55 protein-coding genes are annotated in these 55,746 nt (G+C 54.7%); 23 read left to right on the forward strand and 32 right to left on the reverse strand.

Annotation, left to right across the window (positions count from 1 at the left end; all coding sequences use genetic code 11):
• The first annotated feature begins 415 nt into the window (after positions 1-415).
• The 6 genes from cyoA to IBT47_RS07925 all read left to right on the forward strand — a co-directional run bounded on the left by cyoA (position 416) and on the right by IBT47_RS07925 (position 6,680).
• Positions 416-1,345 carry a cytochrome o ubiquinol oxidase subunit II gene (gene cyoA / locus IBT47_RS07900; protein ID WP_105590794.1) on the forward strand — a complete coding sequence of 310 codons (930 nt, stop codon included), beginning with the start codon at positions 416-418 and terminating at the stop codon, positions 1,343-1,345.
• A gap of 4 nt (positions 1,346-1,349) precedes the next feature.
• Positions 1,350-3,341: a cytochrome o ubiquinol oxidase subunit I gene (gene cyoB, locus IBT47_RS07905; protein WP_200560027.1), complete on the forward strand. Its 1,992-nt coding sequence runs from the start codon at positions 1,350-1,352 to the stop codon at positions 3,339-3,341.
• Entirely contained in the window at positions 3,331-3,951 is a 621-nt protein-coding gene (locus IBT47_RS07910) for a cytochrome o ubiquinol oxidase subunit III (protein WP_105590792.1), read from the forward strand. Before cyoB ends, IBT47_RS07910 begins: the two co-directional genes overlap by 11 nt.
• Positions 3,951-4,283, forward strand: a complete 333-nt coding sequence (locus IBT47_RS07915; protein ID WP_105590791.1) for a cytochrome o ubiquinol oxidase subunit IV — start codon at positions 3,951-3,953, stop codon at positions 4,281-4,283. Before IBT47_RS07910 ends, IBT47_RS07915 begins: the two co-directional genes overlap by 1 nt.
• Before the next feature lie 13 nt (positions 4,284-4,296).
• Positions 4,297-5,184 carry a heme o synthase gene (cyoE, locus tag IBT47_RS07920; RefSeq protein WP_123335681.1) on the forward strand — a complete coding sequence of 296 codons (888 nt, stop codon included), beginning with the start codon at positions 4,297-4,299 and terminating at the stop codon, positions 5,182-5,184.
• Between the two features lie 128 nt (positions 5,185-5,312).
• Complete coding sequence (locus tag IBT47_RS07925) at positions 5,313-6,680, forward strand: MFS transporter (RefSeq protein WP_200545362.1); 1,368 nt, start codon at positions 5,313-5,315, stop codon at positions 6,678-6,680.
• 212 nt (positions 6,681-6,892) lie between these two features.
• On the opposite strand, the gene IBT47_RS07930 is transcribed toward IBT47_RS07925, so the two are convergent.
• On the reverse strand, positions 6,893-7,384 hold the full coding sequence (locus tag IBT47_RS07930) for a YajQ family cyclic di-GMP-binding protein (RefSeq protein ID WP_105590788.1): 492 nt from the start codon (positions 7,382-7,384) through the stop codon (positions 6,893-6,895).
• A gap of 138 nt (positions 7,385-7,522) precedes the next feature.
• On the opposite strand from IBT47_RS07930, the gene panE reads away from it, so the two are divergent.
• Together panE and yajL are read left to right on the forward strand one after the other, a co-directional pair.
• Entirely contained in the window at positions 7,523-8,443 is a 921-nt protein-coding gene (gene panE / locus IBT47_RS07935; protein WP_200560028.1) for a 2-dehydropantoate 2-reductase, read from the forward strand.
• A complete protein-coding gene (yajL, locus tag IBT47_RS07940; RefSeq protein WP_200560029.1) occupies positions 8,397-8,993 on the forward strand; it encodes a protein deglycase YajL in 597 nt (198 codons plus the stop codon). Before panE ends, yajL begins: the two co-directional genes overlap by 47 nt.
• Positions 8,994-9,184: 191 nt before the next feature.
• Here the strand turns inward: yajL and thiI are convergent, their stop codons facing one another.
• Positions 9,185-10,633 (reverse strand): tRNA uracil 4-sulfurtransferase ThiI, encoded by a 1,449-nt coding sequence (gene thiI / locus IBT47_RS07945; RefSeq protein WP_200560030.1) that lies wholly within the window; start codon positions 10,631-10,633, stop codon positions 9,185-9,187.
• Between the two features lie 299 nt (positions 10,634-10,932).
• Between thiI and xseB the strand changes: the two genes are divergently transcribed.
• The 4 genes from xseB to IBT47_RS07965 all read left to right on the forward strand — a co-directional run bounded on the left by xseB (position 10,933) and on the right by IBT47_RS07965 (position 15,008).
• Complete coding sequence (xseB, locus tag IBT47_RS07950) at positions 10,933-11,175, forward strand: exodeoxyribonuclease VII small subunit (RefSeq protein WP_105590784.1); 243 nt, start codon at positions 10,933-10,935, stop codon at positions 11,173-11,175.
• Positions 11,175-12,074 (forward strand): (2E,6E)-farnesyl diphosphate synthase, encoded by a 900-nt coding sequence (gene ispA, locus IBT47_RS07955; protein WP_200560031.1) that lies wholly within the window; start codon positions 11,175-11,177, stop codon positions 12,072-12,074. Before xseB ends, ispA begins: the two co-directional genes overlap by 1 nt.
• Before the next feature lie 16 nt (positions 12,075-12,090).
• Positions 12,091-13,956 (forward strand): 1-deoxy-D-xylulose-5-phosphate synthase, encoded by a 1,866-nt coding sequence (gene dxs, locus IBT47_RS07960; protein ID WP_200560032.1) that lies wholly within the window; start codon positions 12,091-12,093, stop codon positions 13,954-13,956.
• A gap of 77 nt (positions 13,957-14,033) precedes the next feature.
• Positions 14,034-15,008, forward strand: coding sequence for an aldo/keto reductase (locus IBT47_RS07965; protein ID WP_105590781.1), 975 nt, complete (start codon positions 14,034-14,036; stop codon positions 15,006-15,008).
• 174 nt (positions 15,009-15,182) lie between these two features.
• Here IBT47_RS07965 and pgpA read toward each other — a convergent pair whose 3' ends face one another.
• The 6 genes from pgpA to nrdR all read right to left on the reverse strand — a co-directional run bounded on the left by pgpA (position 15,183) and on the right by nrdR (position 19,292).
• Positions 15,183-15,689: a phosphatidylglycerophosphatase A gene (gene pgpA / locus IBT47_RS07970; protein WP_200545355.1), complete on the reverse strand. Its 507-nt coding sequence runs from the start codon at positions 15,687-15,689 to the stop codon at positions 15,183-15,185.
• A complete protein-coding gene (gene thiL, locus IBT47_RS07975) occupies positions 15,670-16,644 on the reverse strand; it encodes a thiamine-phosphate kinase (RefSeq protein WP_200560033.1) in 975 nt (324 codons plus the stop codon). The genes pgpA and thiL overlap by 20 nt, the downstream gene beginning before the upstream one ends.
• A 52-nt stretch (positions 16,645-16,696) precedes the next feature.
• Entirely contained in the window at positions 16,697-17,116 is a 420-nt protein-coding gene (gene nusB / locus IBT47_RS07980) for a transcription antitermination factor NusB (protein WP_105590778.1), read from the reverse strand.
• Positions 17,117-17,131: 15 nt separating this feature from the next.
• Positions 17,132-17,602 carry a 6,7-dimethyl-8-ribityllumazine synthase gene (gene ribE, locus IBT47_RS07985; RefSeq protein WP_105590777.1) on the reverse strand — a complete coding sequence of 157 codons (471 nt, stop codon included), beginning with the start codon at positions 17,600-17,602 and terminating at the stop codon, positions 17,132-17,134.
• 126 nt (positions 17,603-17,728) lie between these two features.
• On the reverse strand, positions 17,729-18,838 hold the full coding sequence (ribD, locus tag IBT47_RS07990; RefSeq protein ID WP_200560034.1) for a bifunctional diaminohydroxyphosphoribosylaminopyrimidine deaminase/5-amino-6-(5-phosphoribosylamino)uracil reductase RibD: 1,110 nt from the start codon (positions 18,836-18,838) through the stop codon (positions 17,729-17,731).
• Positions 18,839-18,842: 4 nt separating this feature from the next.
• Positions 18,843-19,292, reverse strand: coding sequence for a transcriptional regulator NrdR (nrdR, locus tag IBT47_RS07995; RefSeq protein ID WP_105590775.1), 450 nt, complete (start codon positions 19,290-19,292; stop codon positions 18,843-18,845).
• 188 nt (positions 19,293-19,480) lie between these two features.
• Here nrdR and IBT47_RS08000 point away from each other — a divergent pair, with 188 nt between their 5' ends.
• On the forward strand, positions 19,481-20,050 hold the full coding sequence (locus IBT47_RS08000) for a DUF3251 domain-containing protein (protein ID WP_200560035.1): 570 nt from the start codon (positions 19,481-19,483) through the stop codon (positions 20,048-20,050).
• Positions 20,051-20,097: 47 nt separating this feature from the next.
• Here IBT47_RS08000 and secF read toward each other — a convergent pair whose 3' ends face one another.
• The 5 genes from secF to queA all read right to left on the reverse strand — a co-directional run bounded on the left by secF (position 20,098) and on the right by queA (position 25,575).
• The gene (gene secF, locus IBT47_RS08005; protein WP_234471790.1) at positions 20,098-21,039 is read right to left on the reverse strand and encodes a protein translocase subunit SecF; all 942 of its coding nucleotides are present in this window, start codon (positions 21,037-21,039) and stop codon (positions 20,098-20,100) included.
• Positions 21,040-21,076: 37 nt separating this feature from the next.
• Positions 21,077-22,924: a protein translocase subunit SecD gene (gene secD, locus IBT47_RS08010; RefSeq protein WP_200560036.1), complete on the reverse strand. Its 1,848-nt coding sequence runs from the start codon at positions 22,922-22,924 to the stop codon at positions 21,077-21,079.
• 26 nt (positions 22,925-22,950) lie between these two features.
• Positions 22,951-23,280 (reverse strand): preprotein translocase subunit YajC, encoded by a 330-nt coding sequence (yajC, locus tag IBT47_RS08015; RefSeq protein WP_056233931.1) that lies wholly within the window; start codon positions 23,278-23,280, stop codon positions 22,951-22,953.
• Between the two features lie 17 nt (positions 23,281-23,297).
• Positions 23,298-24,428, reverse strand: a complete 1,131-nt coding sequence (gene tgt / locus IBT47_RS08020) for a tRNA guanosine(34) transglycosylase Tgt (protein WP_105590771.1) — start codon at positions 24,426-24,428, stop codon at positions 23,298-23,300.
• A gap of 73 nt (positions 24,429-24,501) precedes the next feature.
• Positions 24,502-25,575, reverse strand: coding sequence for a tRNA preQ1(34) S-adenosylmethionine ribosyltransferase-isomerase QueA (queA, locus tag IBT47_RS08025; protein WP_200560065.1), 1,074 nt, complete (start codon positions 25,573-25,575; stop codon positions 24,502-24,504).
• A gap of 125 nt (positions 25,576-25,700) precedes the next feature.
• On the opposite strand from queA, the gene IBT47_RS08030 reads away from it, so the two are divergent.
• The 3 genes from IBT47_RS08030 to IBT47_RS08040 all read left to right on the forward strand — a co-directional run bounded on the left by IBT47_RS08030 (position 25,701) and on the right by IBT47_RS08040 (position 28,299).
• Complete coding sequence (locus IBT47_RS08030; protein WP_200545518.1) at positions 25,701-26,282, forward strand: ACP phosphodiesterase; 582 nt, start codon at positions 25,701-25,703, stop codon at positions 26,280-26,282.
• A gap of 198 nt (positions 26,283-26,480) precedes the next feature.
• Complete coding sequence (locus IBT47_RS08035; protein WP_056233921.1) at positions 26,481-27,083, forward strand: peroxiredoxin C; 603 nt, start codon at positions 26,481-26,483, stop codon at positions 27,081-27,083.
• A 226-nt stretch (positions 27,084-27,309) separates the two neighbouring features.
• Entirely contained in the window at positions 27,310-28,299 is a 990-nt protein-coding gene (locus tag IBT47_RS08040; protein ID WP_200560037.1) for a LacI family DNA-binding transcriptional regulator, read from the forward strand.
• Between the two features lie 74 nt (positions 28,300-28,373).
• Here the strand turns inward: IBT47_RS08040 and proY are convergent, their stop codons facing one another.
• The 6 genes from proY to phoB form a co-directional block, all read right to left on the reverse strand.
• On the reverse strand, positions 28,374-29,723 hold the full coding sequence (proY, locus tag IBT47_RS08045) for a proline-specific permease ProY (protein WP_200560038.1): 1,350 nt from the start codon (positions 29,721-29,723) through the stop codon (positions 28,374-28,376).
• A 53-nt stretch (positions 29,724-29,776) separates the two neighbouring features.
• Positions 29,777-31,099, reverse strand: a complete 1,323-nt coding sequence (gene brnQ / locus IBT47_RS08050) for a branched-chain amino acid transport system II carrier protein (protein WP_200560039.1) — start codon at positions 31,097-31,099, stop codon at positions 29,777-29,779.
• Positions 31,100-31,507: 408 nt separating this feature from the next.
• Positions 31,508-32,608, reverse strand: a complete 1,101-nt coding sequence (locus tag IBT47_RS08055) for a cobalamin-independent methionine synthase II family protein (RefSeq protein ID WP_200560040.1) — start codon at positions 32,606-32,608, stop codon at positions 31,508-31,510.
• A 209-nt stretch (positions 32,609-32,817) separates the two neighbouring features.
• Complete coding sequence (locus IBT47_RS08060; protein ID WP_200560041.1) at positions 32,818-33,741, reverse strand: PstS family phosphate ABC transporter substrate-binding protein; 924 nt, start codon at positions 33,739-33,741, stop codon at positions 32,818-32,820.
• Positions 33,742-33,759: 18 nt separating this feature from the next.
• Positions 33,760-35,073 (reverse strand): phosphate regulon sensor histidine kinase PhoR, encoded by a 1,314-nt coding sequence (phoR, locus tag IBT47_RS08065; protein ID WP_105590764.1) that lies wholly within the window; start codon positions 35,071-35,073, stop codon positions 33,760-33,762.
• Between the two features lie 23 nt (positions 35,074-35,096).
• Entirely contained in the window at positions 35,097-35,786 is a 690-nt protein-coding gene (phoB, locus tag IBT47_RS08070) for a phosphate response regulator transcription factor PhoB (RefSeq protein WP_105590763.1), read from the reverse strand.
• Between the two features lie 219 nt (positions 35,787-36,005).
• Between phoB and sbcD the strand changes: the two genes are divergently transcribed.
• The 4 genes from sbcD to IBT47_RS08090 all read left to right on the forward strand — a co-directional run bounded on the left by sbcD (position 36,006) and on the right by IBT47_RS08090 (position 41,751).
• Positions 36,006-37,226, forward strand: a complete 1,221-nt coding sequence (sbcD, locus tag IBT47_RS08075; protein ID WP_200560042.1) for an exonuclease subunit SbcD — start codon at positions 36,006-36,008, stop codon at positions 37,224-37,226.
• On the forward strand, positions 37,223-40,594 hold the full coding sequence (locus IBT47_RS08080; RefSeq protein ID WP_200560043.1) for an AAA family ATPase: 3,372 nt from the start codon (positions 37,223-37,225) through the stop codon (positions 40,592-40,594). Before sbcD ends, IBT47_RS08080 begins: the two co-directional genes overlap by 4 nt.
• 400 nt (positions 40,595-40,994) lie before the next feature.
• Positions 40,995-41,522, forward strand: coding sequence for a DUF2778 domain-containing protein (locus IBT47_RS08085; protein WP_200560044.1), 528 nt, complete (start codon positions 40,995-40,997; stop codon positions 41,520-41,522).
• Positions 41,491-41,751, forward strand: a complete 261-nt coding sequence (locus IBT47_RS08090; RefSeq protein ID WP_200560045.1) for a hypothetical protein — start codon at positions 41,491-41,493, stop codon at positions 41,749-41,751. Before IBT47_RS08085 ends, IBT47_RS08090 begins: the two co-directional genes overlap by 32 nt.
• Before the next feature lie 27 nt (positions 41,752-41,778).
• Here the strand turns inward: IBT47_RS08090 and IBT47_RS08095 are convergent, their stop codons facing one another.
• The 3 genes from IBT47_RS08095 to IBT47_RS08105 all read right to left on the reverse strand — a co-directional run bounded on the left by IBT47_RS08095 (position 41,779) and on the right by IBT47_RS08105 (position 45,165).
• The gene (locus tag IBT47_RS08095; protein ID WP_105590758.1) at positions 41,779-42,264 is read right to left on the reverse strand and encodes an Hcp family type VI secretion system effector; all 486 of its coding nucleotides are present in this window, start codon (positions 42,262-42,264) and stop codon (positions 41,779-41,781) included.
• Between the two features lie 679 nt (positions 42,265-42,943).
• Positions 42,944-44,011 carry an AraC family transcriptional regulator gene (locus tag IBT47_RS08100; RefSeq protein WP_234471767.1) on the reverse strand — a complete coding sequence of 356 codons (1,068 nt, stop codon included), beginning with the start codon at positions 44,009-44,011 and terminating at the stop codon, positions 42,944-42,946.
• A gap of 149 nt (positions 44,012-44,160) precedes the next feature.
• The gene (locus tag IBT47_RS08105) at positions 44,161-45,165 is read right to left on the reverse strand and encodes a phosphotransferase enzyme family protein (protein ID WP_200560046.1); all 1,005 of its coding nucleotides are present in this window, start codon (positions 45,163-45,165) and stop codon (positions 44,161-44,163) included.
• A gap of 230 nt (positions 45,166-45,395) precedes the next feature.
• Here IBT47_RS08105 and eat point away from each other — a divergent pair, with 230 nt between their 5' ends.
• The gene (eat, locus tag IBT47_RS08110; protein ID WP_105590756.1) at positions 45,396-46,760 is read left to right on the forward strand and encodes an ethanolamine permease; all 1,365 of its coding nucleotides are present in this window, start codon (positions 45,396-45,398) and stop codon (positions 46,758-46,760) included.
• A gap of 115 nt (positions 46,761-46,875) precedes the next feature.
• On the opposite strand, the gene mak is transcribed toward eat, so the two are convergent.
• The gene (gene mak, locus IBT47_RS08115; protein ID WP_200560047.1) at positions 46,876-47,781 is read right to left on the reverse strand and encodes a fructokinase; all 906 of its coding nucleotides are present in this window, start codon (positions 47,779-47,781) and stop codon (positions 46,876-46,878) included.
• 145 nt (positions 47,782-47,926) lie between these two features.
• Here mak and rdgC point away from each other — a divergent pair, with 145 nt between their 5' ends.
• Complete coding sequence (gene rdgC / locus IBT47_RS08120) at positions 47,927-48,838, forward strand: recombination-associated protein RdgC (RefSeq protein WP_105590754.1); 912 nt, start codon at positions 47,927-47,929, stop codon at positions 48,836-48,838.
• A 50-nt stretch (positions 48,839-48,888) separates the two neighbouring features.
• Here the strand turns inward: rdgC and ppnP are convergent, their stop codons facing one another.
• From ppnP to IBT47_RS08150, 6 genes are all read right to left on the reverse strand, one after another.
• The gene (gene ppnP / locus IBT47_RS08125; RefSeq protein WP_105590753.1) at positions 48,889-49,179 is read right to left on the reverse strand and encodes a pyrimidine/purine nucleoside phosphorylase; all 291 of its coding nucleotides are present in this window, start codon (positions 49,177-49,179) and stop codon (positions 48,889-48,891) included.
• Between the two features lie 92 nt (positions 49,180-49,271).
• Positions 49,272-49,949 carry an AroM family protein gene (locus tag IBT47_RS08130; RefSeq protein WP_105590752.1) on the reverse strand — a complete coding sequence of 226 codons (678 nt, stop codon included), beginning with the start codon at positions 49,947-49,949 and terminating at the stop codon, positions 49,272-49,274.
• A complete protein-coding gene (locus tag IBT47_RS08135; RefSeq protein ID WP_105590751.1) occupies positions 49,946-50,731 on the reverse strand; it encodes an IclR family transcriptional regulator in 786 nt (261 codons plus the stop codon). Before IBT47_RS08135 ends, IBT47_RS08130 begins: the two co-directional genes overlap by 4 nt.
• Positions 50,732-51,029: 298 nt before the next feature.
• Positions 51,030-51,221: a YaiA family protein gene (locus tag IBT47_RS08140; RefSeq protein ID WP_105590750.1), complete on the reverse strand. Its 192-nt coding sequence runs from the start codon at positions 51,219-51,221 to the stop codon at positions 51,030-51,032.
• A gap of 156 nt (positions 51,222-51,377) precedes the next feature.
• A complete protein-coding gene (gene aroL / locus IBT47_RS08145) occupies positions 51,378-51,902 on the reverse strand; it encodes a shikimate kinase AroL (RefSeq protein WP_200560048.1) in 525 nt (174 codons plus the stop codon).
• A gap of 169 nt (positions 51,903-52,071) precedes the next feature.
• Positions 52,072-52,527, reverse strand: coding sequence for a YaiI/YqxD family protein (locus IBT47_RS08150; RefSeq protein WP_105590748.1), 456 nt, complete (start codon positions 52,525-52,527; stop codon positions 52,072-52,074).
• A 205-nt stretch (positions 52,528-52,732) separates the two neighbouring features.
• Between IBT47_RS08150 and proC the strand changes: the two genes are divergently transcribed.
• Positions 52,733-53,542 carry a pyrroline-5-carboxylate reductase gene (gene proC / locus IBT47_RS08155; protein WP_264546474.1) on the forward strand — a complete coding sequence of 270 codons (810 nt, stop codon included), beginning with the start codon at positions 52,733-52,735 and terminating at the stop codon, positions 53,540-53,542.
• An 82-nt stretch (positions 53,543-53,624) separates the two neighbouring features.
• Here proC and lpxO read toward each other — a convergent pair whose 3' ends face one another.
• The 3 genes from lpxO to iraP form a co-directional block, all read right to left on the reverse strand.
• Complete coding sequence (lpxO, locus tag IBT47_RS08160; RefSeq protein WP_200560050.1) at positions 53,625-54,536, reverse strand: lipid A hydroxylase LpxO; 912 nt, start codon at positions 54,534-54,536, stop codon at positions 53,625-53,627.
• 236 nt (positions 54,537-54,772) lie between these two features.
• On the reverse strand, positions 54,773-55,078 hold the full coding sequence (locus IBT47_RS08165) for a PsiF family protein (protein WP_105590745.1): 306 nt from the start codon (positions 55,076-55,078) through the stop codon (positions 54,773-54,775).
• 134 nt (positions 55,079-55,212) lie between these two features.
• A complete protein-coding gene (iraP, locus tag IBT47_RS08170; RefSeq protein ID WP_105590744.1) occupies positions 55,213-55,473 on the reverse strand; it encodes an anti-adapter protein IraP in 261 nt (86 codons plus the stop codon).
• Between the last annotated feature and the right edge of the window lie 273 nt (positions 55,474-55,746).

Raw genomic sequence — 55,746 nt, forward strand, 5'->3', positions numbered from 1 at the left:
GCTACAACTGCCAGTTGAATAAAAATAAAATTTTTTGGCTTTTTGAGCGGGATTAGAAAAGTTTTACACGCAAAATATTTTTAAATGAAGAGTATTAAAACCCGGTGCGTAATTAGTTTTATGCCGTTTATTATCACACAATTGATAAGGACTTGTTAAATAATTGGATCAATAACCATCTGGTTATAGCGTCTGGATTTTGACCCGACTTTTTTTCATAGAATTTTGTTATATTGCCTCCAACCCATTGCTGCCATTAATATTTTGTCACCGCCAGCAACATATGTGACAGCCTTGGCAAAAGGTGTCAACACCTCGCTGACACAACCTGTTGCAGGTTTACAGTACTGAAACCTTCCCGTAAAATGCCGCCACACTTAAACGACAATAGAGCCCTTGTCATTGAGGTCGTTAAATGAGACTCAGTAAATACAATAAAAGTTTGGGGATTTTGTCATTAATCGCAGGCACCATTTTGTTAAGTGGTTGTGATAGTGCACTGTTAAATCCCAAAGGACAGATTGCAATGGAGCAACGTTCGCTGATACTGACGGCTTTCGGCCTGATGTTGATCGTCGTTATCCCGGCAGTCTTAATGGCCGTGGTGTTCGCCTGGAAATATCGGGCATCAAACACCAATGCGAAATACAGCCCAAACTGGTCACACTCTAACAAAGTTGAAGCCGTTGTCTGGACTGTGCCAATCTTAATCATTGTTTTCCTTGGTATTCTGACGTGGAAATCTACCCACGCGCTGGAGCCAAGCAAGCCGCTGGTTTCCGATCAGAAGCCTGTTGAGATTGAGGTTGTTTCGCTTGACTGGAAATGGCTGTTCATTTACCCGGAACAGGGTATTGCAACCGTCAACCAGATTGCGTTCCCCGCTAATCGCCCAGTTAACTTCAAGATCACGTCTAACTCAGTGATGAACTCCTTCTTTATTCCTACTCTTGGTAGCCAGATCTACTCAATGGCCGGAATGCAGACGAAGCTTCACCTGATTGCGAACGAACCTGGCACCTTTAACGGTATCTCCTCGAACTTCAGTGGTCGTGGTTTCTCTGGTATGAAGTTTAAAGCGATTGCCACTCCTGACGAAGCAACCTTCGAGCAGTGGGTAGCAAAAGCGAAAGAGTCAACCTCTACACTCGCGACTATGGATGATTTTAATAAGCTGGCAGCGCCTAGCGAAAATCACCCTGTTGAATTCTTCTCAAGTGTGAAACCTGGTCTGTTCTTAGATGTTATCAATCAGTTCCAGATGAACCACGGCGGAAGTATGGACATGTCATCGCATGAAGGTATGGATATGAGCCATTCCGCTCACGCGGGAGCCGAGGAATAATACAATGTTAGGTAAATTAACACTGGATGCAGTGCCCCTCCACGAGCCGATTATCGTTGTTACGGTAGCAGCCATCATTCTTGGTGGCCTGGCGCTTGTGGCTGCAATCACTTACTTCGGTAAGTGGAAGTATCTTTGGAGCGAGTGGCTGACCTCTGTCGACCACAAAAAACTCGGTATCATGTACATCATCCTGGCCTTCGTCATGCTGCTGCGTGGCTTTGCCGATGCGGTCATGATGCGTAGCCAGCAGGTGCTTGCCTCTGCCGGTGAAGCAGGATTCCTGCCACCGCACCACTACGACCAGATCTTCACCGCCCACGGCGTGATCATGATCTTCTTCGTAGCGATGCCGTTTGTTGTTGGTCTGATGAACATTGCTGTTCCTCTACAGATCGGCGCACGCGACGTGGCCTTCCCGTTCCTGAACAACCTGAGCTTCTGGTTCACCGTTGTCGGTGTGGTTCTGGTTAACCTGTCACTGGGCGTGGGCGAATTTGCTCAGACCGGCTGGCTGGCTTATCCACCACTTTCCGGTGCGGAGTACAGTCCGGGGGTCGGGGTTGACTACTGGATATGGAGTCTGCAGTTATCCGGTATTGGTACGACATTAACAGGTATTAACTTCTTCGTTACTATCCTGAAAATGCGTGCGCCTGGCATGACTATGTTCAAAATGCCGGTGTTCACCTGGGCTTCACTGTGTACTAACGTATTGATCATCGCTGCGTTCCCGGTTCTGACCGTGACCTTAGCGCTGCTGACGCTTGACCGCTATCTTGGTTTCCACTTCTTTACCAATGATATGGGCGGCAACATGATGATGTACGTCAACCTGATTTGGGTTTGGGGTCATCCGGAAGTATACATCCTGGTTCTGCCAGTATTTGGTGTGTTCTCCGAAATCGTTGCAACCTTCTCTAAAAAGCGTCTGTTTGGTTATACCTCTCTGGTGTGGGCAACGGTAGTTATTACCATCCTGTCCTTCATCGTTTGGCTGCACCACTTCTTCACCATGGGTGCGGGTGCGAACGTTAACGCCTTCTTCGGTATTATGACGATGATCATCGCCATCCCGACCGGTGTTAAAATCTTCAACTGGCTGTTCACCATGTATCAGGGTCGCATTCAGATGCACTCTGCGATGCTGTGGACCGTTGGCTTCCTGGTCACCTTCTCTGTAGGTGGTATGACCGGGGTTCTGCTGGCCGTGCCGGGTGCTGACTTCGTTCTGCACAACAGTCTGTTCCTGATTGCTCACTTCCATAACGTTATTATCGGTGGTGTAGTATTCGGTTGCTTCGCAGGTGTGACCTACTGGTTCCCTAAAGCATTCGGCTTCACGCTGAATGAAAAATGGGGTATCCGTGCGTTCTGGTTCTGGATTATCGGCTTCTTTGTTGCCTTTATGCCACTGTACGCACTGGGCTTCATGGGTATGACCCGTCGTATCAGCCAGGACATCGATCCTCAGTTCCACCCGCTGCTGGTTGTGGCTGCATTCGGTGCTGCACTGATTGCCTGTGGTGTTATCTGCCAGCTGACTCAGTTCTACGTTTCCGTTCGCGACCGTGAACAGAACCGTGACCTGACCGGTGACCCATGGGGTGCACGTACTCTGGAGTGGGCAACCTCTTCACCACCGCCGTTCTATAACTTTGCTGTTGTTCCTCACGTTCACGAGCGCGATGCGTTCTGGGAAATGAAGGAAAAAGGTGAAGCGTATAAACAGCCGACGCACTATGAAGAAATTCATATGCCGAAAAACAGCGGCGCCGGTATCATCATTGCTCTGTTCGCTACCATCTTCGGTTTTGCAGCAATCTGGCACATCTGGTGGCTGTTGGGCCTGTCTTTCCTGGGCATGATTGTTTCCTGGATTGTGAAGAGCTTTGACGAAGACGTGGATTACTACGTTCCTGTTGCCGAGATCGAAAAAATCGAGAATCAGCACTTTGACGAAATTAGCAAAGCAGGTCTGAAAAATGTCAACTGAAACTCTGACTAAACATCACCACGACGACGCCCATGGGGACCATGGGCATCACGATGCGGGAGCCAATAAGATCTTTGGCTTCTGGATCTACCTGATGAGTGACTGCATCATCTTCGCAACCCTGTTTGCGACGTATGGTGTGATGGTTAACAACACCGCCGGTGGCCCGGCAGGCAAAGATATCTTTGAGCTGCCGTTCGTACTGGTTGAAACCGCCCTGCTTCTGTTGAGCTCCATTACCTACGGTTTTGCAGTTATCAACATGAACAAAGGCCAGAAAGGTGCCGTACTCGGTTGGTTGTTCATGACCTTCCTGTTCGGTCTGGGCTTCATCGGGATGGAAATCTATGAATTCCATCACCTGATCAAAGAGGGCTTCGGTCCGGATCGTAGTGGCTTCCTCTCCGCGTTCTTCACGCTGGTTGGTACCCACGGTCTGCACGTGACCTCTGGCCTGATCTGGATGCTGGTGCTGATGTTCCAGGTTTCCAAGCGTGGCCTGAACGATACTAACCGCGCGCGTATTATGTGTCTGAGCCTGTTCTGGCACTTCCTGGATGTGGTTTGGATCTGCGTATTCACCATTGTTTATCTGATGGGGGCCATGTAATGAGTCATTCTGTAAACGAACATGGCGGCGCGTCACACGGTAGCGTGAAGTCATATATGATCGGCTTTATCCTGTCGATCATTCTGACCGGTATCCCGTTCTGGATGGTTATGGACGGCGGTGCTTCTAAAGCGGTTACGCTGACTGTGGTTCTGGTGTGTGCGGTTGTTCAGCTGCTGGTTCACCTGGTGTACTTCCTGCACCTGGACAGCAAGTCCGAGGGCGGCTGGAATATGGTTGCTATCGTCTTCGCGGCGATCATCATCCTGATTGTTGTTGTCGGCTCTCTCTGGATCATGTGGAACCTCAACTACAACATGATGACCCACTAACAGAGCTACTGTGATGATTAAGCGATACCTGCAAGTAACAAAACCAGGGATTATTTTCGGGAATTTAATTTCTGTTATCGGGGGATTCCTGCTGGCTTCTAAAGGCAGCATCGATTACTCCCTGTTTCTCTTCACCCTTGTCGGCGTTTCGCTGGTGGTGGCATCGGGTTGTGTTTATAACAACTACATTGACCGCGACATCGACAAAAAGATGGAGAGAACTAAGAATCGGGTGATGGTCAAAGGCCTCATCTCTCCGAAACTGAGCCTGGTTTATGCGACCGTTTTAGGTATTGCTGGCTTTGCGATGCTGTATTTCGGAGCAAATCCGCTGGCCATGTGGCTGGCGGTGATGGGTTTCGTGGTTTATGTCGGCGTTTACAGCCTGTACATGAAGCGCAACTCCGTCTACGGCACCCTGATTGGCAGCCTCTCTGGCGCAGCACCTCCGGTGATCGGCTACTGTGCGGTTTCCAATCAGTTTGACGCCGGTGCGTTGATCCTGCTGGCTATCTTTAGCCTGTGGCAGATGCCGCATTCCTATGCGATTGCTATCTTCCGCTTTAAAGATTACCAGGCAGCCAACATTCCGGTTCTGCCGGTGGTGAAAGGCATTTCGGTCGCGAAAAATCATATTACGCTGTATATCCTGGCGTTTATGATTGCCACGCTGATGCTGACGCTGGGTGGTTATGCCGGATATAAATATCTGGTGGTGGCCGCAGCGGTTAGCGTCTGGTGGCTGGGGATGGCACTGTCAGGTTACAAAACCTCAAACGACCGAGTTTGGGCGCGTAAACTGTTCGTGTTTTCAATCGTGGCTATCACCGCGCTGAGCGTGATGATGTCTGTCGATTTTATGACCCCCGCTTCTAAAGATCTGCTGACTTACGTCCGGTAAGCAAAGCTGCATCACGATAAAGGGCGCGATTTCGCGCCCTTTCTTTTTGTTACGACTTCTTCGCAAGTAATGTTGTACCCGCCCTCCCCTCGCACATAAACTATGCGCACTAAATGTATGAGGTAGTAATGAACGATAATAAAATGACCCCGGTCGAGCTTCGTGCTACCTGGGGCCTGGGGACGGTTTTTTCCCTGCGTATGCTGGGCATGTTTATGGTGTTACCGGTCCTCACCACTTATGGCATGGCTTTACAGGGAGCCAGCGAAGCATTGATCGGGCTAGCCATCGGCATTTACGGTTTAGCCCAGGCCGTATTCCAGATCCCCTTTGGTCTGCTTTCCGATCGTATCGGCCGCAAACCGCTTATCGTCGGCGGACTGATTATTTTTGTTCTTGGTAGCGTGATTGCCGCATTAACCACCTCGATTTGGGGGGTAATCCTTGGCCGAGCGCTACAGGGCTCCGGTGCGATAGCCGCAGCGGTTATGGCACTGCTCTCCGATTTAACACGCGAACAGAACCGCACCAAGGCGATGGCGTTTATCGGCATAAGCTTTGGTATTACCTTCGCTATCGCCATGGTGCTGGGGCCGATCGTGACCAATGCGTTTGGCCTGCATGCGTTGTTCTGGATGATCGCCGTGCTGGCAACCTCAGGCATTGTTATCACCCTGTTGGTGGTGCCTTCCGCCTCCAGCCACGTGCTCAACCGCGAGTCGGGCATGGTGAAAGGCAGCTTCCGCGATGTGCTGGCAAACAGCCGCCTGGTGAAACTGAATTTCGGCATTCTCTGCCTGCACATTTTGCTGATGTCGAGCTTTGTCGCGCTGCCGGGCCAGTTTGAACGCGCGGGCTTACCGGCCGCCGAACACTGGAAAGTGTACCTGGTGACCATGCTTATCGCCTTCGTCAGCGTGGTGCCCTTTATTATTTACGCCGAAGTGAAGCGCCGTATGAAGCGCGTGTTTATCTTCTGCGTGGCGCTGATGCTGGTGGCGGAAGTCGTCCTCTGGCTGGCTGGTGGACATTTCTGGACGCTGGTTATCGGCGTGCAGCTGTTCTTTGTCGGCTTTAATCTGATGGAAGCCATTCTGCCCTCGCTGGTCAGCAAAGAGTCCCCTCCCGGCTTCAAAGGAACCGCTATGGGGCTTTATTCAACCAGCCAGTTTATCGGTGTGGCGATTGGCGGCAGCATGGGGGGATGGGTGTTCGGTCACTTCGATGCGCAGAGCGTGTTTGTGGTGGGTGCCGTCATCGCCGCAGTCTGGCTGCTGGTCAGCATCACCATGCAGGAACCGCCTTACGTCAGCAGCCTGCGGATAACGCTGGAAGCCTGTACTCTAGATAAAAATGCTCTGGAGCAGAAGCTGAAAACCGAGCCTGGCGTAACGGCCGTGTTTATCGTGCCGGAAGAGCAGAGTGCCTACGTCAAAATCGACAGCAAGGTTACCAGCCGCGCTACGCTGGAAAAGCTGATTGCCTCAGCGGCGTAAACCGTTTCTAAATACAGCAAATGCAACGCCCTGCCGTGGTCGGTGTAACGCTTCAGACTCATACGCCACTACAAGGCCCATTCGCGTCGAAATGAATATGTGCCAGCTGGCCCCTGAACAGGGGCCAGCCAGTCAACCTCATATCACCTGCACCTCAGCACTCGGGCCTTACATCACGGTCCGAAACGCCAAACGGAGAGGCGATGTGAGGATTAGTCGCGGAAGTTTTTGAACTGGAATGGCTGGCCCAGTTCGCCTTTACGCACCAGCGCCATTGCGCCCTGCAGGTCATCGCGTGACTTACCGGTAACGCGCACTTCATCGCCCTGAATCTGGGTCTGCACCTTCAGCTTGCTGTCTTTGATCAGCTTAACCAGCTTCTTCGCTACGTCGCTCTCAATGCCTTTTTTCATTTTGGCATCGACGCTCCAGTTTTTACCGCTGTGCTCAATCTCTTCGGGCACGTCCAGCGCCGCATTTTCAATGCCGCGCTTCAGCAGTTTTTCACGCAGGATATCCAGCAGCTGTTTCACCTGGAAATCTGACTCGCTGGCAACCTTGATGGATTCGTTTTTTTCGTTCAGCTCGAAGCTGGCCTGCACGTTACGGAAATCAAAGCGGGTGGCGATTTCGCGGTTGGCGTTTTCAACGGCATTGCGCACTTCCTGCATGTCAATTTCGGAAACGATATCGAAAGATGGCATGATCTATTCTCCTGAGACTAAAGTGACAGGCATAATACCTGCTTGCCACGGGTAAATAAAACTGCGGACGCTGAAAGCTATAATAATCAACAGATGCGCGGGTAAACTGTTTAACTCACCCCGCCGCGGGGAGGAACAATGAAAATTACCGTACTTGGATGCGGAGCTTTAGGGCAGATCTGGCTTGCTGCTCTTGAACAACAGGGGCATGAAGTTCAGGGCTGGTTAAGGGTTCCACAACCCTACTGCTCGGTAAACGTGATTGATTTACACGGCTCCCCGATCAATAAAACGCTGATCGCTAACGATCCGACCTTTCTCGCGAAAAGCGATCTGCTGCTGGTCACGCTCAAAGCCTGGCAGGTATCTGAGGCCGTGAAGAACCTGCAGTTTATCCTGCCGGAAAACTGTCCGGTGCTGCTGCTGCACAACGGCATGGGCACACTTGATGAACTGAAAACGCTGCGTCAGCCATTGCTGCGCGGCGTTACGACGCATGCGGCCAGGCACGATGGCACAGTGATCGTCCACGTAGCCTCCGGGATCACGCATGTCGGACCCATTTCTCCTGCTGCTGAAGCAATGAGCGAGCTCGCGGAAACGCTGCATGCCGCACTACCTGATGTCGCCTGGCACAACAATGTCGCCTCAGCGGCCTGGCAGAAGCTGGCGGTGAACTGCGTGATTAACCCACTCACCGTATTTTACGACTGCACCAACGGCGAGCTGGTGGAGCACCGTGAGGAAATTGACGCGCTCAGCAATGAAGTGGCCGCCGTCATGGAACGAGAAGGCCAGCATATCTCGCGCGAATGGCTGATCGACTACGTGATGGATGTGATCCGCAGCACGGCAGGCAATACCTCTTCCATGCTGCAGGATATCCGTGCCCAGCGCCGTACGGAAATTGACTATATCAACGGCTACGTGATCCGTCGTGCCCGCGCTCAGGGCCTGGTAACGCCGGAGAACAACCGTCTTTTTGAATTTATTAAGCGTAAGGAACAAGATTATGACCGCGAACGCATCGGTGCTGGTTTGCCTGGCACCTGGGAGTGAAGAAACCGAAGCCGTTACCACCATCGATCTACTGGTGCGCGCGGGCATTCGCGTCGTCACCGCGAGCGTGGCCGAAAATGGCGATCGTGAAATTGTCTGTTCACGCGGAGTGCGACTGCTGGCGGATGCCCCGCTGGTGCAGGTGGCCGACGACGAGTTCGATGCCATCGTCCTGCCGGGCGGCTTGAAGGGTGCCGAGTGTTTTCGCGACAGCCCGCTGCTGGTCGAGACCGTGCGGCAGTTTCACCTTTCCGGCCGCATCGTGGCCGCTATGTGCGCCACCCCGGGCACCGTACTGATCCCACACGACCTGTTCCCGGTGGGGAATATGACCGGTTTCCCGGGGCTGAAAGATACCATTCCCGAAGGTAAGTGGATGGATCGCCGCGTAGTCTGGGATCGTCGCGTGAATCTGCTGACCAGCCAGGCGCCGGGTACCACCATTGATTTCGCCCTCAAGCTGATTGATTTACTGGTGGGTAAAGACAAAGCGCGTGAGGTTGGCGAGCAGATGGTACTGGCGGCGGGAATTTACGACTATAAAGAATAATCAGCGCCAGTTGATGACGACTCGCTGAGTGACTGACGATACGACTGGAACAGTACATTCATCAAGCGTTAACAACGCTAACGAGCGTAATTTATTTCAGCGCGGATATCCGGGCTTCTTCTTAGAAATCTGGCTATCCGCAGCTGGAGTGATGGGGAATGGCAACAGCGAGTGTGCTGCCATTCCGTATGTTAAGGGCGATAAATCTTAACGTTGGTAAAGCCCTGCTCGTGCAGATACAGCGCCTGCAAACGGCTCATCACGCCGCGCTCGCAGTACAGCAGCCAGGTTTTCGACTGGTCGAGATCGCCAAACTGAGTACCCAGCTTGTAAAACGGCAAGGATTTCACTTCAACGCCGTCAACCTCAAGCGGACGGGCATCCTGTTCGTCGTTGGAGCGAATATCCAGCACCGCGTCATTCGCACTAAATGACGCCACGGTTTCCACTTCCACCACTTCTTCCTGAGTTTTCTCAGCGATCTGGCGGATATCGACGTTAGTCGCTTCTTCCACCATACGGTCGAGGATGGTGAAATCGAAGTTCTGCTCTTCCGCTTCAATTTTCGCCTTCACGGCTTTCACCGTCGGGCTTTTCGAGATCACACCACAGTACTCCGGCATGGTGCGGGCAAAGTCTTCCGTCCCGATTTCACGCGCCAGATTAATGATGTGCTCTTTATCGTGTGAAATCAGCGGACGCAGGATCAGGGTATCGCTGGCGTTATCAATTAAGCGCAGGTTGGTGAGAGTCTGGCTGGAAACCTGCCCCAGCGCTTCACCGGTGACCAGCGCCTGCACGCCGTAGCGTTCGGCCACTTTCGACGCCGCACGCACCATCATGCGCTTCAGCACCACGCCCATCTGGCCATCATCCACTTTTTCCAGGATCTCACCGACCACCGGCTCAAAGTTAATAGCAACAAAGCGAACGCGATGCGAACTGCCGTAGCGCTTCCACAGATAGTGGGCCACCTGCCGTACGCCAATCTCATGAGCGGCACCGCCCAGATTGAAGAAGCAGTAGTGAACGCGGCAGCCGCGGCGCATCAGCATGTAGCTGGAAACGCCGGAGTCAAACCCACCGGAGATCAGCGACAGCACATCCTCCTGCGTTCCGATCGGGAAGCCACCGATACCTTCAAAACGGCCGGTTACCAGCAGCAGGCGGTCACCCTCAATTTCCAGGTTGACCGTCACGTCCGGGTGATTCAACTGCACGCGGGCGGAAGCCACATGCTGGTTCAGGCCGCCGCCAACGTAGCGCTCAACGTCCTGTGAGCTGAACTCATGCTTGCCGCGACGCTTGACGCGTACACAGAAGGATTTCCCTTCGATACGCTCGCGGGTCAGTTCAAGCGTCTGTTCGAAGATGTTGTGTACATCGGTGTAAGGACGGTCTTCAACTTCCAGAATATGGTGGATACCTGGAATACGCGTCAGCTCACCGATAATCGTTGGCCGCTGGCTCTCATCGCGCGCGCGTACTTCGATATGGTCCCAGTGGCGCACCACGGCAAGGTTTTCATCGTAGTGTTTAAGTACGTTGCGAATGTTTCCGGTAAGGATTTTGATAAAACGCAGGCGCACGGACTGGCTTTTAATGGTGATTTCTGGGAATAACTTAATGATAAACTTCATGGTGGCATGGGTTCGCTAGGCAATTAAGTGCTGAAACGAAAGGCACTTAGCTGGTAAAATCAGGGTCTTGCAAAATGGCTCATGGCCTTTGCATTCAGGCGCAGCAGTATATCATCATTTGCCCGATGGGTGCTTATTCATCTGCTGCCGGTCTGCCGCTCACCCGTAAGATTGTTCTGTACCAGTGCACATATCACGTCATTGTCAGTGGAAAGATGACGGGTATATTTTGCGAATCATTTCGAGTCGGATACCATAAGTCATTATCCGCTGACAGAGATAACAAGCCAGGATCAAACATGCCGAAAAAATCCGAACAGCCTGCCAGTTTTGAAAGCTCACTGCAGCAGCTGGAACAGATCGTCACCCGCCTTGAAAGCGGCAACCTTCCGCTGGAAGAGGCGCTGAGCGAGTTCGAGCGCGGCGTGCAGCTGGCGCGTACCGGGCAGCAAACGCTACAGCAGGCCGAACAGCGGGTGCAGATCCTTTTGAATGACGATAAAAACGCCGATCTGACGCCTTTTACTCCGGAAAACGACTGATGGATTTCATCGCATTACAGCATGCGCATTATCAGCGCGTGAATGCCGCATTGCAGCGTTATGTTGCCGAGCTACCTTTTCAGAGCACTCCGCTAGTAAATGCCATAGAATATGGCGCATTATTAGGAGGGAAAAGGCTGCGTCCTTTTCTGGTTTATGCCACCGGTCAGATGCTGCACGCCGATGACAGCGCTCTGGATGCGCCTGCGGCGGCCGTTGAATGCATTCATGCCTATTCCCTGATTCACGACGATTTACCTGCCATGGATGACGACAGCCTGCGCCGTGGGCAGCCAACCTGCCATATTAAATTCGGTGAAGACACAGCCATTCTGGCAGGCGATGCCCTGCAAACGCTGGCCTTCTCGATTCTGGCCGATGCCCCGATGCCCGGCGTTGAGGCTGAATTCCGTATTGCCATGCTTTCCGAACTGGCGCAGGCCAGCGGTGTTGCGGGAATGTGCGGCGGCCAGGCACTGGATTTAGCGGCAGAAGGCAAGCAGGTTGATTTAACCGCACTCGAACAGATTCACCGCCATAAAACCGGCGCGCTGATCCGTTCTGCCGTGCGCCTTGGCGCGCTGGCCGCAGGGGAAAGAGGCCGTAACGCCTTGCCTGCACTCGATCGTTACGCCAGTGCTATTGGGCTGGCATTCCAGGTTCAGGACGATATTCTGGATGTGATAGGTGATACCGCCGTGCTCGGCAAACAGCAAGGAGCCGATCAGCAACTGGGCAAAAGCACTTACCCGGCGCTGCTGGGGCTGGAGGGAGCACGGACAAAAGCATGGGATCTCTATCAGGAGTCTCTCAGCGCATTAGAAACGCTGGCCGCACAATCCTATAATACCACCCCGTTGCGGGCGCTGGCCGGCTTCATAATTGAACGCGATAAATAGCCATAATGAGTCACTGATGAGTTTTGAACCTGGAAAATACCCGACGCTGGCGCTGGCAGAAACGGTGCAAGAATTACGTTTGCTACCGAAAGAGAGCCTGCCAAAACTCTGTGATGAGCTGCGCCAGTATCTGCTCGACAGCGTGAGCCGCTCCAGCGGCCACTTTGCTTCGGGGCTGGGCGTTGTAGAGCTGACCGTTGCGTTGCACTACGTCTACAACACGCCATTCGATCATCTCGTATGGGACGTTGGCCATCAGGCCTATCCGCATAAAATCCTTACCGGGCGCCGCGATCGCATCGGGACAATCCGCCAAAAAAACGGACTGCATCCGTTCCCGTGGCGTGATGAAAGTGAATACGACGTGCTGAACGTCGGTCACTCCTCAACCTCTATCAGCGCCGGGCTGGGCATGGCCGTTGCCGCCGGTAAAGAAGGCAAGGATCGCCGTACCGCCTGCATTATTGGCGACGGTGCGATCACGGCCGGTATGGCGTTTGAAGCGATGAACCATGCCGGTGATATCAAAGCCGACCTGCTGGTGATCCTCAACGACAACGAAATGTCGATTTCTGAAAACGTGGGCGCGCTGAATAACCGCCTGGCACAGCTGCTCTCCGGCAAAACCTACGCACGTCTGCGTGAAGGCGGTAAAAAAGTACTAACCGGCCTGCCGCCGATTAAAGAACTGGTCAAGCGCACCGAAGAACACCTGAAAGGCATGGTGGTTCCCGGCACGCTGTTCGAAGAGCTGGGCTTTAACTACATCGGCCCGGTAGACGGCCACGACGTGCTGGCGCTGGTGCAGACCTTGCGCAATATGCGCGCGCTGAAAGGACCGCAGTTCCTGCACATTATGACCAAAAAGGGCAAAGGCTACGCCCCGGCCGAGCAGGACCCGATTACCTGGCACGCGGTGCCGAAGTTCGACCCGGCAAGCGGTCTGTTGCCAAAAAGCGCCGAAGGATTGCCCTCCTATTCAAAAATCTTCGGCCAGTGGCTGTGTGAAACCGCAGCTCAGGATGAAAAACTGATGGCGGTGACGCCGGCGATGCGTGAAGGCTCGGGCATGGTGACGTTCTCACGCGAATACCCGAAACAGTATTTCGACGTTGCCATTGCCGAACAGCACGCGGTGACCTTCGCCGCCGGTCTCGCTATTGGCGGCTTCAAGCCGATCGTGGCGATCTACTCGACGTTCCTTCAGCGCGCTTACGATCAGCTGATTCATGATGTGGCTATTCAGAAACTCCCGGTGCTGTTTGCTATCGACCGCGGTGGCATTGTGGGTGCAGACGGCCAGACGCATCAGGGCGCTTTCGATATCGCTTTCATGCGCTGCATCCCGAACCTGGTGATCATGACGCCGAGCGATGAGAACGAGTGCCGCCAGATGCTCTATACCGGCTATCACTATCAGGACGGCCCGAGCGCGGTACGCTACCCGCGCGGCACCGGAACCGGTGCCACTATCGAGCCACTGGCTTCGCTGCCGCTGGGCAAAGGTGTCGTTAAGCGCCAGGGCGAGAAGCTGGCGATCCTCAACTTCGGTACTCTGTTACCGGAAGCGGCCGCTGCTGCAGAAGCTCTGAATGCCACGCTGGTGGATATGCGCTTTGTTAAACCGCTGGATGAGGCGCTGATTCTGGAGCTGGCTGCGAGTCACGATGCGCTGATTACGCTGGAAGAAGGCGCGATTAAAGGCGGCGCTGGCAGCGGTGTGAATGAACTGCTGATGGCGAAGCGCAAACCGGTTCCGGTGCTTAACCTTGGCCTGCCGGACGTGTTTATTCCGCAGGGCACTCAGGAAGAGATCCGCACCGACTTCCAGCTGGATGCCTCAGGGATTCAGCAGCAAATTGCCGGATGGCTGCAGCAGTAAACATCCTGTGCTCCCCCGCCCTTCGGGGGAGCTCCTCACCTGCTATGCTTACGCGACGATAAATAGCAGGAGTCTTCATGAAAACCATTCAGTTAGCGAATACCGATCTGACCGTATCACGCCTGAGTCTGGGCTGCATGACCTATGGTGAACCCGACCGTGGCAAGCATGCCTGGACGCTACCGGAAGAGAGCAGCCGCCCGTTAATCAAACAGGCGCTGGAAGCCGGCATTAACTTCTTTGATACCGCCAACAGTTACTCCGACGGCAGCAGCGAAGAGATCGTCGGCCGGGCCCTGCGCGACTATGCCCGCCGCGATGAGGTCGTGGTTGCGACCAAAGTGTTCTTCCCGATGAGCAACCTCTCCGGCGGACTGTCGCGGAAAAATATTTTGCAGTCAATTGATGACAGCCTGAACCGGCTGGGTATGGAATACGTCGATCTGCTGCAAATCCATCGCTGGGACTACAACACGCCGCTGGAAGAAACGCTGGAGGCGCTGCACGACGTGGTGAAAGCCGGTAAAGCCCGCTATATCGGTGCCTCTTCGATGTATGCCTGGCAATTTGCCAAAGCGCTGTACACCGCCGATCGCTACGGCTGGACGCGTTTTGTCAGCATGCAGGACCAGTACAATCTGATCCAGCGTGAAGAGGAGCGTGAAATGCATCCGCTGTGCCTTGCAGAGAACATCGCCGTGCTGCCGTGGAGCCCGCTGGCGCGAGGTCGCCTGACCCGCCCGTGGGGGGAAGCCACCGCGCGGACAGTATCGGATCAATACGGTCAGACGCTGTATACGGCCAATGAGGATAACGACGCCGCGATTGCCGCCCGCGTTGAGGCAATTGCCAGGGACAAAGGGGTCAGCCGGGCGCAGATAGCGCTGGCCTGGCTGCTCAGTAAACCGGCGGTGACCGCACCGATTATTGGTGCATCACGCAGCGAACAGCTGGCCGACCTGGTCAAGGCAACGGAGGTCGAACTCACGCAGGAAGAGATTATCGAGTTGGAAAGCGTCTATCAGCCGCATCCGGTTGTTGGGTTCGAGTAAGCGAGTAAAGCCAGCTATACGTGTTGGCGTGTTGGCGTGTTGGCGTGTTGGCGTGTTGGCGTGTTGGCGTGTTGAGCTAACAAATAGCTGGATTCTTGATACAGGACGATAACTTTTTCGTCCTGTATCAAGCGGGCTATCCTGTCAGAATGGCATTGACCCCGACTGCGGGAGTTACATCAGCCAGTAGTGACCGGCCAGGTAGAGGATCGCGGCAGAAACAATCCCCGCCACAATGTCATCCACCATGATCCCCATTCCACCGTGAACGTTGCGGTCAAACCAGCGGATCGGCCACGGCTTCCAGATATCAAACAGACGGAACACCAGGAATCCCGCCAGCACCCACTGCCAGCTGTTGACCGGAATCGCCATCAGGGTAATCCACATCCCGATAAACTCATCCCAGACGATGCTGCCATGGTCATGAATGCCCATATCCTTCGCGGTGCGATGACAGAGATAGACGCCGATACTGATCCCTAACAGCAGCACCAGCACGTAGAGATCCTGCGGCAGCAGATTCAGCAGATACCAGAAGGGGATCGCTGCAATCGACCCCATGGTGCCGGGCATCCACGGGCTGAGCCCGCTGCCGAAACCGGTGGCCAGCAGGTGCCACGGGTTACTCATCTTCAGGCGGCTTTTCGCCACATCTTTTTCACGAGCCAAAATGGTCAAATCCTTTATGGTTAAACTCCACGACCCTGTCATCCTGCAACAGAACCAGCCCCTCTGACTGCGGGCCCATCTGGCCAATACAGGCAAACGGTACGCCAAGATAGCCGAGCGCCACATCGAGCGCACCGCGATTGATTTCCGGCACCGTGAAACACAGTTCGTAATCTTCGCCACCACTCAGCGCCCAGTGCAGACACTGCTCGGGGCTGAAGTTTTGCTTCAGCGATGCTGACAGCGGCAAGGCATCCAGATTAATCCGCGCACCGCAGTCGCTGGCTTTCAGCACATGGCCGAGATCGGAGATAAGCCCGTCGGAGATGTCGATCGCCGACGTCGCCAGATCGCGCAATGCCTGGCCCTGCAGGATTCTCGGGATAGGTCGCAGATGGCGCTTAATGAGTGCTTCATGGGCAGCGGGATTGCTCAACTGCTCCTGGCCCAGCAACAGGGCCAGACCGGCGGCGCTGTCACCCAAGGTGCCGGTGACGTAAATCCAGTCACCGATGCGCGCACCGGAACGGCGAAGCGCCCGGCCCTGCGGCACCAGGCCATGGATACCGAGCGTCATGCTAAGCGGACCGCGCGTGGTATCACCGCCGATCAGCTGCATATCGTAATAATCGAGAAGCTCAAACAGGCTGTCGCTGAAGCTTTCCAGCCAGCTTTCATCCACGTTCGGCAGCGTCAGCGCCAGAGTCAGCCACGCAGGGTCGGCGCCCATCGCAGCAAGGTCGCTAAGATTTACCGCCAGCGCTTTGTAGCCGAGGTCGGCTGGATGGATATCGGCAAGAAAATGGACACCCGCCACCAGCGTATCGGTACTGATCGCCAGAGACTGTTTTTCAGGTACGCTCAGCAAGGCGCAGTCGTCGCCAATACCTTTTTCGACATCGCGACGGGAGCTTGTTACACGATCAAAGTAGCGTGCTATCAGTTCAAATTCGCCACAAGCCATAGTGCATTCCGGGAGTAAAAAGAAGAGGCCGGGTTAGCGGCCTCTTGAGAGATTATTTGCGGTTTGGACGGATCTGCGGAGCGGCTTTATCCAGCACGCCGTTGACAAACTTATGGCTGTCTTCAGCACCGAACACTTTCGCCAGCTCGATCCCTTCATTGATGGCCACTTTGTAGGGAACATCTGAACGCTTGCTCAGTTCAAACAGAGAAATACGCAGGATCGCCTTTTCTACCTGTCCCAGCTCTTCCAGCTGACGTGACAGATAGGGTTTCATCAGGCCGTCGAGGTATGCACTGTTAGTTGCAACGCCGCCGACCAGCTCACGGAAATAATTGATATCGACGTCTTTAACGTCCTGTTCCGCCAGAAACTGGTATTCGACATCAGCGATGTCGTTTTTGGAGATCTGCCACGAGTAAAGTGCCTGAACAGCACATTCACGGGCGCGGCGACGAGCAGCAGGTTTCACGAAATTCCCCTTAAATCAGGCTTTGATGGCTTTTAATACGTTAATCATTTCCAGTGCGGTCAGGGCTGCTTCAGCACCTTTATTACCCGCCTTGGTTCCGGCGCGCTCGATGGCCTGCTCGATGTTTTCAGTCGTCAGCACGCCAAAGGCAACCGGGATATCGCTGTTCATGGCAACGCTGGCAAGACCAGAACTGGCCTCGCCTGCCACATATTCGAAGTGAGCGGTGCCGCCACGGATAACGGTACCCAGCGCCACAACGGCATCGTGCTTGCCGGCTTTTGCCAGCGCGCGAGCGGTCATTGGCAGCTCATAGGCACCCGGAACCCAGACCACGGTGATGTTTTCATCTTTCACCTGGCCAATACGTTTCAGGGCATCAATCGCGCCGCTCAGCAGGCTGTCGTTGATAAAGTTGTTGAAACGCGCAATAACCAGAGCAACACGCGCATCAGGGGTAGCAACAGCAGCTTCAATAACGTTCATAATCTTCCTTTCAGGGTTCTGTTTGGCCCCGCAGGGGGGCGGATTCTATCACACTCTTAATCCGTCTGCTTGCTTTTGCGCAAACGGAATGCAGGCAAAAATCTTCGCTGGGGGCGAGCCGTTAACTCAGCGGTATTTCGGCGTGAGCGTCAGGCGCACATCAGGCCCCACCTGGCGAACATCGCTGAAGGAAAATTCCGGCGCATCGGCCAGACGCTCCAGCCCAGGCAGATGGCACAGACCACGCCCTGCATCGCCCAGCAGTTTCGGTGCCAGATAAACAATCAGCTCGTCGACTACGCCCGCCTGCAACAACGCGCCGGCAAACTGTGCCCCGGCTTCCACCCACACGCTGTTGATTTGTTTTTTACCCAGCAGCATAAACATCGAAACCAGATCGATCCGGTTATGGTGGCGCGGCACGCTAAACTGGGTCACATTGTCCGGCCACGATTGCGCATCGATTTCGTTACGCGCCAGCCAGGTTTCCCCGGATTGTGCAATAAGTCGATGCTGTGGCGTGACGCGATTCTGGCTGTCTACGATAATTCTCACCGGCTGGCGCAAATCTTCTGCGGCATAGCGTGAACGGATGCTGGCATCCAGCTCATCATAACGCACCGTCAGCGACGGATTATCGGCCAGTACGGTTGCGCTGGTGCTGAGAATGGCAGAGCTTTGCGCCCGCAGCCTCTGCACGTCACGCCTTGCCTCAGGCGAGGTAATCCACTGACTTTCACCGCTGGCCATTGCCGTGCGGCCATCCAGCGAGGCACCCAGCTTTAGCTGCACCCACGGGAATCCGGTGCGCATCCGCTTGAGGAATCCCCGGTTCAGCGCTTCTGCTTCCTGCATCATCAGGCCGTGGCTGACGTCAATGCCAGCCTGCTGCAAACGATACAGCCCTCGCCCGGCCACTTGCGGATTGGGATCTTGCATCGCTGCAACCACCCGACTCACGCCTGCCGCCGTCAGCGCGTCACAGCAGGGGGGCGTGCGTCCATGGTGACTACAGGGTTCAAGGGTGACATAGGCGGTGGCACCGCGGGCTTTATCGCCCGCCATTCGCAGCGCATGCACTTCGGCATGCGGCTCACCGGCTCGACGGTGATAGCCCTCACCCACAATTTCACCGTCACGAACAATAACGCAGCCAACGTTTGGATTAGGCGTAGTGGTAAAGCAACCAAGGCGCGCCAGCTCAAGCGCACGCGCCATATAGAATTCATCACGCATCGCATCAGTCCTGTAAGCGGGCGATCTCTTCGCCAAATTCCCGAATATCTTCAAAGCTGCGATAGACCGAGGCGAAACGGATATAAGCCACTTTATCCAGCTTTTTCAGCTCGTCCATCACCAGATTACCAATCATCTTACTGGCCACTTCACGCTCGCCGGTCGCACGCAGCTGGCTTTTGATATGGCTGAGCGCGGTTTCGACCGCATCAGAATTGACCGGGCGTTTCTCCAGCGCTTTCATCAGACCGCTACGCAGTTTGTCTTCATTAAACGGTTCGCGCACGTCGTTGCTCTTAACCACACGCGGCATCACCAGTTCGGCAACTTCGAAAGTCGTAAAGCGCTCATGACACACCAGGCACTGGCGACGACGACGCACCGAAGTTCCCTCCCCCACCAGGCGGGAGTCGATCACTTTGGTATCCACGGCGGAACAGAATGGGCAATGCATGATGCGTCCTGATATTCCTTGAAATTGACGGTTAGTGTAACGCGAACGAAGCCGCCTGCCAAAGCCACGCGGCGCAAAACTGCATGACTTTATGCGGCGCGGGCCGCAAAAGACAGCTTTTCGGGGCAGGCTATTCAGACCGCTTTGCTCTAAGATAAAAGCAAATGTTCATCAGAAGGAAATGAATAATGACAACGGCTTATCTGAAACTGTCATTAATTGCGTCGCTGCTGGCGCTGGCCGGCTGTTCCAGCGCACCGTCGCAGCCGAAAATCAACCAGCTGCATAATGAAGTCGGCAAGCTGAGTAAGGAAATGCGCCAGCTCACCCGCCAGGCGAGCGCGCTGGAACAGCAGGGGCATCTTAATAGCGGTACTGCTCAAGGGGCCTGGCTGCTGCCGCTGGCGAATACCGGGGTGATCCTGAAAAGCCAGGCGGGCGATCTGAAGCTGTCCTTAAGCCACGTTCAGAGCGAAGCTAACGGCACGCGTGCCACGCTGGATATTCGTGCAACCGGCGACGCAACGCTGCCGTCGTTCAGTGCAGAAGTGGAATGGGGCGAGCTGGATAGCGCCACCGGTCAGCCGTTGAGTATCAGCAGTATGTCGCAAAAAATTGAGGTCGCCAGCACACTATTGCCACGCAGCCAGGTCAGCGTGCCGCTGCGGCTGAGCAATCTGTCACCGGAGCAACTGGGGTACGTGCGCGTGCATGATGTGGTGGTGACTCCGCCAGCGGCAGCGGTCAGCATGCCATAAAAAAAGGGCCACATAATGTGGCCCTTCGCTTTATGACACTTCAGTCATTAAGGCAGAATCGAAGGCTGGTCTGCGCCCTCTTTTTCCACTTTCTGCTGGATCATATGTTCACGCTTCATGCCCAGTTTCAGCGCCAGCGCTGAAGAGACATAAATCGACGAGATAGTACCGATGGTGATACCGATCAGCATGGTCAGAGAGAAGCCTTTCAGCAACTCGCCACCAAAAATGAACAGGATCAGAACCATCGCCAGCGTCGTTGCCGAGGTGATAATGGTACGGCTCAGCGTCTGCGTCAGAGAGACGTTGGTGATATCGTAAGACGATCCGCGACGGATTTTGCGGAAGTTCTCACGAATACGATCCGAGACCACGATCTTATCGTTCAGCGAGTAGCCGATAACCGACATTAGCGAGGCAACGATAGTCAGATCGATCTCAACATGGAACAGAGAGAGCAGCCCCATGGTGATCACCACGTCGTGCGCCAGCGCCAGCACAGTACCCAGCGCCAGTCGCCACTCGAAGCGGAAACCGATATAGATCAGAATGGCAATCAGCGCAGAGAGCAGCGCCATGCCGCCTGCCGTCGCCAGATCGCTACCCACCGTCGGCCCGACGAACTCGATACGCTTAACGGTAGCATGCTGCTTAGTGGTGTCATTAATCACCGCCAGCACCTTGCTGCCCAGCTCCTGGCCCGCATTGCCTTCGTTCGGTGACATACGCACCATCACATCACGGCTGCTGCCAAAGTTCTGCACCTGCGGTTCTGCGAACCCGGCCTTCACCAGGCTTTCGCGCATCACGTCCAGATCGGTCGGATTTTCCAGGTTGATTTCAATCACCGTACCACCGGTGAAATCAAGCCCCCAGTTAAACCCACGTACACCGATAATCGCTACCGAGATAATCAGCAGCAGACCAGAGATGATGAACGCCAGCGTATCCCAGCGCATAAAGTCGACGACTTTACGCCCGTGATTCATTTGTTCAACACTATGTTCCTGTGACACAACGCACTCCTCAGATAGACAACTTGTTGATGCGTTTGCCGCCGTACATCAGATTAACGATGGCACGGGTGCCGATAATCGCGGTAAACATGGACGTTGCCACACCAATCGCCGTGGTGATAGCAAACCCTTTAATCGAGCCGGTACCCACTGCGTACAGAATGATAACTTTAATCAGCGTAGTTACGTTGGCATCAACGATACTGGAGAACGCACCTTTGTAGCCTTCATGAATCGCCTGCTGAACGGAACGCCCGTTACGCAGCTCTTCTTTGATACGCTCGTTTATCAGTACGTTAGCATCGACCGCAACCGCCAGCGTCAGTACGATACCGGCAATACCCGGCATCGTCAGCGTTGCGCCCGGCAGCAGCGACATAATGCCGACAATCAGCACCAGGTTAGCTAACAGCGCGCTGGTCGCCACCAGGCCGAATTTTTTGTACCACACGACCATAAAGATGATCGAAGCGATCAGGCCCCACAGGCAGGCTTCCAGACCCTGAGTGATGTTCTGCTGACCCATAGTCGGGCCAATAGTACGCTCTTCAACAATCTGGATTGGCGCAATCAACGCACCGGCACGCAGCAGCAGCGACAGCTGACGGGCTTCGTTCGGATTGCTGATGCCGGTAATACGGAAGCTGTTACCCAAACGAGACTGGATATTCGCCACGTTAATCACTTCTTCCTGTTTCACCAGAATCGCACGGCCGTTGGCGTCTTTCTTCCCGCTGTCTTTATATTCAACAAACAGGGTTGCCATCGCTTTGCCGACGTTGTCTTTGGTGAAATTAGACATGATGTTACCGCCAGCGCTGTCCAGGGAGATATTAACCTGTGGCTGATTGTACTCATCCATGCTTGAGGTAGAGTCAGTAATATGGTCACCGGTGAGGATCACGCGTTTGTACAGCACAACCGGCTGGCCATCACGCGTATCTTTCACTTCAGAGTCACCAGGAACACGGCCGTTTGCTGCCGCTGTTGCATCCACGCTGGTGTTAACCAGGCGGAACTCCAGCGTTGCCGTTGCACCGAGGATTTCTTTCGCACGCGCGGTGTCCTGAATACCCGGCAGTTCAACCACAATGCGGTCCGCACCCTGGCGCTGCACCAGCGGCTCGGCTACGCCCAGCTGGTTAACACGGTTTCGCAGGATGTTGATGTTCTGCTGTACCGCATATTCACGCGCTTCACGCAGACGTTCGTCGCTCATTACCGCAGTCAGCGCATTGCTGCCGCTGCTACTGATGACCATGTCACGGTGACGGCTCGTCAGATAGCTAACAGCCTGATTACGCGCATCCGCATCGCGGAAACGAATCTCCATGCCGTAGTTGTCAGTTTTACGAACGTTAACGTAAGGAATATTTTTTTCACGCAGATCGCTACGCAGGCTATCGATATTTTGCTCCTGGAGTTTACCCAGAGCAGTATCCATATCAACTTCCATCAGGAAATGCACGCCGCCGCGCAGGTCAAGACCGAGTTTCATCGGCTCTGCGTTCAGCATTGACAGCCAGGTGGGTGTAGCCGGCGCAAGGTTAAGCGCCACAACGTAATTCTCGCCAAGAACCTTCATAATCGCTTCACGAGCGCGCAGCTGCACGTCGGTATTAGCGAAACGCGCCATAATAGCGCCGTTTTCCAGGGCAATAGATTTGCTCTGGATATCATCTTCTTTTAATGCGTTTTGGATCTGAACCAGCGTTTGCTCACTGGCGGCGCTTCCGCGCGCACCAGTGATCTGAACAGCCGGATCCTCACCATAAAGGTTAGGCAGTGCATACAGCAGACCGACGAGTAATACGACGATCAGCATGATGTACTTCCATAAAGGATAACGGTTTAACACGGCAGTTCCCTTAGGGACATCAAAAATTACAGCGCCTTCATCGAACCTTTCGGCAGAACGGCAGCTACGAAGTCACGTTTGACCACAACTTCAGTGGTTTCGTTCAGCGCGATAGCGACATAACCAGTTTCCGCTACTTTCGTAACGCGGCCTACCAGGCCACCGGTGGTCAGCACTTCATCACCCTTAGAGATTGAGTCCATCAGTTTTTTGTGCTCTTTCGCACGTTTCTGCTGAGGGCGCAGGATCATGAAATAGAAAATCAGACCAAATACAACCAGCATAATCACCAGAGAGTAAGGACTTCCCTGTGATGGTGCTGCAGCTGCCACGGCATCAGAAATGAACAAGCTCATTAAAATTCCCTCATTGTTTAATTATCAGACGTTAATGGCGGAACCGCCGTCCCCGTCCGTTGGTAAAATTCAGTCACGAAGTGCTCTAATTTACCTTCTTCAATAGCCTTGCGTAAACCCGCCATCAGGCGCTGGTAATAACGCAGATTATGAATGGTATTCAGTCGCGCTCCTAAAATCTCATTACAGCGATCGAGATGGTACAAATAGGCACGGCTGTAATTGCGACAGGTGTAGCAATCACACTCGGCATCCAGCGGAGACGTGTCATCTTTATACTTCGCGTTACGGATTTTCACCACACCGTCGGTGACGAACAGATGTCCGTTACGCGCATTGCGGGTTGGCATCACGCAGTCGAACATATCAATACCACGACGGACGCCTTCAACCAGATCCTGTGGCTTACCCACACCCATTAAGTAGCGCGGTTTATCTTCAGGAAGCTGCGGACAAACGTGCTCCAGAATACGGTGCATGTCCTCTTTTGGCTCGCCGACCGCCAGGCCGCCCACAGCGTACCCATCAAAGCCGATCTCCACCAGTCCTTTAACCGAGACATCGCGTAAATCTTCGTAAACACTACCCTGAATGATGCCGAACAGCGCGTTTTTATTCCCAAGCGAATCAAAGCGATCGCGGCTACGCTGCGCCCAGCGCAGGGACATTTCCATAGAACGCTTGGCATAATCCCAGTCGGCCGGGTATGGCGTACACTCATCGAAAATCATCACGATATCAGAGCCGAGATCGTACTGAATTTCCATCGATTTTTCAGGATCGAGGAAGATCGCATCACCGTTGATCGGGTTACGGAAATGTACGCCCTTCTCGGTGATCTTACGAATATCACCCAGGCTGAAGACCTGGAAACCACCGGAGTCTGTCAGGATCGGTCCTTTCCACTGCATAAAATCATGCAGATCGCCGTGCAGCTTCATGATTTCCTGGCCAGGACGCAGCCATAAATGGAAGGTGTTGCCCAGAATAATCTGCGCCCCCGTCGCTTCGACTTCTTCCGGGGTCATGCCTTTCACCGTGCCGTACGTGCCCACGGGCATAAAGGCCGGGGTTTCTACCACGCCACGGTCAAAAACCAGGCGACCACGACGGGCGCGGCCGTCGGTAGTATCTAATTCAAACTTCACATTGCCTCCACCGAAGAAACAGTTCGATGTTAATGGTGATCAAAGGGACAGCCGATGCCGTCCTTTGGAAAAATCAGCCCTGCCCCGGGATCTCGTGGCAGGCCTGCGAATTACGGGTAATAAACATCGCGTCACCATAGCTGAAGAAACGATATTCCTGTGCTACCGCCTGCTGATAGGCATACATGGTATTTTTATAACCAGCAAAGGCAGACACCAGCATAATCAGCGTGGACTCCGGCAGGTGGAAGTTAGTCACCAGCGCGTCAATGACCTGATAGTGATAGCCCGGATAGATAAAGATTTTGGTATCGCCAAAGAACGGCGCAATCAGCGCATCGCCAGCGGCCTGCGCGGCGCTCTCCAGCGAACGAACCGAGGTGGTGCCCACGGCGATCACCCGATTGCCGCGCGCCTTACAGGCCAGCACCGCATCCACCACATCCTGCGGCACTTCCGCATATTCGGCGTGCATAATGTGGTCTTCAATGCTGTCCACCCGCACCGGCTGGAAGGTTCCCGCACCAACGTGCAGGGTAACAAATGCCGTTTCCACACCTTTCTCGCGCAGCGCGGCCAGCAGAGGTTCGTCAAAATGCAGACCGGCGGTAGGAGCCGCAACGGCGCCAGGTTTCTGGCTGTACACCGTCTGATAAAGCTCGCGGTCTACTTCTTCATCCGGACGATCGATATACGGCGGCAGCGGCATATGGCCGATATCATTCAGAATATCCAGCACCGCACGCGGGTCGTTAAATTCAATTTCAAACAGCGTGTCATGGCGTGCGGTCATCGTTGCTTGAACGCTTTCATCTTCGCCCAGCAGCAGTGCGCTGCCCGGTTTTGGAGATTTGGACGAGCGCACATGGGCCAGCACACGCTTGTCATCCAGCATGCGCTCAATCAGCACTTCGATTTTCCCGCCGCTGGCCTTGCGGCCAAAAATACGTGCCGGGATCACCCGCGTATTGTTAAACACCAGCAGGTCACCGGGATTAAGTTTGTCCAGTAAGTCGGTGAACACCCCGTGCGTCAGCGCGCCATCCTCACCGTTTAACGACAGCAGACGGCACCCGCTGCGCTGGGCCTGCGGATAGTGGGCAATCAAAGATTCTGGTAACTCAAAAGAAAAATCGGCAACGCGCATGGTCATTCACATTCAGGGAAATCAGGGCGCATATTCTAGCTGAAAAACGGCAACTTCTAAACCTGCCCTTGATCTTTCATGCCGTCGTTGCAAAGCCGTGGATAAAAATAAGATATAGTAGGCGCATGAACTATCTCGCTCACCTCCATCTTGCCACGCTTGCCAACAGTTCGCTGCTGGGCAATTTGATGGCCGACTACATTCGCGGCAATCCGCAGCAGCAGTTTTCTGCCGATATTGCCGAAGGAATTGCCCTGCACCGACGTATCGATGCGCTGACCGATTCGCTGCCGGAAGTCCGTGCTGCGCGGCAGTTGTTTCGTCCGGAAACGAAGCGCGTTGCGCCTATTACTCTGGACGTTATCTGGGATCATTTCCTGTCACATCACTGGGCTAAACTGGTGCCGGAAATTTCCCTGCCAGCTTTTTTGTCTCATGTTAAAAGTGTGATCGAGCCACAATTGCCGGGTACGCCGGAAGGTTTTCAGACTCTTAATCATTACTTATGGCGAGACCGCTGGATGGAGCGTTATGCCGCCGCGCCCTATTTACAAAATGTGCTACGAGGAATGGCCAGCCGCCGCCCACGCCTGGCGGCACTGAGCGAGAGTTATTACGATTTTGAAGAAAATTATCAACAACTTGAAGACTTTTTTTGGCAGTTGTATCCGCAGATGATGGATCGGGCGGCCCGGCAAATTCTGTGAAGTAGCCCCAGACTGACTTAGCGGTTGCCCTTTTCAATAAAAAGGTTATTGTATGATACTGTTTTAGTATTAACCTTTCTTTTGATAGGCGTAACCTATCTGAATAATCGGCGTATTACGCTGGCTCGCGGCAGGATGCACACTTTATACTTCCCGCATCTTGTCACCTTCATCCAACTTACTTTTACAGGAGTGAACATGGTCCTGGTAACTCGTCCAGCCCCAGATTTTACCGCCGCAGCCGTACTGGGCAACGGTGAGATCGTAGAGAACTTCAACTTTAAAAAACACACCGCTGGTAAAGCCACCGTTGTGTTCTTTTGGCCAATGGACTTCACCTTCGTCTGCCCTTCTGAGCTGATCGCTTTCGACAAGCGTTATGCTGAATTCCAGAAGCGCGGCGTTGAAGTTGTGGGTGTTTCCTTCGACTCAGAGTTCGTCCACAACGCGTGGCGTAAAACTCCGGTTGATAAAGGCGGCATCGGCGAAGTGCAGTACGCAATGGTTGCCGACATCAAACGTGAAATCCAGAAAGCCTACGGTATTGAGCATCCGGACGCGGGCGTTGCCCTGCGCGGCTCTTTCCTGATCGACAAAGCCGGTGTGGTTCGCCACCAGGTTGTTAACGATCTGCCACTGGGTCGTAACGTTGATGAAATGCTGCGTATGGTTGACGCGCTGCAGTTCCACGAAGAGCATGGCGAAGTGTGCCCGGCTCAGTGGGAAAAAGGCAAAGAAGGTATGGGCGCTTCGCCAGAAGGCGTGGCGAAATACCTGTCTGAAAACGCCGCTAAACTGTAATTTCAGCTCTGCAAAAAAACTCGCTTCGGCGAGTTTTTTTTTGCCTTAATTTCCCCCGACCCTGCAATTATTGTTACTAAGTTGTTGAAGGCACCTTTTGCCAGGCTGATGAAAACGGTTTTTATCCATTATATCTGGACCCGCCCCGCAACCACCAACCGCCAGTAACCGGATTACGGCGGCAGGGCTAAGATTTCATGCTTGCGACAATAGACAGGGAGTTGCAATGGCGTCAGATAATAAAAACTGGATTACGGCAGCCGATGTTGCCCGTCATGCAGGGGTTTCACGTTCAGCGGTATCACGTACGTTTACACCCGGGGCCTCCGTCTCGGAGCAAACCCGCCAGCGCGTTCTGGCCTCGGCAAATGAACTGGGTTATCAGGTCAACATTATTGCCAGAACGATGATAACCGGCAGCAGCAACTTCGTTGGCCTGATTTCCACCAGTTTCGACAATCCCTTTAACAGCAGGCTGCTGGTCTCGTTGATTCATCATCTGACGCTGCACGGTTTTATGCCACTGCTGTTGAATATAAGCGGGCCGCATCAGCTCGAACCCGCACTGTACAAGCTACTTAGCTACCATATCACCGGAGTGATCATGACCTCGGGTACGCCCCCCCTTGCTCTGGCCCGCGAGTATCTGGCAAAGAAAATCCCGGTCGTGCTGGTTAACCGCTATGCCTGTCTGCCGGGCATCGATCGCATTTGCAGTGATAATACTCAGGGCGCAACCCAGGTTGCAGAGCTGTTTGTTGAACAAAATCTGCGACAGCTGGCTTTTATTGGAGAGAACCGGCACAGCTTTAATACCGCTGAGCGCTGGCGAGCCTTTCGTGCCGCTCTCCCAGCAACACCGCCCGTGGCCCATTTCTGCGATCGGGACAGCTATCAGTGCGGTTGGGATGCAGCGGAAACTGTCTTAAGAGCACAGCCCGATCTCGAGGGAATTTTCTGTGCCAGCGATATGCTGGCGATGGGAGCGATGGACTACCTTCGCCAGTCAGCACAAAACACCGATGTCAAAGTGGTCGGGTTTGATGATATCCCGCAGGCGAGTTATGCCGCCTACAGCTTGACGACCGTACGCCAGGATACCGATCGGTTAGCGCTGTTTTCCGTTGACTCCCTGCTCAAGCGCATTGAGAACTTTTCCCGCCCTTCACTCGAGCAGTCCGTACCGGTTGATCTGGTTCGCCGCTGTTCTGCCTGATACAAAAAAACCGCCATCCTCACGGATCGCGGTTTTTTTTTAACTTCACTGACAGCTACACGACTCTATGTAACCTATTTGCGTCGCTTCACCCACTGCCAGCTCACCAACAGCAGCAGAATCCACGCAATACCGACGTACAGCGATACGCGGGTATCCGGGAAGTAGCCGATCAGGCCAATAATAAAGACCAGGAAGAGAATACCCACCGTTGCGGTAAATGGCCCGCCCGGCAAGGCAAATGCCAGTTCCTTCTTCTGCTCGGCGCTCAGCGTGCGGCGGAAGCCAATCTGGGAGAACAGGATCATAATCCACACCCAAACGGTCGCGAACGTCGCCAGCGAAGCAATCACCAGGAATACTTTCTCCGGCATCAGATAGTTCAGATACACCGCCACCAGCATGGCGGCCATCATGGCCATCACCGTGACCCACGGCACGCCCCGGCGGGACACGTTTGAGAAGACCTTTGGTGCATGTCCCTGCTCTGCCATGCCGTGCATCATACGCCCGACGCCGAAGACGTCGCTGTTAATCGCCGACAGTGACGCAGTGACCACCACAAAGTTGAGGATGGCTGCCGCTGCCGCAATGCCCATATGCTGGAAAGTCAGCACGAACGGACTGCCGTTGGTTCCCACCTGGTTCCACGGGTAGATGGACATAATGACGAATAGCGTACCAACGTAGAACACCAGAATACGTAGCGGTACCGCATTAATTGCCCGTGGAATTGAGGTCTGTGGATCTTTCGCCTCACCGGCGGTGATACCAATAATCTCAATCCCGCCATAGGCAAACATCACCACCTGCAGCGACAGCATCATGCCGATCCAGCCGTTGGGGAAGAATCCGCCATTGGTCCACAGATTACTGATGCCGGTTGGTTGCCCGCCGTTGCCGAGGCCCCAGACAATAATACCAATACCGGCGACAATCATGATGATGATGGTGGCCACTTTGAACAGCGACAGCCAGAACTCCACCTCACCAAACACTTTCACCGTGGCGAGGTTAATAGCCCCGATAATCATCACCACGCTCAACACCCAGATCCAGTGCGGCACATCCGGGAACCAGAAGCCCATATAGATACCGAACGCGGTAACGTCAGCAATCGCTACGATGAGGATTTCAAAGCAGTAGGTCCAGCCGGTGATATAACCTGCCAGCGGGCCGAGGTAGTCCTGCGCATAGCGCGAGAAGGAGCTGGCCTGAGGATTGTTGACCGACATTTCGCCCAGTGCACGCATAATGATATACGCCACCGCACCGCCGATCAGATAGGCCAGAATAACGCTGGGACCGGCCATCTTGATAGCATCTGCCGAACCGTAAAACAGCCCGGTTCCGATTGCCGAACCCAGGGCCATAAAACGAATATGGCGGGTGCTCAGTCCCTTTTTAAGTGTCGAACTTGTCATCTATACACCTGTCGACCCCTTACCTGATGAGGTAAGGGGAAGTTTTACAACGCTTATTGCTGATGCGCAGTAACCGACTGGTGGCCTGACACGCGATCGTATACGGCTACCAATACCAGCATCACCAGTGAAGGTGGCAACCATGCCAGTCCCTGATCCGCCAGCGGCAGATTTTGGGCAAACCCAGGCAGCAAGGCCTTAAATTCCGTGGTTTTGATGGCGTCAATAATACCGAAAATCAGGCTCACTAACATCGGTAAAGCGATGATTCGGCTACTTTTGTGCCACCACTTCAGGGTGAAACTCAACAGAACCAGCACAATACACGGCGGATAAATCGCCGTCAGCACCGGAATAGAGAACTGGATCAGATGGCTCAGGCCCAGGTTGGACACCACCATGGAGAACAGGCCAAGGATAAACACCAGCTGGCGGTAAGTTAAAGGCAACAGGCCTTCAAAGAACTCCGCGCACGCACAGGTCAGGCCAACCGCGGTGACCATACAGGCCACAAAAATCAGCGCGGCCAGGAAGAAACTGCCCATACCACCGAAGGTGTGCTGCACATAGGCATGCAGAATAGCGGCACCGTTCGCCTGCTGATCGACAATCGATGCGCTGTCTGAACCCAGTTTGAACAGGCTGAGGTAAACCAGCGTCAGGCCAACACCAGCGATCAAACCGGCAATCACCGTATAGCGGGTCAGCAGCTTCGCGCTGTCGATACCGCGTGAGCGCGCGGCGTTGACGATTACGATACCGAACACCAGCGCGCCCAGCGTATCCATGGTCAGATAGCCGTTAACAAAGCCGCTGGAGAATGCCGCACGCTGATAGTCGTGGGTTGCCGGAGCAAGACCGCCGGCGGGCCACAGCAGAGCCGCGACGCCCAGGATGGTCAGCGCAACGATTTTCAGCGGTGCCAGCACGTGGCCGACGGTATCCAGCAGTTTGCCCGGATACAGAGAGATACCGATCACCAGCGCAAAGTAGATCAGGCTGTACACCAGCAGCGGCAGAGCGCCATCGCCGGTCAGCGGGGCAATACCCACTTCGAAGGAAACGGTGGCGGTACGCGGGGTGGCGAACAGCGGGCCCACGGCGAGGTAACAGACCGTTGCCAGCACTACGCCGGCCGCTTTACCGATTGGCGAGCTGAGGGCATCAATGCCGCCACCGACGCGCGCCAGTGCGATCACGGTGATCACCGGTAGGCCCACGGCGGTAATCAGGAAGCCGATTGCGGCGGTCCAGACGAATTCGCCGGACTGGATACCCACCATCGGCGGGAAAATAATGTTTCCGGCACCTACGAACAGGGCAAAAGTCATAAAGCCCAGCGCCAGAATATCTTTTGGAGTTAAACGATGCGTCATAAGGAACGGTGCTGCCTGTACTGGTATTGAATCGTGATGTCAGGTTTATCCCCTGTGTCGCCCGGTAAACGTTGCAAAATCAAGCTAATGCAGTGGAAACCACCGTGTATGAGCCAAACGGGCAGCGAATCAGAGCTGTTTATTTTCTATATGCAGGGGGATGATGAAAAAACGGAGGTAAGTAAAACGTTTATAGCGGAGAAAGGCAATACGGGATCTAAAAAGCAGTAGTATATAGCGTAAAAATAACAACAGGCAGCGTATATCATTAGTTAACGTGAATATCGCGTTACATGATTTGTATCTTTTTTATCCGACCCGGCGTTAATTTCTGCATTTTTACCTCACATGATGCACAAAAGGCGCGTAAAAACGCGCCTTATACACAAAATGACAGGGGTTAACGCCTTACCAGACGCGGTTAGCGATATCCACCACCAGACGCAGTTTGGCCCACTGCTGCGCTTCCGTCAGGCTGTTGCCCTCTTCGGTCGAGGCAAAGCCGCACTGCGGGCTGAGGCAGATCTGGTCGAGGCTGACGTACTGCGTCGCCTCTTTGATCCGCTGCTCCACCGTGGCCGCCTCTTCCAGCTCGCCGGTTTTGGTGGTGATCAGGCCCAGTACCACCTGCTGATTGCCCGGCTTGATAAAGCGCAGCGGCTCAAAGCCGCCGGAGCGCTCGTTATCGTATTCCAGGAAGAAATTATCAATATTCACGCCGCCGAACAGGATCTCCGCCACCGGCTCATAGCCACCTTCCGAGATCCAGGTTGAACGGAAGTTTCCACGGCACACATGCAGCCCGACAATCAGGTCATCCGGCTTCCCTTCCAGCGCCTTGTTCAGCACGCGGGCATAGGTCTGCGCCAGCTCTTCAGGGTTGTCGCCGCGCTCGCGAATTTCACGCTTCTGGTCGTCGGAGCACAGGTAAGCCCAGACGGTATCATCCAGCTGCAGATAGCGGCATCCGGCATCGTAGAACGCCTTGATCGCATCTTTATAGGTCTGGGCCAGATCGTCGAAGTAGTCTTTCAGATCGGGATAGACGGTGGCATCAATCACCTTACGGCCGCCGCGGAAGTGCAGCACGCTCGGGCTGGGGATAGTCATCTTCGCCACGGCATCACCGCTGATGCTTTGCAGGAAACGAAAATCTTCCAGCATCGGATGGTTGCTGAAGCCCAGTTTGCCGGTCACTTTCACGCCGCGCGCTTTGGTCTGTACGCCGTTAAACTGAATGCCCTGCTCGGCTTCATAGCGCTCCACGCCGTCCAGGCCGTCAAAGAAATCAAAGTGCCACCAGGCGCGGCGGAATTCGCCGTCGGTCACGACCTGCAGGCCCGCTTCACGCTGCAGATCGACAACCTTACGAATTTCAGCATCTTCAATGCGGCGCAGCGTGGCGGCGTCGATTTCACCGGCTTCAAACTGTTTACGTGCCTGCTTGATGGCCGCCGGGCGCAGAAAGCTGCCAACCACTTCGGCGCGATAATGGGTAGATGTTGTCATAGTCGGTTACTCCTGGCCTGCCATCCGGCGCATAATTTAGGGTAGTAATAATTACTACTGGTTATCTTTGGACATCTGGATGTCTACATGTCTGGTATTAAGAGTGTCATGAGAAACAGGCAGCGGCAAACGAGGAAAATTCATCGCAGTTGAAAAAAATTCATCTTACCAATGAGCAGCAACCGCGATTAAGACAGATAAAAAGAGGATTACGGTGCCAGCAGGCTCAGCGCGCGCTCGCGCTGCTGCTGTGAAAGCGGCAGATAACCGGCCTGGCTGACCAGCTTCTGACCATCCGGCGACAGTGCCAGACGCAGGAACGCGGCCGTCAGCGGCTCCAGCGGCTTTCCGGGGGCTTTATTGACGTAAATATAGAGCGGGCGGGCATAAGGATAGAGCCCGCTGCGGATATTTTCCGGGGTTGGCGCGATCCAGTCGCTGCCGCTGCGGGCCACCGGCACGGTTTTCACCCCGCTGATATGAAAGCCCGCGCTGGCGTAGCCAATGCTGTTCAGCGTACCGGCCACTGCCTGCACCACCGCCGCCGAACCGGGATACTCGCCGACATCTTTGCGGAAATCGCCGTTACACAACGCCTGCTGCTTGAAGAACCCCCAGGTGCCGGAGGCAGAGTTGCGGCCAAAGCGTTGAAGACCACGTGCGGACCAGCCCGGCTGCGTCAGCTGTAGATCGCCCCAGGTCACCGGCACTTTCCGCGCCCCGCAGCGGCGGGTAATCGAAAAGATAGCGTCCAGCTGCTGCACGTTCAGCCCGGGCAGCGGGTTGTCCTGATTGACCACCACCACCAGCGCATCCATCGCCACCGGTACTGCCAGCGGCGGATAACCATAGCTGTCCTCAAACAGCTGGCGTTCCGGGGCCTGCATCGGCCGGCTCATTGCCCCGAGCTGCGCGGCACCGGCCGCCAGCGCGGTAGGGGCGGTAGACGATCCCGCCGCCTGGATCTGCACATTGATCCCCGGATACTGACGGTTAAAGCTCTCGCCCCACAGCGCCATCAAATTGCCCAACGTATCAGAACCCACGCTGGACAAATTCCCCGCCAGCATGCCTTCGCGGGCCGGAGCAAGGGAAGTAAACAGCAGCAGCGCCAGCGCCATCAGCTTTTTCATAGCAAGAAACCCGTCAGATTAACGAACCGCATTCTCAACCAGTTCGGCGCTGACAATCAACCTTGGCGGCAGCTGGAAGCTGAAACAGGTTTCTTTATTCGGCTCGCTGGTGATATCCAGCCTGGCATTATGGTGGCTCAGCGCGTGCTTCACAATCGCCAGCCCCAGCCCGCTGCCGCCGGTCTGACGGGAGCGTGCCTTGTCCACCCGATAGAATCGCTCCGTCAGGCGCGGAATATGCTCGGCGGCAATGCCAGGGCCGTTATCCCGCACCTTAAACTGCGCGCCGTGGCTATTGCGCAGCCAGCTGATATCGATACGCGTTCCTTCCGGGGTGTGGTTTACCGCGTTATACACCAGATTAGAGATAGCGCTGTGCAGCTGCTCATCGTTGCCGTATACGCGCAGATGCGGGTCGGTGTGGAAGTGGATCTCATGGCGGCCATTACTGAGAGTTTCTGCCTCACGCTGCAAAATGCGCAGCATTCTGGGCACATCCACTTTTTCCTGCATATCCAGCGCCGGTGCGGCCTCAATGCGCGACAGTGTCAGCAACTGCTTCACCAGACTGTCCATCCGCCGGGTCTGCTCCTGCATGGTATGCAGCGCCTTGTCACGCACCCCACCCTCCAGCACTGAATCATTCATCATTTCCAGATATCCCTGCAAAACGGTCAGCGGCGTGCGCAGTTCATGGCTGACGTTGGCAAAGAAGTTACGACGCGCCCCCTCCAGCTGATGCATCTGCGTGACGTCCCTGGCTACCATCAGCCACTGGCCTTCACTGTAGGGCATCACGCGGAACTCAATATGGCGGTGATTGTTCAGCACCAGCGTCAGCGGGCGGCTGAAATCACGCTGGCGTAGATAGCGGGTAAATTCAGGATAGCGCAACAGGTTAAGGATATTCTGGCCGTTATCCTCAGGCCAGCGCAGCGCCAGCATCTGCTGGGCCAGGCCGTTACACCAGAAAATCGTCCCTTCTTCGGTGGTGAGAATCACCGCATCAGGCAGCGATTCCGCACCGCTGCGAAAGCGTTTAATCAGATGCCCCAGCTCACGACGGCGACGGCGGTTACGCGCCTGCATCTGATAAAGCCCGTAGAAAAGCGGCTCCCAGCTACCCCGTCCGCTTGGCGGGGTCATACTGCGGTCAACCCACAGCCAGTGAGAAAGGCGAAGTAAGTTATTGAAGTGGAAACCCAGCACGCAGAGCACTGAGACTAACAGCAGCCAGGGCAGATACCCGATCAGCAGCCCGAGCAGAAGCGCGGGCAGGCTGGCGAGCAGCAGCTCCAGAAATAATCTCTTCCAGGAGAGGCGTTCCAACACGGTTCAGACTCCAGTGCGAACGATCAGTAGCGTGCAGAGAAACGGTAACCTGTTCCACGAACGGTTTGTACCATACGGTCATGCCCGGTCAGCTCCAGCGCTTTACGCAGGCGACGAATATGCACGTCAACGGTACGGTCTTCGACGTAAACGTTAGTCCCCCAGACGTGGTTTAGCAACTGTTCGCGGCTGTAAACACGCTCCGGGTGAGTCATAAAGAAGTGCAGCAGCTTATATTCAGTCGGCCCCATTTCCAGCGGCTGGGTGTCTGACATTACGCGGTGAGAAGACGGGTCAAGGCTCAGCCCCTGCATCTCGATCACCTCTTCCACCGCCATCGGCGAAATACGGCGCATTACGGCCTTGATTCGCGCCATCAGCTCCTTCGGCGAGAACGGCTTGGTAATATAGTCGTCGGCCCCCACTTCCAGGCCACGCACGCGGTCTTCCTCTTCGCCGCGCGCAGTGAGCATCATCACCGGAATATCACGAGTCATTGCTTCACGCTTCAGATGCTTAATAAACTGAATGCCGGAGCCGCCGGGCAGCATCCAGTCCAGCAGAATCAAATCCGGCCAGGGTTCAATCAGCAGGCTAACCGCGCTGTCGTAATCCTCAGCTTCAATGGGTTGATAGTCGTTTTGTTCAAGAACGAAACACAACATCTCGCGGATTGGGGCTTCATCTTCAACTACCAAAATACGCTTAGCCATTATTGCTCCTGCTAATGTGACAGGCTGTCACGGGGGATATGCGGCGCCATTATGCGTCAGTTTTATGACACTTTTATGAAAAAAACACCCCCGAAATCGGGAGCATAGCGAAAAAGCAGCATGGATGATTTCAACCTGACCGCCGGCAATCACTTGCCCCGTGAACAGCAACAGCGTTTATAATCCCTCGCAACATCATCAGGCTATGCAGGGAGTGACATGCGCATCATTCATACCGCCGACTGGCATCTCGGGCAGTTTTTCTATACCAAAAGCCGGGCGGCTGAACATCAGGCCTTTCTCGACTGGCTGCTGGAGCAGGCGGAAGCGCAGCAGGCTGATGCGATTATAGTCGCCGGTGATATTTTTGATACCGGATCGCCACCAAGCTATGCCCGCGAGCTGTATAACCGCTTCGTGGTGAATTTACAGCAGACCGGCTGCCAGCTTGTGGTGCTGGGCGGCAACCACGATTCGGTGGCGACGCTGAATGAATCGCGCGAGCTGCTGGCCTGCCTGAACACCCGGGTGATTGCCGCCGCCAGTGACGATATCCGTGACCAGGTGCTGGTGCTCAACACCCGTGACGGCCAGCCGGGGGCGATGCTGTGCGCCATACCCTTCCTGCGCCCGCGTGACATTATGCGCAGCCAGAGCGGCCAGTCGGGCCGCGACAAACAGCAAACATTGCTGGAGGCGATTACCGACCACTATCAGCGCTGCTGGCAGGAGGCACTGGCTCAGCGGGCGGCCCTGAATCTGACGCTGCCGGTCATCGCTACCGGACATCTGACTACCATGGGGGTGACCAAAAGCGACGCGGTGCGTGATATTTACATCGGCACGCTGGATGCTTTCCCGGCCGATGCCTTCCCGCCTGCCGACTATATTGCGCTCGGTCATATCCATCGCGCCCAGCGCGTGGCCAACAGCGAACACATTCGCTACAGCGGTTCACCCATTCCACTCAGTTTTGATGAGCTGGGCAAAGAGAAAAGCGTTTTCGTGGTGGATTTTGCCGACGGCGCGCTGAGCCAGGTCACCCCGCTATCGATTCCGCTGTTCCAGCCGATGCGGATGATCAAAGGCTCTCTGGAAGAGATTGAAGCGCAGCTGGCCACACTGGAGCCGGACCCGCAGGGAAAATTAATCTGGCTGGATATCGAAATCGTCACCGACGACTGGCTCAGCGAACTTCAGCGCCGCATTCAGCAGCTGACCGAAACGCTGCCGGTGGAAGTCGTATTACTTCGCCGCAGCCGCGAGCAGCGTGAGCGGGTTATCGCCCGGCAGAATAACGAAACCCTCAGCGAGCTTAGCGTGGAAGAGGTGTTTGCCCGCCGTCTGGCGCTGGAGGAAGGCGAACCGGGGCGGCTGGCGCGTGCTGAAGCCCTGTTCGCGCAGACGCTGGAAGCGGTCCGCCATGAGGAACAGCCGTGAAAATTTTAACCTTACGCTTTAAGAATCTGAACTCGCTGAAGGGCGAATGGAAAATCGACTTCAGCGCCGAGCCTTTTGCCAGCAACGGGCTGTTTGCGATCACCGGCCCAACCGGAGCCGGGAAAACCACCCTGCTGGACGCCATCTGCCTCGCGCTGTATCACGAAACCCCGCGCCTGAAGAGTATCACCCAGTCGCAGAACGACCTGATGACCCGCGATACGGCAGAATGCCTGGCGGAAGTGGAATTTGAAGTGAAAGGCGTGGCCTGGCGTGCCTTCTGGAGCCAGAACCGCGCACGCGGTGCCGCCGACGGCAATCTTCAGGCGCCGCGCGTGGAGCTGGCGCGCTGTGAAGATAATCAGATCGTCGCCGACAAGGTCAAAGATAAGCTGGAAATGATTGCCAGCCTTACCGGCCTGGACTTTGAGCGCTTTACTAAATCGATGATGCTGTCACAGGGGCAGTTCGCCGCCTTCCTGAATGCCGATGCCAACAAACGTGCCGAACTGCTGGAAGAGCTGACCGGTACTGAAATCTACGGTCGGCTGTCGGCGCAGGTCTTTGAGCGCCACAAGCTGGCAAAAACCGAACTCGACGGCATGCGCACCCAGGCCTCGGGAATGGATCTGCTCAGCGATGAGCAGCAGCAGGAATTCAGCGACCGCCTGGTGCAACTGGTGGCCGATGAGCAGGTACTCACTTCGCAACAGAATCAGCAGCAACAGCAGCTACAGGAATGGCAGCAGCTGGAGCAGCTCCAGCAGGACCAGAGTCATCTTGTCCAGCAACAGCAGCGGCTGACGGAGCAACTCAGGCAAACACGGGACGCGCTGGACAGTGCCGCACAGCAGCGGCAGCAGGCGCAGCAGGCGGAAGAGCAGCATCAGGCGCAAAGGCTGGTGCAGGAAACGCTGATTGCCGAGCAGGTCATTCCCCTCGATCACCAGCTGTCTTCACTGGGCGATCTTTTGAAACAGCTGGAGCAGGAGCGAAGTAAGCACCAACAGTCGCATCAGGCACGCCAGCAGGAGCGAATAAAAAACCACCAGATTCAGCAGGATAAACTGGCGGCGCAGCAGAAACTTCAGCAGTGGCAGGATGCTCATCCCCGCTTCGCGCAGTATGGCGAATCCCTGCCGCTGTGGCGCGAACGTTTCAGCCAGCAGCAAAAAAGTGAGCAGTCACTCTCCGCACTGCGCCTGCGAATTGAGGCCCAGCAGCAGGAACTGCACCAGCTTGACCGTACCCGTCAGCAGCTCGCTCAGGAGGCTGTACCGCTCCAGCAGCAGCTGATCGGGGCGCAGCAGGCGCTGGAAAAGGCCGAGCAGATACTGACCCCACTGCAACAGCAGCATTCTGCCGAATCCCTGCGCGGCGGGCTGGAACAGTTTTCCCACCAGCGCCCACAGCGTCAGCAGCTGGCTACGCTACAACCACAGTGGCAGCTGTTAACCACCCGGCGCAGCCGTTTGCAGCAGGATGACCAGCAGCTGGCACGTGAAATAACGCAGACTAGTGAGCAGTTACTTACGCTACGCTCCAGCTGGAAAGAGAAAAATCAGCATTTGCAGGATGTTAAGGCGCGTCGCGACCTTGAGCAGCGCATTGCCAGCCTTGAAGAACATCGCGCCCGACTGGAGCCGGGTCACCCCTGCCCGCTGTGCGGTTCAGCCGAACATCCTGCCGTCGCGGAATATCAGGCGCTGCAGCTGTCGGAAACGCAGCAGCGGCTGGTGGAATTAGAACGGCAGGAACAGGAATTAAAAGAGCGCGGCAGCGCCTGTGCCGAACAGCTGAAGCAATGGCAGCGGCAGGAGGAACGGCTGAAGCAGGATCGCCAGGAGGCCGACGAGCAGGCTGCCCAGCTGGAAAAGCGGTGGCAAAATGCGGTGCAGGCGCTGGGGCTCACCTTCACCCCTGACGACGGCGAGCAGGTCACGGCCTGGCTGCAAGAACAGGAGCAGCGGGAGCAGAAACAGCAGCAGCAACTGAATGCGCTTGAGCAGGCAGAGCGCCACTGCCAGCAGCAGAAAGAACATCTCTACCAGCAGCAGCAGGCGATGCAAACGCTGCAGCAGCAAACGCAGCTCCATCAGCAGCAGCATGATTCCGCCAGCCGCCAGCTGGAGGAACAGCGTCAGCAGCTGGTACAGGAAGAGCAGCAGGCTGCCCAACAGCGCAGCGCACTGGCCGAAAGCCTGCTGCCGCTGGAGCTGACGCTGCCGGAAAACGGCGACTATCACGGCTGGCTGCAGCTGCGTGAACAGCACTGGCAGCAGTGGCAGCAGAACGCTACCGCGCTGACGCAGCTGATACCGGAGCTGGCAACCCTGAGCAGCCGTCAGCAGGCGCTGGGCGAGGAGCTGGCGCAGCAGCAGGCGCAGCTGGAGGCACAAAACCAGCGCATCGCCGAGCAGCAGCAGGCACTGGCTCACTGCCAGCAGCAGCGGCAGCAGCTGTTCGGCGATCGCATCATCGCTCATGTTCAGCAGCAGCTGCGCGAACAGGCCACCGAGCATGCGACGGCCACCCGCCGCTATCAACAGCTCTGGCAGCAACAGCAGGACCTGGTGAACACCCAGCTCGGCCAGCTTCAGTCGCTGGATGCACAGCAGCTGGTGCTTGTGGCGCGTCTGAAGGAGTGCGAAGAGAAGCTCGACCAGCAGAAGGAAGGCAGCCAGGATAGCAGTGCCGTGCGCGAAGCGCTGGCCGCCAGCGTGGCGGAGCTGAACCGCCAGCTCCGTGAGAATGCCGGATTGCAGGGGCAGCTTCGCCAGCAGCTGAGCTATGATGCCTCGCGCCGCCAGCAGCTTCAGTCGCTTCTGGCGCAGATCGCTGAGAACGAGCAGCGGGTAGAGGACTGGGCGTATCTGAATCAGCTGATCGGTTCACGTGATGGTGATAAGTTCCGCCGGTTTGCCCAGGGGCTGACGCTCGATCACCTGGTATGGTTGGCAAACAATCAGCTCAACCGCCTGCACGGCCGCTATCTGCTACAGCGTAAAACGCAGGAAGTGCTGGAGCTGGAGGTGGTGGACACCTGGCAGGCGGACGCTCGCCGCGACACGCGCACGCTGTCCGGCGGCGAGAGTTTCCTGGTCAGCCTGGCGCTGGCGCTGGCGCTTTCCGATCTGGTTAGCCACAAGACGCGAATCGAGTCGCTGTTCCTGGATGAGGGCTTCGGTACGCTGGATGCAGAGACGCTGGACAGCGCGCTGGATGCGCTGGATGCATTAAACGCCAGCGGGAAAACCATCGGGGTGATCAGCCACGTTGAGGCGATGAAGGAGCGCATTCCGGTGCAGATTCGGGTGCGTAAGATTAACGGCCTTGGCTACAGTCGGCTGGAGACGCCAACGGGATAAGTGCCGTCGGTAGATAGGTGCTGTAATGGCTGGTAGTCATGGTGGTAGCGAGTTAACGTTGGGGTTTCTGATGGATTGGCGCTGGCGTCGCTGATTACTGGGTTTCTGGCCTCTGCCGAGTGATTTAGCCGTCAGGTTAAGTCGCTGGAGCACAGGTGATCGGTGCCCTGCCTCTGCCGGTGCTGCCGGGCGGGTCCTCGCGCCGCGTTGCGGATGGCCCGGCAGAGGCCGTTCCCCTTTTTTCATTTTGCTCGTTTTCACCGAGGCCATTCATCAATCAAATTGTGAATTGATAACAACTATATTACTGAATAAAAAAACATCGCATAAAAATTAATATTAACGTGTGATAAAGTCGTGCCATCGTTTATGGAATTTACGAAAAGGGGATCATCACCTTATGGCTTTGCAAGGAAAGTTTATTGTTAATAGTGCCGACTTTAGTCCTCTGATATTTTATGGTATTGGTACATTTCTCGCTTATTCAGGTAATGATCACTATCGCAATCAGTCCGGATGTGTCGGCGTTCAAAATAACGGACCAATACCCGGTGGCCGTTACCATATAGTCAACAGGCCTACGGGTGGCTGGAAAGGCGTAATTCGCACCGATCTTCATGATTTTTACTCCTGGCCGACTTCAAGGCCGGTAATTAAATACGAGTGGTTTGCTCTATATCGCGATGACGGAAAAATTGATGATCATACATGGATCAATGGTGTTGAGAGGGGGAGTTTTCGCCTGCACCCGCCCGGGCCACTTGGAATTTCCCTCGGATGTATTACGCTTCAACACAGAACAGATTTTCTCGCAATTCGTCAGGCATTACTCTCGACACAAAGCGTGAAACTGATTAACGGTCTTATGTCATACGGAACGATTGAGGTTATTCTAAATGGAAGCTCGACGTGTCCCGATGGGGTTTAGAATATTTATTGGTGTAGCGATTTTTTTACTGGTATTTCTTTTGGCACGACCATCCGATCCTGCAACTAAGAGCCAAATAGATTTTTGGAAAAAAACAGCCAGCCTGTTCGGAGAAAGTGACATAGAAGGTTTTGTTGGTATTGCATTACTGACCGGATGCACAATTTTTACTATATTGTGCTACAAGATTGTGATTCGTCAGATAGAAAAAAAACTGAACAATAAATGATAATGACCGGGCTTAGCCCGGTTGCTCCTACGAACGGTCTTCCCAACTATCAGAAAACAAAATATTTCCGTCGCAATATTTCCAGGTGATTTTTTCATACATGAATGAAACTGACTCCATGTGATTTATTGCGGACATCCCTGCCATTTTCGCATTGGGCATACCAGGATTGACAGACACCACCTTGACACCTTCAAGCAGCATGTTGAAATATTCTTCTTCCTGCCCGGCATGGTTGATCCGATACCATCTGAATTCAGCCGATTTTAGTGTCTGCCCCTTAGACACAGCTTTATAAAGGTATGGACTCGATGAATCGAATTCTTTTTCGAAGGAGATCGGGGCATGAAGGCGTTTCCCGGTAATTTTACCTGTAGCAGCGTCAACCGGCAGATTTACACCGTGCGAGAAACCAAGAATTTCGATACTACCTTCTCGATCTTGTACATCGACAGTACCGTGTATATCGGCACCACCATCATCTTTGAGCCAAAGATAAGCGGGAATTGGCATAAAGTTTTTCCTTAAACTTATACATGTAAAAAAACCATTAACTAAACAGCACTCGAAATACAATAAACCCTTTCAGTAAAAGTAACAGTTATTTCTTGAAGACATCAATAAGAGAAAATACTATTGCCCTAACTATCAGAACCAAGACACTGAAACTCCATTTTTTCAACAGACTAAATAATTACTAATTTTTATCACTCTATTCATCAACATCAAAAACCGATACAAAAAAAATTAAAGACCACTACCTTATCAACGCGAAGACAGGCTGGTGCCCTGGAATGGCAATCCGCAGCGCTGAGCGCAGTGAGAAGGTCAGGTTAAGCCCGCAGGACGCGGGCGCGAGGTGCGGATTCATTTTTCACAAAGCACGTTGAAGGCCACGCCCTGTCAAAGCGAAGACCGGCTGCTGCCCCGGAATGGCAATCCGCAGCGCTGAGCGCAGTGAGAAGGTCAGGATAAGCCCGCAGGACGCGGGCGCAAGGTGCGGCCGGGACAAGGACGTCCCGTCCGTGCCGCTCCGGCAGACCGACGAACGGAGCGAAGGTATCGCGCAGCGCGCGACGTGAGGACCGCCAACCCGGGGCTGCAGCCGATCAGCGCAGAGCGCTAAAATGCCAGACAACACCAGATCCATTCTCAAAGAATCTACAATTCAGCAGATCACACGATGCAAACGTTAACTCGCCTGCTCCTCCTGCCGCCACTGGCGCGGACTCACGCCAAACCAGCGGCGGAAGGCGCGGGAAAATGCACTCACCTCAGAATACCCCAGCAGCAAAGCCATCTCAGAAATCGGCAACTGCCGCTGCTGCAAGTAGTGGGTCGCCATCTCACAGCGCACCTTGTCGACCAGCGCGGTAAAACTCACTCCCTCTTCACGCAGACGGCGCTGCAATGACCAGCTCGACATCCCCATATTTTCCGCCACGTCCTCCAGCGTCGGCTCTCCCTGTAGCAAAGCCATATTCACCTGAGAACGCGCCCGGTCGATAAGATTCTGCTGGCTGGCGCTGGCATTAAGCCGCCTGATAGCATCCTGCATCACCCCTAACAACAGCGGATCGCTGTCCGGCATCGCGCGTGCCAGATCCCGCTTCATAATCACCAGCGAGTTAAACGGCTGATCGAAATAAACCGGGGCATCAAACACCTTACAGTGCTCGTGCCACTGCTCAGGGCGCGGATGCTCAAAATGCACCTCGCGCGGGGCCCAGTTTTTGCCCGCTACGTGGCGAATAAGATTGAGGAACATACCCAGCGTTAATTCAGCATCCTGACGGCGGCAAAGAATCGCACCGTGGCGCACCTGATAATCCAGCCGCCAGCTGTCGCCTTTGTCCACCAGCCGGGTCAGCGTGTCGCGCTGGTGCCACGGGAAAGCATGAACGACATTGTGCAGGGCCTGTTCCAGCGTTGCGCTGCACAGCCCGATATAGCCAATCAACCCTAATGACTGCGGTTTAAACTGCCTGCCGTAGTGTAAACCGAAGTTATCACAGTCCGAATAGCGTGCCGATTCTTCCATCACCCGGCAGTAGTTAATCAACCCCAGACTCAATGTCGGCTGGGCCAGCAGTTCGGCATCAATACCGCTGATGCCGAAGATGCGGTCAACGTCACCGCCACGCTCACTGATAAAACCACTTAATCCGCTGGCTGCCGCGGCCAGCACACCGCGATTGCTGACACTTCCGCTGTGCAGAACATGGCTGATATCGGGATGTCTGTTCAGTAAAGTTTGCATGATCATCATCACCTTATGCCGCCGTAGATACCCTGATTAACAGCAAATATCGTACCAACTGCATCCTGAGTGAAAATCAACATGTTAGCGTCGTTCGACAGCGTACCAGGCACCGCCAGCGCGCAGTGTTGCTCGCTGGCGGTGCAGGATCACGCGCCGATCGGCAGCCCGTCGCTCTCCAGATAGAAGCGGCAAAGACGAACCGAATGATCCGCCCAGCGCGATCCCAGGCTCTGGGCCATTTCCGTTTCCGCGTGCGATCCCGCCCAGGCAAGTAGCTGAATACGGCGCTGGATCAGCAGCGTCGGCACTTTCTCCATATCGGCATCGCTGATGTGTGCCACCTGCTCATAGCCGCGCAGCCAGTTGTCCACCCATTCACCGGCGCGGGGATGATGCTCAACAAAGCTAATCGCTGCCGCCAGATCGTGCAGATACCAGCCGAAACCGCAGTCGTCAAAATCGATCACCCGCGTCTGACCATTGTCCAGCAGCAGGTTCGTCAAACGCAGATCGGCGTGAATCAGACCGTAGCGCTGCGGATCTTTACCAAAATCGGCCATCTCTTCGCCAACCCGCGCAATGGCTTCATCGACGATCCGGTGATCGGCAGGACGGAGATTCGGCGCATCGCGCCAGTCTCCCCAGTGGCTCTGCGGGCTGACCATCGTGTGGTGATCCCAGACGATCCGCTGAAAGCCCGCCGGGCGCTGCCAGCTGCGGCTGTGCTGATGCAGGCGTGCGGTGATATTCCCCAACTGCTGGAAGGCGCGCGGATCAACGTCGGTGCCCGGCATCTCACCTTCTATCCAGTTGAACAGCACAGCGTGGCGCACCGAGCCGTCCGCCATCGTCAGAGTCTGCACTCTCTGCCCTTCAACATCGCTCACCGCCTGCGGCACTTCAATACCGGTCTGGCGCAGGGCATCGAGCCAGTGCAGTTCACTTTCAATATCCGCCCGCTGATGATAGTCGGCACGGTGCAGCCGCAGGGCATAGCGTTTTCCAGCGGCCTGTAGCAAAAAGGTCGCATTTTCTGAACGACACAGCAGGCTCAGTTTTCCCTGCAACGAAGGCGCATAGCGACTTAATGCACGTTCGGCCAGGCGCAGCAGCGCTTCATTACTCAGGGTGTCATATTGTTTGGCGGTCATTATCAGGCTCCATAGTCAGCGTTGGGCTCTACTTCCGTGCCTTCAGCATCCTGTACCCGACAGTTTCCAGCTTGACCTTAAACAACCCAGTTTTGACCGCAGCGTGCAGCGTACGCTTTTCAGATGATTAAGTTGACCGCAGGTGACAAATCTCATTGCTGCCGTCAAGTTTCCCTCAGGGGCCAGCGTCATTATCGGGTCACGACAACATCAATGACGGGGAATACGCTATGAACAACACTTTGAAGCCCGCATTAGGGACAATACACCTGTGGGGCATTGCGGTAGGGCTGGTGATTTCAGGGGAATATTTTGGCTGGAGTTACGGCTGGGGTGTAGCGGGAACACTCGGTTTCCTGCTGACAACGCTCATGGTTGCCACCATGTACAGCTGCTTTATCTTCAGCTTTACCGAACTGACTACGGCCATTCCACATGCCGGCGGTCCGTTTGCCTACAGCCGCCGCGCGTTTGGTGAAACCGGTGGCCTGATTGCCGGTATGGCCACGCTGATCGAGTTTGTCTTTGCACCACCGGCAATCGCCATGGCTATCGGCGCTTACCTGAACGTGCAATACCCGGAACTGAACCCCAAATATGCCGCCGTCGGGGCCTATGTGGTGTTTATGACGCTGAATATTCTTGGCGTGAAGCTGGCGGCCATGTTCGAACTGGTGGTGACGGTGCTGGCGGTACTGGAGCTGCTGGTGTTCATGGGCGTGGTCGCCCCGGGGTTCAGCATCGCGAACTTTGCCGCCAACGGCTGGGCGGGCGGAGAACACTTTGGCCTCCCTGCGGTATCCGGCATCTTTGCCGCCATTCCGTTTGCTATCTGGTTCTTCCTCGCTATCGAGGGTGCAGCGATGGCGGCAGAAGAAGCGAAAGATCCGAAACGGACCATTCCCCGCGCCTATATCGCCGGTATTCTGACCCTGGTGGTGCTGGCAATTGGCGTGATGCTGATGGCGGGCGGAGCCGGTGACTGGCGTACCCTGTCGAATATCAACGATCCGCTGCCGCAGGCAATGAAGATGATCGTCGGCAGCAACTCGAACTGGATGCATATGCTGGTGTGGATTGGGTTGTTTGGACTGATTGCCAGCTTCCACGGCATTATTCTCGGCTATTCGCGTCAGTTCTTTGCTCTTTCCCGCGCCGGATATCTGCCTGCCGGTCTGGCTAAGCTGTCACGCTTTCAGACACCGCACCGGGCAATTATCGCCGGTGGCGTGATTGGTATTGCGGCCATTTTCAGCGACAGCTGGATTAACCTGCAGGGCATGACGCTGACCGCCGCGATGATTACCATGGCCGTGTTTGGCGCCATTGTGATGTATCTGATGAGTATGCTGAGCCTGTTCCGCCTGCGCCGCAGCGCACCGGAACTGGATCGCAGCTTCCTTGCACCAGGTTATCCGATTGTTCCGGGCATCGCGCTGGTGCTGGCGGTGGTTTGCCTGATTGCCATGCTGTGGTTTAACCCGTTGATCGGTGCCGTCTTCGTTGGACTGATGGCGGTGGCCTACATCTGGTTCCTGATGACCAAAAGCCTGCGTGATAACGCACCGCGTGATGTCATGCTTCAGGGCGAATAAACCTTAAATCCGTTGTTCTGCTCGGGCAGACCTTAACCATCCGGGCACGGCCATCATCGCGACGGCCGTGCCCTTTTCGTTTACAGCTCAGAGAAAGGTGTGGCGACTCCAGGGCTTATAGCGGCCACAGCCAAGCCGCTCCGCGCACGCCGCTGGAGTCACCATGTACCGCCTGGCGAATCGGGGTGGCGAACTCGCCGCCGAACACCCAGTTTTTGACCAGCTGCGGCACGGTCTGATACAGCCTGCTGACGTTACTCATGCCCCCGCCCAGCACGATCATATCCGGATCAAGAATATTCACCACGTGCGCCAGCGATTTCGCCAGTCTCAGTTCATAGCGGTTCATCACCAGCTCCGCTACCGGGTCCTGCTGCTCGATCTGTTGAATAATTTCCGCACCTTTGCGGTCGATGCCGCTGAGCCGCTGGTAGTCGGTGGCAAAACCGGTGCCGGAAATAAAGGTTTCGATGCAGCCCGCTTTGCCGCAGTAGCAGGGCACTTCGCGGCGGTAGTTCAGCTCGTCTTCATCCATCCACGGCAGCGGATTATGCCCCCACTCTCCGGCGTTACCGTTACCGCCGCTGTGCGCCTGGCCGTTCAGGGCCACGCCCGCACCGCAGCCGGTGCCAATAATCACCGCAAAGACCGTTTGCATCCCGGCGGCTGCGCCGTCCACCGCTTCAGACACGGCCAGGCAGTTCGCATCATTGGCAATACGAACTTCACGCCCGAGCAGACGCTGTAAGTCTTTATCCAGGAGTCTGCCGTTCAGCCAGGTGGAGTTAGCGTTTTTGACCAGTCCGGTCACCGGAGACAGCGTGCCGGGAATACCCATCCCTACCGTTCCCCGCTGCCCCGTGGCCGCTTCCGCTCGCTTCACCAAATCGGTAATAGCCGCCAGCGTCTGCTCATAGTCGTTACGCGGCGTGGGTACGCGATAGCGATACAGCTCTTCACCCAGGTCTGACAGCGCAATCACTTCTGTTTTCGTGCCACCCAAATCGATACCGATACGCACCCGTTATTCCTTATAATTTAACGTTCAGATCATTACCTTAGAAGGCGAAAGGCTGAAAGGCAATGAAACACCGCCGCTGATTCGTTATCATGCGCGCTGACTTTGAACTTGCGCGCCATTTACGCGCCCTGAGAGGGAATGCACCATGCTGTGGTTTAAAAATTTGATGGTTTATCGTCTTAATCGCGAGATCCCACTGGCGGCAGACGAGATGGAAAAACAGCTCGATGCCTTCTCTTTCACCCCCTGCGGCAGCCAGGATATGGCGAAAACCGGCTGGGTTTCCCCTATCGGCCCGCGCAGCGACGCGCTAACCCACGTCACCAACGGTCAGATCCTGATCTGCGCCCGCAAAGAAGAGAAAATTCTGCCTTCTCCGGTGATTAAGCAGGCGCTGGAAGCCAAAATCAGCAAGCTGGAACACGAACAGTCGCGCAAGCTGAAAAAAACCGAAAAAGACTCGCTGAAGGATGAAGTCCTGCACAGCCTGTTGCCGCGCGCCTTCAGCCGCTTCAGCCAGACCTGGCTGTGGATCGACACGGTGAACAACCTGATTATGGTTGACTGCGCCAGTGCGAAAAAAGCCGAAGACACGCTCGCCCTGCTGCGTAAAAGCCTCGGTTCACTGCCGGTGGTGCCACTGACGCTGGAAAGCCCGATTGAGCTGACGATGACCGAATGGGTGCGCTCAGGCGATCTGCCTGCCGGATTTGCGCTGATGGATGAAGCCGAGCTGAAAGCGATTCTGGAAGACGGCGGCGTAATCCGCTGTAAAAAACAGGATCTGGTTTGCGATGAGATCGCTAACCATATTGAAGCCGGCAAACTGGTGACTAAACTGGCGCTGGACTGGCAGGAGCGCATTCAGTTTGTGCTGTCGGATGACGGCTCACTCAAGCGCCTGAAATTTGCCGATACGCTGCGTGAGCAGAATGATGATATCGATCGGGAAGATGTTTCCGGCCGCTTCGATGCCGATTTTATTCTGATGACCGGTGAACTGGCCGCGCTGATTAGCAATACCGTTGAAGCATTAGGCGGCGAAGCCCAGCGCTAACGGATAGCAAAAGGCGCGCCGGGGGCGCGCCTTTTGCTGGATTTCGCAGATTAATCTTTCAGATAGCGGCACAGATAAGCAGAAGGCTCGGCAACCTGAAGATGGAACTCGCTGTGGCCCGGCACATTGAACACATCGCCCGGCTGATAGTATTTCCACTCGGCTTCACCCGGCAGCAGCACTTTCAGCGAACCGCTCACTACGGTCATTTCTTCCGCCTGTGCGGTACCAAAGGTGTATTCACCTTCCGCCATCACGCCAACGCTGGCGCGGCCGGTGCTGGCGCTGTCAAAACCAATAGACTTCACTTTACCGTCAAAATACTCACTAACGTTGAGCATATAAATTCCTTAAAATCAGATACAAAGGTAAGCAGGCAATATAGAGGCATTTTTACCGGGCTGTCACGCTTTTTCACCGGTCTGAGTGACCTTTACAGCAGTAGTTCCGCCGCCAGCCTGGCCACCAGTACGTTTGGCAACAGCACGGGAATCCCTAACAGCTTCTGTAAAAAATCACGGTGCCGCTGCTGGTAGCCAATACTGTCGAGCACCACCACATCCGCCCCCTGCTCCTGCAACGACAGCGCCGCATCGATTAACCGTTCCTCGTCCGGGTGCTCCGGGCTGGCAACGGCAAAACAGGGTGGATAAGAGAGATTTTTCCATTTTCCCGCCAGCCGATCCTTCAGGCCATCCTGCGGCAGCATAATCCCCACCTGATGGCCTTCAACGATAGCCTCAACCAGCGGTGGAACAATGCGGTCTGGTTCCAGCAACGTGGCATGTCGGGTCGTCAGTCCGCTGAATTTTTCACTGCTAAGCAGCAGAATGATTTCGTAGCCCGAGCGCTCTAACTGGTCTATACGCTGCTGAAGACCGCGCTCAATGCAGGCCGCAGAAAGCAGCAGTTTGCTGCCGTCATTCAAATGAATCGACATCACGTTTTCGGCCGCCACGGCACCGTACTGCTGTTCAATCTGCGCAGGCGTCAGGCCGTCCAACAGGCCACTGTGGACAATACGATCGGCTGGCAAATGTTCCAGCAGTAGTGGAACAATGTCACTATTCGTTGACTGCCCGGGAGTCAGCGTGACCAGGGTATTATTCATAGATTACTGCTCCGCGATGTAAAAACGGCACGGTCCCCGTACTTGCCAGCCAGCTGGCGGGTAACCATTTGCAGCGCATCCAGCGCGATAGGTGAAAACAGTTGATCCTGGCTTTGCGTTGGAAAAGAGAGGCTCAACGCCACGGTTTCTCCCCGGTGTTTATTGCTCAGCGTAGTGGCGATAGCACTGATGCCCGGCAGGGCTTCGTTACGAGCCAGCGCCCAACCGCACTCGCGAATACGATCTAACTCTGCCAGCAACTGCTGAATCGTTTGCGGGGAATTAGGCGAACTGACTCGCCAGGCTCCAGCATAAAGATTACGCACATAGTCATCGCTGTAGCGGGATAAAATAGCGCGTCCAACGGAGGTTTCCGCCGCAGGAAAGCGACTCCCCGGCGGCGTGACGGCCTGAACGTACATTCGCCCCTGGAACATGCGCATCACCAGCACATCGCGCCCTTCCAGTACCGATATATAACCGGTGCAGCTGGATTCAGCGGCCAGCCTCGCCATCATCGATGATGCCCCATCGACCAGCGGCGTGGAGAGATAGTGGCTGGCCAGAGACAGCAGCATCTGTCCGAGGTGGAAACAACGTGTATCGGGGTTTCGTTCCAGCAGCCCCTGGCTTTCCATGGTCGCCAGCAGCCGTGAGACGGTACTTTTCGGCAGCTTCAACGCCGCCACTACGTCAGTAAACGACAGCCCCTGCTGCCCCTGTACCAGGCCCTGCTGGTTAAATAATTTGAGTACCGCCGTCGCGTTTTCTAACGTTGTCATTCGGTGAGTTCCATTTTCAGGAACTCATGTTCCTGTTTTGTTAATTCACCCTACGTTCGGCAGGATCGCCGGTCAAGAATTATAAATTCCAGCCAGGGAATGGCAAAAACACGGGAAGTGGCTTAACCACGGGGAGAGGAAACATTCCTGTTGGAAAGCGTAAGTGAGAGAAAATATTGCAGTGAAACAGGCTTTAACGGTAGAGGGTTATGCTACCACCGAAGCGGGTAAGTAGAAAATACTCTCCGGTTGAAAATGCAAGATGAAGAAATCGTAATACGGCATCCCTGCCCGGCGCTTACTCTTTAGAACGATCTTCGTATCGCGCTTTGGCATCCAGTGCTTCCTGCTCGGTTTCATGCTCGCTGATCAGGGAATCGGGCTTAGGATGATCGGCACGCAGTTCGTACCAGATGACGGTGTTGTCGGGTGCGCCCTTGTTCACCGGCACAACCGAGGCGTGGCGTGGATAGGGTGGTTTACCTGGCATATCACATTCCCTCCTGCGGTTAGCGACTCAGGTGGCAGAGAGTTCTACCAAATCCGATCCGTGTAAGGATCTGACTTAATTATAGACATTATCAGCCACTTATCGCTTTGCATGCGGAGATACAGAATTATCCGTAACCCTGACTCCTGGAGGAACTCAGCTTGCGCGAGCCAGGGAAAGTGCGTTTACAATCTGCTGCACAACGGCTTCCGGGGACTGCATCGCATCAACAATATGATGCGCAGCCTGCCGGTAGAGCTGGTCACGGGCTGCAAGCACCTCGGCCATTTCTTCAGCGATGGGACGACCGGTCAGCGTCGGGCGCTGCGCATTTTCAGGATAGGCTTCCAGCCGCAAGGCCAGAATTTCAGCCGGCGCGTTGAGATAAATCACGTGCCCGTTATCGTGCATAAACTGACGATTCTCGGCAGCCAGAATCATGCCTCCACCGGTGGCGATAACTTTGCCGGGCGCGGTAACGGCAATCAACGAGGCAGACTCACGGCTGCGAAAGCCTGGCCACCCTTCTTCCGCAACGATTTCCGCCACGGTCTTACCACTAACCTGTTGCAGATAATAGTCGGTATCGCAGAAGTCATAACCCTGTGCCGCAGCCAAAGCCTGGCCAACGGTAGTTTTCCCGCAGCCGCGAGCGCCGATGAGATAGATGGGTAATGACATAGCAAGACTTTCCTAACAAAGCGGAGTAATGAACGATGCCGGGCATAATACCGGACATTTTCTGCCGGAACCACCAGTAACGTTTTATTTACAGTCAGGTTGAAGTAAAATCCAAACAAACCACTGTTTTAAATGAAAAATTATGTGTAAAAAATAAATTACACTGGGCCTATTTCGCCCTTTTTTGCTGCTGTAGCCATTTGTCCAGCTCGTTGGCGAAGGCCTGACGATCTCGCTGATTCAATGTTGACGGCCCACCGGTCTGCACTCCGCTGGCCCGCATCGTATCCATAAAATCACGCATCGTCAGGCGCTCGCGGATAGTCGCCTCGCTGTAACGTTCGCCGCGAGGGTTGAGTGCCACGGCGCCTTTTTCCATCACTTCCGCTGCCAGTGGGATATCGGCGGTAATCACCAAATCGCCCGCTTCTGCGCGCTGGACAATTTCATTATCGGCGACGTCAAAACCAGGTGCGACTCGCAGCGTACGAAGGAAACGCGACGGCGGCACGCTGAGCGACTGATTCGCTACCAGCGTCACCATCACCTGCTCACGATCCGCCGCGCGGTACAGCACTTCTTTGATCACTTTTGGACACGCATCGGCATCTACCCAGATTGGCATCACCACTTCCTTTCGTTGAAAATTGATAATAAGACCGATCTTCCCATTCTTTTGCCGAATGGCAAACTTAATCTGCGGCGACCCGCCAATTAGCCTGAACTGTACTCGGCCAAAACCTTTCGGTTTAAGCCAGCTCAAAGCTGCGTTAAGGTGGAGGGATGAGGTAAGCACACACATTTTTTACAGAACTCGCAGGGAGAATACGGTGGACAAGAAAATCGGTTTTATTGGCTGCGGCAATATGTCGAAAGCCATCATTGCAGGACTGGTCGCCGCCGGGCAGGTTACGCCGGAGAATATCTGGGTTTACGACCGCAAACCGGCAACCAATAAAATGATGCAGGAGCAGTATGGCATTACCCCGGCCGCAAGCGCGGAAGACGTCGCCCGTGAGGCCGATATTCTGTTTGGCGCGGTGAAACCTAACGTCATCCTCAACGTACTGAAAGACGTTGCCAACAGCCTGAACAAAGAGAGCGTTGTGGTATCTATCGCCGCAGGCGTGACGCTCGACTCGCTGGCCAGCGTGCTGGGCCACGACCGCAAAATTATTCGCGTCATGCCGAACACGCCGTCGCTGGTTAACGAAGGCATGACGTCGGTGACGCCAAACGTACTGGTATCCCATGAGGAAGCGAAAGAAGTCGTTGAGATTTTTAACGGCTTTGGCAAAGCCGAACTGGTGCCGGAATATCTGATCCATTCCGTTGTTGGCGTAAGCGGCTCGGCACCGGCCTACGTGTTTATGTTTATTGAAGCGATGGCGGATGCGGCAGTGCTGGGCGGCATGCCGCGCGCGCAGGCCTATCGTTTCGCGGCCCAGGCGGTAAAAGGCTCCGCACAGATGGTGCTGGAAACCGGTAAACATCCGGGCGAACTGAAAGATATGGTTTGCTCTCCTGGCGGTACCACTATCGAAGCGGTAAAAGTGCTGGAAGAGAAAGGCTTCCGTGCTGCTGTTATCGAAGCGATGCAGCAGTGCATGGCTAAATCGGATCGGATGAGCCGGGCGTAATTTACTTTCTCATTTTTGCGCGAACTAAGGCGAGTAACCCGTATGTTACTCGCCGCATCATATATTGCCGCCCAACGAAGGACTAAAGAATCAGGCCAGGCACGATAATAATGGCAAAAATCAATGCAATAAGTCCGTGCTTAACCCAGTAGTAAAGCTTGCGATTGCGTTTTTTTAGTCGCTGACCGGCATCGCGCAGGCGGTTGACGTACTTAAAGATGCGGTTAATCCCCCCAACCCGATCGTTTTCATCATTAGGCGAACTGGCGGCAGACATCAGCGTCGCTCCTACCCAATGATTCACCGCCTGCGCCCAGCGCCATTTCATCGGGCGTTCAATATCGCAAAAAAGGATAATGCGCGTCTGCTCCGTCTTATTCTGCGCCCAGTGAACGTAGGTTTCATCAAACAGTACCGCCTCGCCGTCACGCCAGCTATGGCGCTCTCTGTCGACCTCAATAAAACAGCGATCGTCGTTCGGCGTTACCAGCCCAAGGTGATAACGCACGGACCCCGCATAGGGATCGCGGTGTTTTCCCAAATGGCTCCCTGCGGGCAGTTCGGCGAACATGGCCGCTTTAATTGAAGGGATCTTACTCAACAGCTCACTGGTTACCGGGCAAAGCGACGTCGCTGAGGGGTGCGCATCACCGTACCATTTAAGGTAAAAACGCTTCCAGCCACGCTTAAAGAAGGTGTTAAAACCTGCATCCTGTTGAGTCTGCGAAGCTTTGATATGATCCTGAAGTTGCAGGGCCTCCTGACGAATTGCCTGCCAGTTGTCGGTTATCTGCTGTAGTTCAGGGAATTCAGCGGGATCGAAATATGGCTGCTTCGCGGGTAGCTTAGAAAAACCGGTCATAAACATATTTACCGGTGCCATAAAGGTTGAGTGATCGAACAATTGCCGAGAGAACTTCTGCTTTTCCACACCGCGTGAATGCGCATAGATAACGCTAATCACAAAGATACCAATAATAATTAAAGCCACCATGTCAGTCTTCCTTAGCTTACGCCCACGTTAAACACAGGAGTACGGTGCTCCCGGATCACGCAGGAAAGAATGTGAAGCCTGGAATTCTAATAATAGGCAGCAGGAATAGTTAATCCGCCAGTGCCAAAATTGAAGAAGGGAAAAAGGGAATGATTATCGGTTTAATAGCGGTTTAGATAAGCGGCCTGAGTGGCCGCTTAATATAGAATGGCCCTGTATACTTGTCTGGAAGAAGGTTAACTTTTCTTCAGACAGGTACTCATAAAGGCTTTACGCGCGTCGCCCTTCAGTTCTTTTTGGCTTGCGTCAGCATTGCAGGTTTTCATTTTCATCTGCTGTGGCGTCATACCCTCAGCTTTCGCGTCTTTTTTCAGGCAGTTACTCATAAAGGCTTTACGCTCATCGCCCTTAAGCGCTTTCTCACCAGCTTGTTGATTGCATACCGTCATTTTTTGCTGCTGTGCGGTTTTCTCAGCGGCTCCCGCATAGCCCGCCGCGACGGCTGATAGCATTAAAATCGCGATCGTCATTTTCATCTTCATACTCTTCCCATCCCTTATTGTTTGCAGTACGGGTAAAGTGTGGCACGGCTTTGCTATTCGGCGAGGAAAAGTGCTGAGATTTGCATTCAATATCACAGCGACAGGCAGTAGCGCCGTCGTCGCTGGTTAAATAATTACTGGCGGGGGTGATTCAGCAAACGTTGAATATAGCTTTGCAACAGCGTGAGATCTTCCGGATGCTGTTGTTCCCCGGTTGAAGCCGTCTGGATTGCCGAGTTGATACTCTCATTGATCTGTCGCAGCTGTTCTGCATCCGTTTTACGTAACAGAGCCGTTACGACAATCTCTAATGCTTCCACCTGGGCAACCAGTTCTTTGGATTCCGTTTCTTTTTCTGCAAGCCTGATCAGTAATTCTGCAATGAGATTTTTCATGCGACTGTCTCAGCAAGGTAAAGCAAGACGGTAACACTGGTTTAAATAAAAGAAAACAGTATTCGCTTTATATTTTCGTTACTTATGCACTGAAAAAGAGCAAATAATCATTTTTAATTATTCGAAACGTTTCGCTGAAATTTATTGGAATGAAAACAAGAGAAAGGAAGATGCAGGACAGACCCCGAAAGCCCAAACGGCCTCCGGGGTCATCGGTGATTAACGGCCCGGACCCATAAATCCACCGTGAGGACCGCCGCCGCCGCCCCAGCC

The organism is Erwinia sp. S43 (assembly GCF_016624745.1).
GTDB classification, from domain to species: domain Bacteria; phylum Pseudomonadota; class Gammaproteobacteria; order Enterobacterales; family Enterobacteriaceae; genus Erwinia; species Erwinia coffeiphila.

What these genes read in the sequence shown, in the direction of transcription:
- thiL (WP_200560033.1), bottom strand. Translation starts at nt 16,644, where the DNA reads ATGGCTTGTGGCGAATTTGAACTGATAGCACGCTACTTTGATCGTGTA.
- IBT47_RS08130 (WP_105590752.1), bottom strand. Translation starts at nt 49,949, where the DNA reads ATGAATAATACCCTGGTCACGCTGACTCCCGGGCAGTCAACGAATAGT.
- IBT47_RS08135 (WP_105590751.1), bottom strand. Translation starts at nt 50,731, where the DNA reads ATGACAACGTTAGAAAACGCGACGGCGGTACTCAAATTATTTAACCAG.
- sbcD (WP_200560042.1), top strand. Translation starts at nt 36,006, where the DNA reads ATGCGCATCATTCATACCGCCGACTGGCATCTCGGGCAGTTTTTCTAT.
- IBT47_RS08030 (WP_200545518.1), top strand. Translation starts at nt 25,701, where the DNA reads ATGAACTATCTCGCTCACCTCCATCTTGCCACGCTTGCCAACAGTTCG.
- IBT47_RS08055 (WP_200560040.1), bottom strand. Translation starts at nt 32,608, where the DNA reads ATGACAACATCTACCCATTATCGCGCCGAAGTGGTTGGCAGCTTTCTG.
- IBT47_RS07930 (WP_105590788.1), bottom strand. Translation starts at nt 7,384, where the DNA reads ATGCCATCTTTCGATATCGTTTCCGAAATTGACATGCAGGAAGTGCGC.
- IBT47_RS08100 (WP_234471767.1), bottom strand. Translation starts at nt 44,011, where the DNA reads ATGCAAACTTTACTGAACAGACATCCCGATATCAGCCATGTTCTGCAC.
- yajL (WP_200560029.1), top strand. Translation starts at nt 8,397, where the DNA reads ATGACCGCGAACGCATCGGTGCTGGTTTGCCTGGCACCTGGGAGTGAA.
- proY (WP_200560038.1), bottom strand. Translation starts at nt 29,723, where the DNA reads ATGACAAGTTCGACACTTAAAAAGGGACTGAGCACCCGCCATATTCGT.
- cyoB (WP_200560027.1), top strand. Translation starts at nt 1,350, where the DNA reads ATGTTAGGTAAATTAACACTGGATGCAGTGCCCCTCCACGAGCCGATT.
- ribE (WP_105590777.1), bottom strand. Translation starts at nt 17,602, where the DNA reads ATGAACGTTATTGAAGCTGCTGTTGCTACCCCTGATGCGCGTGTTGCT.
- brnQ (WP_200560039.1), bottom strand. Translation starts at nt 31,099, where the DNA reads ATGACGCATCGTTTAACTCCAAAAGATATTCTGGCGCTGGGCTTTATG.
- dxs (WP_200560032.1), top strand. Translation starts at nt 12,091, where the DNA reads ATGAGTTTTGAACCTGGAAAATACCCGACGCTGGCGCTGGCAGAAACG.
- IBT47_RS07965 (WP_105590781.1), top strand. Translation starts at nt 14,034, where the DNA reads ATGAAAACCATTCAGTTAGCGAATACCGATCTGACCGTATCACGCCTG.
- nrdR (WP_105590775.1), bottom strand. Translation starts at nt 19,292, where the DNA reads ATGCATTGCCCATTCTGTTCCGCCGTGGATACCAAAGTGATCGACTCC.
- cyoE (WP_123335681.1), top strand. Translation starts at nt 4,297, where the DNA reads ATGATTAAGCGATACCTGCAAGTAACAAAACCAGGGATTATTTTCGGG.
- rdgC (WP_105590754.1), top strand. Translation starts at nt 47,927, where the DNA reads ATGCTGTGGTTTAAAAATTTGATGGTTTATCGTCTTAATCGCGAGATC.
- ppnP (WP_105590753.1), bottom strand. Translation starts at nt 49,179, where the DNA reads ATGCTCAACGTTAGTGAGTATTTTGACGGTAAAGTGAAGTCTATTGGT.
- thiI (WP_200560030.1), bottom strand. Translation starts at nt 10,633, where the DNA reads ATGAAGTTTATCATTAAGTTATTCCCAGAAATCACCATTAAAAGCCAG.
- IBT47_RS08150 (WP_105590748.1), bottom strand. Translation starts at nt 52,527, where the DNA reads ATGCCAATCTGGGTAGATGCCGATGCGTGTCCAAAAGTGATCAAAGAA.
- ispA (WP_200560031.1), top strand. Translation starts at nt 11,175, where the DNA reads ATGGATTTCATCGCATTACAGCATGCGCATTATCAGCGCGTGAATGCC.
- IBT47_RS08000 (WP_200560035.1), top strand. Translation starts at nt 19,481, where the DNA reads ATGACAACGGCTTATCTGAAACTGTCATTAATTGCGTCGCTGCTGGCG.
- eat (WP_105590756.1), top strand. Translation starts at nt 45,396, where the DNA reads ATGAACAACACTTTGAAGCCCGCATTAGGGACAATACACCTGTGGGGC.
- yajC (WP_056233931.1), bottom strand. Translation starts at nt 23,280, where the DNA reads ATGAGCTTGTTCATTTCTGATGCCGTGGCAGCTGCAGCACCATCACAG.
- IBT47_RS07915 (WP_105590791.1), top strand. Translation starts at nt 3,951, where the DNA reads ATGAGTCATTCTGTAAACGAACATGGCGGCGCGTCACACGGTAGCGTG.
- IBT47_RS08105 (WP_200560046.1), bottom strand. Translation starts at nt 45,165, where the DNA reads ATGACCGCCAAACAATATGACACCCTGAGTAATGAAGCGCTGCTGCGC.
- secF (WP_234471790.1), bottom strand. Translation starts at nt 21,039, where the DNA reads ATGAATCACGGGCGTAAAGTCGTCGACTTTATGCGCTGGGATACGCTG.
- queA (WP_200560065.1), bottom strand. Translation starts at nt 25,575, where the DNA reads ATGCGCGTTGCCGATTTTTCTTTTGAGTTACCAGAATCTTTGATTGCC.
- ribD (WP_200560034.1), bottom strand. Translation starts at nt 18,838, where the DNA reads ATGCGTGATGAATTCTATATGGCGCGTGCGCTTGAGCTGGCGCGCCTT.
- IBT47_RS08060 (WP_200560041.1), bottom strand. Translation starts at nt 33,741, where the DNA reads ATGAAAAAGCTGATGGCGCTGGCGCTGCTGCTGTTTACTTCCCTTGCT.
- panE (WP_200560028.1), top strand. Translation starts at nt 7,523, where the DNA reads ATGAAAATTACCGTACTTGGATGCGGAGCTTTAGGGCAGATCTGGCTT.
- IBT47_RS08035 (WP_056233921.1), top strand. Translation starts at nt 26,481, where the DNA reads ATGGTCCTGGTAACTCGTCCAGCCCCAGATTTTACCGCCGCAGCCGTA.
- aroL (WP_200560048.1), bottom strand. Translation starts at nt 51,902, where the DNA reads ATGTCATTACCCATCTATCTCATCGGCGCTCGCGGCTGCGGGAAAACT.
- IBT47_RS08165 (WP_105590745.1), bottom strand. Translation starts at nt 55,078, where the DNA reads ATGAAGATGAAAATGACGATCGCGATTTTAATGCTATCAGCCGTCGCG.
- lpxO (WP_200560050.1), bottom strand. Translation starts at nt 54,536, where the DNA reads ATGGTGGCTTTAATTATTATTGGTATCTTTGTGATTAGCGTTATCTAT.
- cyoA (WP_105590794.1), top strand. Translation starts at nt 416, where the DNA reads ATGAGACTCAGTAAATACAATAAAAGTTTGGGGATTTTGTCATTAATC.
- IBT47_RS08095 (WP_105590758.1), bottom strand. Translation starts at nt 42,264, where the DNA reads ATGCCAATTCCCGCTTATCTTTGGCTCAAAGATGATGGTGGTGCCGAT.
- IBT47_RS08140 (WP_105590750.1), bottom strand. Translation starts at nt 51,221, where the DNA reads ATGCCAGGTAAACCACCCTATCCACGCCACGCCTCGGTTGTGCCGGTG.
- IBT47_RS08040 (WP_200560037.1), top strand. Translation starts at nt 27,310, where the DNA reads ATGGCGTCAGATAATAAAAACTGGATTACGGCAGCCGATGTTGCCCGT.
- IBT47_RS07925 (WP_200545362.1), top strand. Translation starts at nt 5,313, where the DNA reads ATGAACGATAATAAAATGACCCCGGTCGAGCTTCGTGCTACCTGGGGC.
- xseB (WP_105590784.1), top strand. Translation starts at nt 10,933, where the DNA reads ATGCCGAAAAAATCCGAACAGCCTGCCAGTTTTGAAAGCTCACTGCAG.
- phoB (WP_105590763.1), bottom strand. Translation starts at nt 35,786, where the DNA reads ATGGCTAAGCGTATTTTGGTAGTTGAAGATGAAGCCCCAATCCGCGAG.
- IBT47_RS08085 (WP_200560044.1), top strand. Translation starts at nt 40,995, where the DNA reads ATGGCTTTGCAAGGAAAGTTTATTGTTAATAGTGCCGACTTTAGTCCT.
- IBT47_RS08090 (WP_200560045.1), top strand. Translation starts at nt 41,491, where the DNA reads ATGGAAGCTCGACGTGTCCCGATGGGGTTTAGAATATTTATTGGTGTA.
- IBT47_RS07910 (WP_105590792.1), top strand. Translation starts at nt 3,331, where the DNA reads ATGTCAACTGAAACTCTGACTAAACATCACCACGACGACGCCCATGGG.
- iraP (WP_105590744.1), bottom strand. Translation starts at nt 55,473, where the DNA reads ATGAAAAATCTCATTGCAGAATTACTGATCAGGCTTGCAGAAAAAGAA.